Below are 57,671 nucleotides of genomic sequence, written 5' to 3' on the forward strand. Positions count from 1 at the left end.
ACCTGGAAAGGTAAGCCAAAGAGGGTGAAAGCCCCGTACCCGAAAGTTTGTTGGTGGGACTAAGCAGAGGCCTTGCGAGTAGCTCGGGACACGTGAAATCCTGAGTGAATATGGGAGGACCACCTTCCAAGGCTAAATACTCCTGCCAGACCGATAGTGCACAAGTACCGTGAGGGAAAGGTGAAAAGAACCCCAGTGAGGGGAGTGAAATAGAACCTGAAACCGCTTGCCTACAATCATTCGGAGCCCTATGTCCTTTGGACAGGGTGACGGACTGCCTTTTGCATAATGAGCCTGCGAGTTGTGGTCACTGGCGAGGTTAAGGGGAGACCCGGAGCCGAAGCGAAAGCGAGTCTGAACAGGGCGTTAAGTCAGTGGCTGCAGACCCGAAGCTGAGTGATCTATCCATGGGCAGGTTGAAGGCGGGGTAAAACCCGCTGGAGGACCGAACCGGTAGGCGTTGAAAAGCCTTCGGATGACCTGTGGATAGGGGTGAAAGGCCAATCAAACTCAGTGATAGCTGGTTCTCTCCGAAATGCATTTAGGTGCAGCCTCAGGAGGTAGCCATAGGGGGTAGAGCACTGATAGGGCTAGGGCGGCCCACAGCTGTACCAAACCCTGTCAAACTCCGAATACCTATGGTGGAATCCTGGGAGTGAGGCGTAGGGTGATAAAATCCTATGTCGAGAGGGGAACAACCCAGACTACCGGCTAAGGTCCCAAAGTTAAGCCTAAGTGGAAAAGGAGGTCAACCTGCTTAGACAACCAGGAGGTTGGCTTAGAAGCAGCCATCCTTTAAAGAAAGCGTAACAGCTCACTGGTCGAGCGGGTTGGCGCCGAAAATATAACGGGGCTAAAGGCTTACACCGAAGCCGTAGACTCCCTGTGGAGGGGGAGTGGTAGGAGAGCGTTCCTGTCAGCGCTGAAGGTGTACCGGTGAGGAGCACTGGAGCGGCAGGAAGTGAGCATGCAGGCATGAGTAGCGATAAAGTGGGTGAGAATCCCACTCGCCGAAAGCCTAAGGTTTCCTACACGATGCTCGTCAGTGTAGGGTTAGTCGGGACCTAAGACGAGGCCGAAAGGCGTAGTCGATGGGAAAACGGTTAATATTCCGTTACCTACTAACAGCGAGGCGAAGGGGGGACGCCTAGGGTTAGCCGAGGTCACTGATGGAATAGTGGCTCGAAGGGTGTAGGAGGCTAGGTAGGCAAATCCGCCTAGCAAAACTCCGAGACCTGACAGGCTCTCAAACTCCTTCGGGAGGGAGAGAGAATCGGTGATACCGTCGGGCCGAGAAAAGCCTCTAAGCCGTTTGAGCTGTTAGTAGCCCGTACCGTAAACCGACACAGGTAGGCGGGATGAGTATTCTAAGGCGCGTGGAAGAACCCTCCCTAAGGAACTCGGCAAACTGGCACCGTAACTTCGGGATAAGGTGTGCTCCGAGTAGGTGAAGGGACTTAGCTCCTGGAGCCGAAAGGAGTCGCAGCGCAGCGCTCTTGCCGACTGTTTACCAAAAACACAGCACTCTGCTAACTCGTAAGAGGAAGTATAGGGTGTGACGCCTGCCCGGTGCCGGAAGGTTAAGGGGATCCGTTAGCCGAAAGGCGAAGCGGTGAACCGAAGCCCCGGTAAACGGCGGCCGTAACTATAACGGTCCTAAGGTAGCGAAATTCCTTGTCGGTTAAATACCGACCTGCATGAATGGCGTAACGAGTGAGGGGCTGTCTCAGGGAGGGATCCAGTGAAATTGTAGTGGAGGTGAAAATTCCTCCTACCCGCGGCAAGACGGAAAGACCCCGTGGACCTTTACTACAGCTTGGCATTGTAGGTGGGATATCCATGTGCAGGATAGGTGGGAGGCTTAGAAGCCTGAGCGCCAGCTCAGGTGGAGCCGCCCTTGAGATACCACCCTTGGATATCCTGCCTACTAACCCGCATGAGTAATCCTCATGGGGGACAGTGCCTGGTGGGTAGTTTGACTGGGGCGGTCGCCTCCTAAAGAGTAACGGAGGCTCACAAAGGTTGGCTCATGGCGGTTGGAAATCGCCAGAAGAGTGTAAAGGCATAAGCCAGCCTGACTGCGAGAGAGACACCTCGAGCAGAGACGAAAGTCGGTCTTAGTGATCCGGTGGTTCTGAGTGGAAGGGCCATCGCTCAAAGGATAAAAGGTACCCCGGGGATAACAGGCTGATCTCCCCCGAGAGCTCACATCGACGGGGAGGTTTGGCACCTCGATGTCGGCTCATCGCATCCTGGGGCTGGAGCAGGTCCCAAGGGTATGGCTGTTCGCCATTTAAAGCGGTACGCGAGCTGGGTTCAGAACGTCGTGAGACAGTTCGGTCCCTATCTGCCGTGGGCGTAGGAAGGCTGAGGAGAGCTGACCCTAGTACGAGAGGACCGGGTTGGACGTGCCACTGGTGTACCAGTTGTCCTGCCAAGGGCAGTGCTGGGTAGCCAAGCACGGAAGGGATAACCGCTGAAAGCATCTAAGCGGGAAGCCCACTCCAAGATGAGCCTTCCCTGAAGGGTGCAGGAAGACTACCTGCTTGATAGGCTGGGGGTGTAAGCCCTGCGAGGGGTTGAGCTGACCAGTACTAATAACCCGATTGGCTTCTGTAAGTGCGTGGGCAAGGCTTTTAACAGCTAACTTTAGTTATATAGTGACAAGCGTAGTGGGAAAAGCGTAGGGGAAACACCCTGAACCATTTCGAACCAGGAAGTTAAGCCCTACAGCGCTGATGATACTGCATCCTTACGGATGTGGGAAAGTAGGTCCCTGCTACGCTTTTCAGTGTATAACTTTTATAACATAACAAAGAGTCTGGCACTATATATATCGGCTCTATCTTTTACTTCTCTTGGATATTTGTTTTATTTCTCTCATATTAATGTCTATTTTAATTATTATTTTAATTATAAAATTAATTTTATTATATTACCTGTCCTAATCTATTATATATCTCTCTTTTTCTAATTGTTAATTCTACATATTTTACTAATATACCTATCTCCCAATACTCTAATACCAATCCCAAGATGTTTAGACACTTCAGTATAATAAAATTTAGTTAATCAAATACAACCAATTAAAGCATATACTTCTATTTAAAAACTATGACTATATTAGAATTGGTATAATTTTTATATTCTATGAAAGATATTATTTTTAATAATAAAAAGTGATATGTCTGTATTAAAGGAAGAGGGGTATTTTTCTAAAAAAATTTAGAAGCTATGAAGTTTTGTAGATAATCTTTTAATTAATAAATTTAAAAAAATCACAAATATCTTTTGTCTTTTTTTTATTAAAAATTGTTTTTATATTTTTATATTCCTCTATATTTTGAATAATTTCTTTATCATCTTCAGCTGATACAATAATAGTAGGTGTAAAAATATTTTCTTTTTCCATGTATTTTAAAATTTCTGTTCCAATACCATCAGTTAAAAAGAAATCAATAATAATATAATAATATTTATTATTTTTTAATGTTTTTTTTGCTAAATTTATAGAATTTGTTAAAGTTATATTATAGTCTTTTAAACAATCTAGTAATATTTTTTGATAATTTTTATTATCTTCAACTATTAATATATTTTGGGCATTTTTATTACTTGACGGATGTTGTTCTATATAATTTTGTGTTTCAATAACAGGAATTGTAAAATAAAAGCATGTTTTTTTTTCTTTTTCACTTTCTACCCAAATTTTTCCTTTGTGTAGTTCAATAATTTTTTTTGTTATAGTTAATCCAAGACCTGTTCCTTTAGTACTTTTTTGAAAAGGGTTTTCTACTTGTACAAAAGGATCAAAAATTTTTGCTTGATCTTCCTTTGACATACCTATTCCTGTATCACAAACACTAAAAAGATACTCTTTTTTTTCTTTAATATATTTGATGTTTAATCTGACTTCACCATTTTCAGGAGTAAATTTTATTGCATTTGATAATAAGTTATTTAGTGCTTGAATTATTAATTGGCGATCAATGTATAAAGCTAAAGATATATTTTTAGGATAAATAAATTTAATAGATTTTTTATTTGCTAATGGTTCAATTATTGTAACAACTTCATTAATTATATCTGATATATTTGTAGTTTCAGGATTGAATTTAAATTTACCTGCTTCAAGTTTTGCAAAATCTAAAATAGTATTAACTAATTGTAATAAATTTTTACCTGCAATAAAAATTTTTTCAATATATGGTTTTATATGTTCTGGGGTATCAGATTTAGTAGAAAGTATTTGAGAAAAACCGATAATAGCATTTAACGGTGTTCTGAGTTCATGAGACATGTTTGCTAAGAAAATATCTTTTGCTCTATTTGCTCTTTCTGCTTTTTCTGCTAATTCTATTATTTCCTGTTGATTATCAATCATTCTATATTGAGTAATAGACGTATCTAGTATTAATTTTATAATTTCTTTTAAGAAAATTTTATTTGGTATATTTTTTAATTTTATTCCTAAATATTTTTTATTTTTTCCAAATAAAATAGGAAAAGTTATATCATAAAGTGATAAGTTTATATTGTTTTTAGAAATTTTTATGTCTTCAATAGCCCAATTAACTGTTTTAAATAAAGTTTCTTTTAAGTTTTTTATTACAAAATCTATAGTTATTTTTTTATTAGTTTGTCTTATTTTATTAATTATTTCAATATTTTCTTGTAAAAATTTAATGGCTGAATTTATAGCTAAAAAAGATGTTGTTGAAACTTGTTCTAAAGGTTTATTTAATATGTTATAAATTTTTTTTGAAACACTATTAATTTTTCTATAAATCTCGGTAATTTTTTCTTTATCATTTTTTTCTGTTTGGATTAATTTTTTTACTAGTTTTATAAATTCATTATAATATTCAATAGCTTTTTGTGTGTTAATTCCGTAATCTTCAATATTTAGTTTTTTTAATTCTTCTAATATTAAAGGAATCTTATAGTTTTTTATTAAACTTTCTATTTCTTTTTTATTTGAAAAATTGCTTTTTATAAAATTTTCTAATTTAAGTTGAAAATTTTTTTGAATAATAGTAACTTCATAAAGTTTATTTAGTAATTCAAAGCTTTCATTGTTTTGCGAATTGTTTTTGATTTGTTGAAAATAATTTTCATAATGATGTTGTATTATATATATACATATCCTTATAGTTTTAAATATTATGTGAATATGATTTCTAATATGTTCATTTACTAAAGAATATTTTGCAATTATTTCCATAATTATGTTAAAGCCATAATTTAAATATTTAAAATCTAAATTTATATCTATATGAGATTGAGCTATATGTTCATTTAATGTAATAAAAGATTCATCAAGAGGCATAGAAAATATTTTATTAAAATACACTGTGAACTGATGGACGAACCTGTCAATATCTCTGTTTTCAAAAAAACCAGAGAATAAAGGATTTATAATAATGTATTCTTTATAGAAATCTTCAGCAATGGAAGTACTTAATGATTGGATATATGAAGAAACCTCTTTTCTTTCTTTTAAATCTTTTTCTGTAAATAAAAAAATTTTTTTTATTTCTTTAATTGTTAATTTATTCATTGAAGTTTCCTAAAAGAGTTGTTTTATTAAAGATTGTAATTTTATCTTGACCATAATTTGTAATTTCTCCGATTGATGTAAATCCAAATAATTTTAAATTGTTATTTTCAGAACAATTATAAACTGCTTCTATTTCTTTTTCAAAAGCATCTTGTAAAAACAAAACTCTTGATATACAGTCTATTATAAGAGATTCATTAGTAGGGAATGTTGTAAAAAGTTTTTTTGACATATCACAGGTAGAATTTATTAAATTTTCTTTTTCACCTTTCATAATATAAAGAGTATCCATTTCTTTTACAGAACTTACAATTTGTAAGGATTTATCAGATTTTACTTGAATGGGGTCTCTAATAATATATTCTTCATTAAAAAAATTAGAAATTCCAAAAGGATATTTCATAGCAATAGAATAAAAATCATCTGGTTTGATTTCAACATTTTCAATGTCATATATTATTTTTTGATATACGTCAAATGCTTTTTCATTGTTTAATTCATAAATAATATTATTTTTTGCTTTTGTAACTACTAATGGTCCATAAATTGGTTTCCATCCATGAGAAATACCAATAGAAATTTTAAAATTTGTTCCTATAATTAATGCGTGGTCTTTGTATATTCCATTTTTATCAAAAATTGTTGGTTTTGATAAAAGATTTTTATATCCAACTCCTCCTCCAAGTATATATGTGTTTTCATCAATAAATTCATTTAAACTATCTATAAAATGTTCAAAATATTCTGATAATCCATCAACAAAAATAAAAAAACTTTTTCTTTTATTTTTTAATAAGTACTCTTTTTCTTTAAATTCTTTCATTGAAACTATTAAAGAATAGCTTTCTTTTTTATTAAATTTTAAGACAGCAATTCCTTTATTTATTAATTTGTTATTTAAAATAAAGTATGGAATTATTGCTCCTTTAAAATCAGTATTTATAAATTTTTCTTGTATTTTAGGTAAGTCATTTAAAAATTCTTCTGTTAAAAATAATATATATTTTTCTCCTTTTTTAACTTTAATTTTAGATAATGTTTTATATACATTTAAAGAAATCATTGTTCTTCCTTAATATATTTTTCTAGTATTTTTGATAATTGATTCATATCTACAGGTTTAGAAATATAATCATCAAAACCTTGCATTAATAACTTTTCTTTATCTCCCACAATAGCATAAGCAGTTATTGCTATGACAGGAATGTTTATTTTTTGTTTCAGTTTTTTTAATAATTCAATACCATTTATTATAGGCATATTTATATCAGAAATAATTAAATTATATGAGTTTTTTTCTAACTGTTCTAATGCTTCTTTTCCATTTGAAGCGATGTCTATTTTAATTTTTGGAAAAAGAATATTTATCATTTCTTTAATTACTATTCGATTTAGTTCGTCATCTTCTACAATTAAAATTTTTTTCATATTTTGCCTTCTTTTGAAAATTTTATTATTTGAGGCATATCATCAGTATCAGGAAATTTTTCTTTTATTTTTATAAATTCATTAATATTATTTATAAAAGTATTTAATAAATCACTATCAAATTGTGTTCCTTTACCTTCTTCCATAATTGATAATGCTTTATCTAAACTAAATGCAGGTTTATAAATTCTTTTTGAGGTTAATGCATCAAAAACATCTGCAATTGAGACAATTCTTGCATATAAATGAATTTCATTACCTTTTAGCCCATATGGGTAACCTTTGCCATCTATTCTTTCATGATGTTGTAAAGCAATAATTTTTCCAGCATTTAGTGTAGGGTATTTTTCTGTACCTTCTAAAATTTTTCCTCCAATAATTGTGTGTTGTTTCATTATTTCAAATTCTTCTTTTGTAAGTTTTCCAGGTTTTAATAAAATATTATCAGGTATACCTACTTTTCCTATATCATGCAAAGGTGATGCATAAAGAATTAATTCTACTTCTTTTTTATCTAATTCATATAGTTCAGCTAATTTTGCAGAATAATGACTCATTCTTTTAATATGCATACCTGTTTCTATGTCTCTAAATTCAGATGCTCTACCAAGCCTTAAAGTTATTTCGTATTCAGTTTTTTTTGCAAATTTATATGCTTTTTCAAGCTCTTTTGTTCTTTCTTTTACTTTTTCTTCTAATATCTCATTTATTCTTTTTTGATATTGTTGGTATTTTGAAATCTGAGTATAGTTTATTGTTCTTACTTTTAGCTCTTCAATGTCTACAGGCTTTTCTAAAAAATCGGTAGCACCGAGTTTTAAAGCTCTATATTTTTCTTCTTTGTTTGCTGTTACTACAATTATTGGTAGATATTTATATTTTTCATTATTTCTTAATTTTTCTAAAATATCAAATCCATTTATTTCAGGCATTGCTAAATCTAATAATATAATATCAATTTCTTTTTTGTTTAATTGTTCTATTGCTTCTTTTCCATTAGTTGCTTTTATTATTTCAATATTTTCCATTTCGGAAAAAGCAAATTCTATTAAATCTAAATTAAATTGATCGTCGTCTACTGCTAAAATGTATATTTTTTCGTTTTTCATTTTTACTCTTTTACAAATAAAATTTTTAAATAATTATAATAGAATTATATAATTTGGCAAATAATTTCTTTAATATCTTTTTTTTCAATTATCTCTTTAATTTCAATTCCAGGGAATTCTATTTTTAAAACTTCGTCAACAGATTTTGGCATATTTAAAGCAATATAACGGGCTAAAGTCCCACGATAAGCTTTTGCGAAGTGGCTTACAACTTTATTATTTTTTATAAATTTAAATGTAATTGCATTTTTAGGTTTATATATTTTTTCATAAAATTTTGCTCTTAAATCTATAAATTCTTCATCTAAACTATCTAAAATCTCAGTAATGTGAGGTTTATAAAATTTATAAATATCAAACCCAGGTTTACTTCCTTGTTTTAGTGTGTAGTGTGGGATTAGGTCTAGTGGTTTTAAAATTCCAAAAAGGTTAGAAAAGATTATTAAATTTTCATTTAGAAACTCTTTTGCCGCTTCTGGTAAACTTTCATAATCTAAATATTCAAAAGCAACTCCTGTATATCTAAAAATAACTTCTTTTGCAGGTCGCTTAATTATTTTTGTTTTGACGTCTCCAAAGTTTTTAATATCGTTTGTAGTTTGTAAAAAGTTATCATATCTTTTAATAGCTTCTTCTCTGATAGGTTCTAGCTCAGGAAAAGATTTTATTTCAAATTCTTTATTTCCGCTAAGAGTTTTCCTCTCACTCGGCGCTAATAAAATTTTCATCAAAATACTCCTTTGTTATACAGTGAATGCTTCCGTGTTGTTTTATTAAAGTGTTTGCATTTATTGGTATGATTTCGCGGTCTTTAAAAATTTCAGTAAATAAATCATAAACATATTTGTCTTTTTCATCTTCATAAATTGGAAGTAATACAGCATTATTTATAATTAAAAAGTTTGCATAAGTCGCTGGTAAACGATGATTGTCCCAATATTTTGGACTTGGGAGAGGAATTGGAACTAGATTAAAAGATGTTTTTTTTAGTTCTTCTTCCATTTTTTTAAGTTCAGTGTAATGTATATCATTTTTATCTTCGCATTTACAATATACAATCGTATCTTTATTTATAAACCTTGCAAGTGTATCGATATGAGAGTCTGTATCATCACCCTCTAAAAAACCATGGTTTAGCCAAATTACTTTCTTTATAAATAATTCTTTTTTTAAAAACTCTTCTATTTCTTCTTTTGTCATTGGGTAGTTTCGGTTTTCTTCAAGAAGACACTTTGAAGTTGTAAGTAAAACTTCTCCATTAGTATCTATGCTTCCACCCTCAAGCACAAAATTGTAACTTTTATGGATATTAAAAAGTTTTCTTGAAATGGTATTATCGTAGTTGCTTGGAAATTTTAGTCCCCATCCGTTAAATTTAAAATCAAGTAGTTTTACATCGTTATTAATTTTTACGCTTATTGCGCCAAAATCTCTTGCCCAAGTGTCATTATTTTTAACTTTTCTAAAAATAAAATTTTTGTGTTTTAGGTGAGTGATTGTATTTTTATCTTCATAGCCAATAAGCACTTTTTGATGTTGAGCTATTGCATAAGCAATTTCTGTAAATGTATTAATAGCTTCATTCAAACAGCAAGCCCAATCGGTATTTTTATGAGGAAAAATAAGTTGAACGAAGCTTTGCTTTTCCCATTCAGGTATTAAATAATTCATTAATTTCCTTTAAAATTAATTTATATTTATTATAACATATAAGCTTTTATTGCTTTTTATATAAAATTTGCGGTTATTTTCAGAGCATTAGTTTCAATATCAATTTTTTAAATTATTTAATATAAAGCTTGTAAAATCTTCAAAAAGTTCAGTTTTTATTTTATTTTTGTGATAAATTAAATACATATTTCTTTTAAAAGTCAAATTTTTTATTTTAATTTCAAAAAGTTTTTTTTCACTTAATTCTTTTTTTACTACTTCTTTGGATACACAGGTTATGGCATCTGGGTTATTTATAAGAATTGTTTTAGCTTCTTCAAATTCATTATATTCCATAAAGATTTCAAGATCAAAAATTCCTCTTATATGACTTAGAAATATTTCTCTAGTACCTGAACCTTCTTCTCTTAAAATCCATCTTTTGTTTTTTAATTCATCTATAAAAACATCTTTGTGTTTTTGTGATGATACTACAATGAGTTCGTCTTCTTTTATTTTTATTTTTATAATATCTTTATCATCAATTTCATTTTCAATAAAACCTAAGTCTATTTTTCCATTTTTGATATTTTCAATAATTTTTTTTGAATTTTGAATCTCTTTTTTTATGGAAACATTTTTGTTTTTTGATAAATAATCAAAAATAATCTGTGGCAAAATATATGTCCCAAGTGTTTTGCTTGTAGAAATGTTAATAGTTCCTGAAACTTTTTCTTTTAAGAATTGATATTTTGCATTTATAAGTTGATTAAAAGGCATTACTGTCATTTCTTTAAATTTTCTACCTCTTTCATTTAAAATAAGTTTTTTGCCAATTCTATCAAATAAGGGCTCTCCTAGTTTGTTTTCCAAAGATTTTATAGCTTGTGATACGGCTGATTGAGTAATTGATAGTTTTTTTGCAGTTTGTAAAACATTTTGAGTAGTGGATAGTTCTAAAAATATTTCAAGCTCTTTTAGAGTCATTATATTGCCTTTTAAGTTTTACTTAATATTTTATCAAAAAAAGTTAATTTTTTTAATCAATTATTTAAGTGTTATAATAAACATAAATTATAGTTGGAGTGAAATATGAGTTTTAAGCTTTTAAGAGCTAAAAGTTTTTCTGAAGTAATCCGAAATTTTACACCAAACTGGTTTACTCTTAATATGGGTACTGGTATTGCTTTCTTAACTCTACATAATATTAATGCAAATATATTTTATGGTCAAATGCAGTTTGGTATGATATTTTGGATTATTGATATATTTTTCTTTTTATTATTTTCTTTACTTTTTATAGCCAGAGCGATTTTTTATCCAGAAACAATTAAGCTTTTATTAGTACACCCTGTTCAATCTATGTTTTTAGGGGCTATTCCTATGGCATTAGTCCCTATATTAGAAGGGTTTGCTATTTTTGGCCCATCAATAATAGGTGATAAAGCTTTGGATATAGCATTATATTTATGGTGGATTGATGTTATTTTAGCAGTGAGTGTAGGGTGGTTGCTTCCTTATTTGATGTTTACTGTTCAAAAAGGACATATATTAGAAAATATGACAGCTGTATGGCTTTTGCCAATTGTGGCTTCTGAAGTTACAGCATCTGCAGGTGGCATGTTAGCTCCATATTTTCCAAACTCTATTGGTGAGACTATGCTTATATTAAGTTATATTTTATGGACGTTTTCTGTTCCATTAGCGTTTTCAATATTAGTAATTTTATTTTTAAGGCTTGCAACTCATAAACTTCCTGATAAAGCAATGGCTGTTACTAGTTGGCTGACGTTAGGACCACTAGGAACAGGTGCACTTGGATTGCTTTTGCTTGGAAGTAGCGCTAAGAGTATATTAGCTGGTACAGGATTAGAAGGAGTATCTTCATTTTTATATGATTTTGGATTAACTATGGGGTTGTTAATTTGGGGGTATGGATTATGGTGGTATTTTATGGCTTGGTTTATAACATTAAAGTTTTTCAAAGAAGGACTGCCTTTTAATATGGGATGGTGGGGATTCACTTTCCCGGTAGGAGTTTTTACAGCGGCAACTTTTCAACTTTGGAAAGAAACAGGAATAACCATATTTGAATATTTTGGGATACTATTAAGCATACAATTAATTGTATTTTGGATAATAGTATTTATAAAAACTTTAAAAGGGATGTGGAGTGGATATTTATTCCATGCTCCTTGTTTATCTCCTGAAACTGGATTGCCAAAAGAAGAAGAGGAGTGTAAAAAGTTTAAACAAAAATAAATGATATGCATAAAAAAGGATAATATTATGAAACAAGAAAAATGGGTAATGCAATTATTAGAACCAAGTCATTATACGCATTTATTCAATATGTTACATGCAAATATAGAAGATGTTGATATTAAAGTTGTAGTTGTTGGTGGAGCATTGTTACCTGCATTTGCACCCGGACATTTAAAAGAAAAAATTGAAGAATTTGCGGCTAAGGGAGTAAATTTTAATTTTTGTATAAACAGTATGCATTTACTTGGATTAGATAGTAAAGACTTACCAAAAGGGACATCAATTGCAAATGAAGGTGGACTACAAGCTATTAATGCTTATAGAAAAGCTGGTTATACTTATTTTGTGGTGGCATAAAATCAGGGAATTTTTATGTCCGAGATTATTTTAGCATTAATAGGTGGTTTACTTTCAGGAGTTGCTTTAGGCTTGACGGGTGGAGGAGGGTCTATAATTGCTGTTCCTTTACTTGTATATTTAGTAGGGGAAGATATTCATTTAGCTATTATTACTTCGCTTATAGCTGTAGGTGTAATTTCTCTTATTGCTTCTTTTTCTTATATTAAAGAGTCTCTTGTAAAGTTTAAAATAGCATTTTTAATGGCAACACCAGGAATTATTAGTATATATCTTGGTTCATTAGCAAATAAAGTTCTAAAAGGACCTGAGCTTTTAATTAGTTTTGCGATATTAATGATTTTTATAGGTTTTAAAATGACCAAACCAAAAAATCAAAAGATAAATAAAAAAACAACAGGAATTGATTATAAAAAGATATTAATTCTTGGTTTTGTAACTGGTTTTGCCAGTGGTTTTTTTGGTGTGGGAGGGGGATTTTTACTTGTACCAGCATTATATATGGGAGCTAATTTAAAAATAAAAGAAGCTATTGCAACTTCATTGTTTATTATATTTTTGTTTGGAGTTTTTGGATTATTAAGTTATGTAATTCAAGGCAGAGAAATTGATTATAGTATAAGTGCAATTTTTGCAGTAGGAGGTGCTTTAGGGGGATTTATTGGTGCATATTTTGCTAAAAAAATCAATCAAGATAGATTGCGTTTTATTTTTGCTATTTTTACTATTATTATGGGTATAGGGATTTTTATTGAAAATATTATCAAGCTAATAAACTTATAAGTTTTATTTAATATTTTGTGAAAAAAAATTAATTTTGCTTAATTTATTTAAATCACTATAATTCCACCAAAAAAAGGAGAGACAATGTTCTCAAAGGAAAATAGGGTAAATACCTTAAATGGTATTTTGTTTGTTGCATTGTTTGCACTTGCGGCAATGCAGATTGCAAGTTTGCCAGGGATTAAACATTTAGGACTTAGTCCATTAATTATTGGTATTGTAATAGGTGTTTTTTATGCAAATACATTAAGACATAAGCTCCCAAAAGAGTGGGTACCTGGTATTATATTTTCTACAAAAAATATTTTAAGGTTTGCGATTGTTCTTTATGGATTTAGGATTACTTTTCAAAATATTTTTGCAGTAGGTATTTCAGGACTTATTGTATCAATTGCTATTGTTTTTGGGACATTTATTATAGGATATTTAATAGGTACTAAAGTTTTAAAACTTGATAGAGACACAACAATCTTAACAAGTGCAGGAAGTTCAATCTGTGGTGCGGCAGCAGTTTTAGCAACAGAACCTGTAATAAATGCAAAACCATATAAAAGTGCGGTGGCAGTTGCAACGGTTGTAATTTTTGGAACAATTGCAATGTTTTTGTATCCGTTAGCTTATAAAGCAGGATTAATACCTCTTTCACCAGAAGCTATGGGAATTTATATTGGTGGTACTGTTCACGAAGTGGCTCATGTTGTAGGTGCTGGAAGTGCTATAAGCCCTGAAGTTGCACAAACTGCTGTTATTGTAAAAATGATAAGAGTTATGATGATTGCACCGTTTTTGATTATACTTGGTATTTGGTTATCAAGCAAAGGGACTAGTGCTAAAAAAACTGTTACAATACCTTGGTTTGCAGTATTTTTCATATTAGTAGCAGGATTTAACTCTTTAAATTTATTGCCAGCAAATGTAGTAGGTATGATAAATTCTTTTGATACATTTTTACTTACAATGGCAATGACAGCTCTTGGTATGGAGACAACTCTTGAGAAATTTAAAAATGTTGGAATGAAACCGGTTTATCTAGCGTTTATTTTATTCATTTGGTTAATATTTGGAGGATACTTTATAGTAAAATTAGCCCTAAATTTTTAGGGCTTTATATTATTTTTATTAATTTCTATTTTGTATATTAATTATTCTTTATATTTTAACACTTTGTATTACTATCACAATTAAATAATACCAATTCTTAATTAGTTACTTTAAAAATATTTAAAATCCCCACTGTTTCAATACTTTTCATCATTTTCCATTGTCCATTGTCAATTGGTATAATCTTACAAAAGGTAAATATCATACCAATTCCAAGATATTTAGACACTTCAGTATAATAAAATTTAGTTAATCAAATACAACCAATTAAAGCATATACTTCTATTTAAAAACTATGACTATATTAGAATTGGTATAACAAAATGATAACAAAATGTTAAAAGAATTCATAATATCAATTTAGAGTAGGTATAAAGAGTTAAAAAAGCTTTTTATTTCTTTGACAGTGAAATATATATCCCTGCACCAATTAGAAAAATTCCAATAAAATGGTAAATTTTTAAATGTTCTTTTAAAAAAATAACAGCCAGCAAAATACCAAATACAGGCATTAGATGAATAAACTGTCCGGTTTTTGTAGCACCAATTTCTGCGATACCTCTATTCCAAAAGAGATATGATAAAATTGAAGGGAAAAATATTACATAAAGTATTGCTAAAAAATTGTTTTTAATAACTGTAATTTCGTGATTTAGATCAAATGTATATGCATAAAAAGGAAGTAAAACTAAAACACCTATAAATACTGTTATTATAAAAAAATCATTGGGATTTACCTCTTTTGGCTTAAACTTTAATAAAACTGAGTAAAGTGCCCAGTCCAGAGCTGCTAATAAGACGAATAGATCTCCTTTATTAAAATTTAAATAAAAAATATTTTGAATTTTTCCTTTTAGTACTAAATATAAAACACCAAATGTTGAGAGTATAATTCCAAAAAACTGTTTTTTATGAATTTTTTGTTTTAATATTAGAAATGATAAAATCAAAATTAATATAGGTATAAAAGAATTTATAATTAAAGCATTTGTAGCTGTAGTATATTGGAGTCCAATGTATAAAAAAGTATTAAATCCTGCTATGCCTAACGCTCCTAATACAAACATTATAGAAAAGTGGTTTTTTAATGTATTAAAAATATTTTTTAGATGCAATAAAAAAAGTGGGATTAAGACAAAAAATACTCCTCCCCATCTATAAAACGCCAGTTCGATTGGAGATATGTCATTATGAATATACCGAGCCACTATAAAATTACCAGACCAAAATAATACGCATAAGATTAGTAAAATATATATTTTCATTATTTTCCTTTTTAATTAAAAAAAGCAGAAAAATAATTTTTGTGGAATTATATCAACCTTTTGTTATTTAATTATTGCACATTTTCCATCTGTGAAAAAGTCATCTCCAAATAAGTCTTTTCCAATAAAAGGTTTGGTTAGGTTAATCTCTTTAGCTTTAAATTCTTTTTCTAAAAACTTTCTTGAGTTGTCAATATCAGGTGCAAATTTTGGGATAAAGTGGGAGCTTTTTAGATTTACGATTAGACCAACTATGATACGGTTTGAAATTATATAGTTAGTTTTCCATATTTTAAGAATATAATTTACTTTTTTTAGAGTTAAATCGACGTTTTTGTAATTCCAAAAAACAGCAAGAGGGATTTTAGCCTCTTTCCAGCCTTTTTGTAATAGAGTGTTTTTGATTTTTTCAAAATCACCTATAAAAATAACATTTATTGGCCATGTGTTTACTCCAATGATACTTTGAGTGAATTTATTTATTTGTTGCAAATTAGATATTTTGATAATGGTTTGAGTTTTTGGATGTAGTTGTTTATAATGAAAAGTCTGTGAAAAATAAACAAAAAAGCTTAAAAAGCTAAAAACTGCTAAATAAGTTAAGATTTTTTTGTGTTTTATTGGTTTAATATTAATATCAATATTTTTTTCTTCTAAAACTTTTGTAATGGTAATAGCAATTATAAGCCAAAGAGTTCCTAAAAGATATCCACTATAAACATCGCTTAAGTAGTGTTCTTCTAAATAAATTCTACTTATTCCAATCAGTAAAATGAAAATTAGTGCAAAAAATAGAGTGTTTAGTTTTTGCTTTGTGCTTTTTAGAAAATGAATAATTAAATAAGCTACAAAACCATAAAGGGCAATAGTAATAGTAGCGTGTCCGCTTGGAAATGAATAGCTTGGTTCGTAATATATTGCTATATCAGGTCTTGGTCTATGAAAGGCAATTTTGCTAATATATACTGAAATAGAAGCACCAATAGTCGATATTAGCAGAGGGATAATATATCTTGCTTTTTGATTTATTATTAAAATAAAAGTTACAGCAACTAAAAAAGCAATAACTACTTGTGATGTTCCAAAATAAGTAATATAAGTAAAAAATTTTGTTAAAAACTCTGTCCTTATTGTTGGAATAAAGCTTGCAATAATTTTATCAATATTTACAATAGGATCTTTTGTGAGAAAATCTTCTATACTTCCTGCAAAAAGTCCAAAAATATATAAAAATACTAAAATAAGAAGTGTAAGGGGTAAACCAAAAAAGGTTGAGGTATTTAGTCTGTTTTTGATAAATGTTATTAGTTTTGGATGGTTATTTATAAAATTTCTGATATGAGGGTTTTGTAATATAGCTTTTAGAATTGATTCAAGAATTGATATCACAATAGGGATATTTTTCTTTATTAGGATAAGAGAGATGTATAAAAATGCAAATACGAAAGAAATTATTAAAAGAACATATAAGCTTTTTTCTAACCAAAGTTGAGCTATTTGCAAAGAAGAAGAAAATATATAACCAATTCCTACATATTGTAAACTCCAAGTAAATGCTCCTAAAGTGTCCCAAAAAATAAATTTTGAATATTTTATATTTACTAAACCTGATACAAAAGCAATATTTTCTTTAATTACGGGAAGCAGTCTTCCAAAAAAAATAGAAAAACTTCCGTGTTTATTTATAAAAACTTCTACTTTTTTTATGTGATTTTCTGATATATGAAGTTTTGATAGAATTTTCATTTTATATTTTTTACCAAGATAAAAACTTATCTGATCTCCCAAAAGTGCACCTAAAAATGAAAACAGTAATACTTCCACAATTGATACATAACCTTGGCCTGCCATTATTCCCATTAAAAATACAATAGTAGTAGCAGGGAAAAAGTATCCTAGTCCTACAATGCTTTCAATTAAAGCGGCAAAAAAAGCTATAATTCCTGCATATCCACTAAATTGGTGCAAAAAAGAAAAAACTTCATTTATCATTTTTTACCTTTAATAAAAATAATATAAACATAATAAAAAGTCCTGTAATTGAAAAAAGGATAGCATTTTTTTCATCATAATTTTTCCAAATAAGACCTATAACAATTGCTCCAAGTGATGAAAATAGAGCAACTCCACCATATAAAATTCCATAAACCGTTGCTTTGTTTATTGCATTATCTGAAATAAAACTTCTAATAGAATTTAAACTGCCTACTATAAATACTCCAAGAAAAATAAATGCGATAATTACTGCATTAAAATATAGACAAATCATTGAAAATATCCCAAAAATAAGTGAAATGAAAAATATTTTATCATATCCAAATTTATCAATTTTTAAACCTAAATAATAGCTAAGAAGAGTTTGTGTAAGATAAAGCAAAATTGATAATAGCGGAATATATTCTATACTTAGTGAATTTTTAGCCTCTACTATAAAAAATGAATCACTAAACATAAAAAATATTACACCAAAATATATAAATAAAATATGAAGATGTTTATAATCATCTTTTAGGTTAAATTCTTTTGTTTTCTTTTTATAAGGGGCATCTTTTACAAAAAAGATTACTATAATTACTGCGAGTATTCCTGGTATTAAACTAAAAGCAAAAATTTCTCTAAAGACTTGTTCGTTTTTTCCTAAATAATAAAGAGCTAAAAATGCAAGTATTGCCCCAAGCATTTCACCAGCAACATCCATCATTTTATGAAAACCAAAACTTTTACCACTTTTGTTTTGGCTATAAACAGAGATTAGAGAGTCTTTTGTTGCACTTCTAATGGCTTTACTCATTCGCTCAAGCCCTCTTAAAAATGCAATTTCTTGCCAATTGTGTGCAAAATAAAGCATAGGTTTTGTAATAGCAGACAAAGCATATCCTATAACTACAAATGGCTTAACTACTTGATATTTATCACTCAAGTAACCAAATAAGACTCTAAAAGCATAAGATACAAAAGTAGCAATAGCAATTATAAATCCAAGTGTATCTATACCTTCATTTAATACATAAACAATAAAAAGAGGCAGAATTGTAGTTATCATACTGCTTGCCATATCTGTAAAAAAACTAACAAAGCCTAAAGCTATGATGTTTTTATTCACCTCTTAATTCCTTTAATCTTTTTAAATTATAATGAGTAAAAAGAAGTAACTGGGCGATATATACGAAAACTCCTAAAATAGGAACTAAAAACAGTAATGCACTTAAAAAGGCAATTATAAATGTAGTTGTTTTTTTGTCATTTTTTAGTATTTGATATTCTTCTTTTGAAGCATACATAGCAATTGAATCATAAAAAATAGGGTTTTTTATTAAGATCGCCCATAGCATAATATTAACAATGATATTAACTCCCGGTATAAACATTGTAGGTAAAAGAATTATAAAAAGAATTATAAAAATTAAGTTATATTTTAAAGTAATACCAATTGAACCAATAAAGCTTCCAAAGCCTTGTTTTTTTAAATGATAGTATTTTTCATTTATTCTATCTACTATTTTATCTGCAATAACTCCTACAATTAGTGTTGATGTAATAATTAAAAGCTGATAATATATAAAAATACCGCCTATGACTTCTATAATATTCTTTATCCAGTTAGAGTCTGAAATAAATGGAATGTGACTTATTAAGTAAACAAAAAAATCATTAATTTGAGAATGAAACACAAAAAAAACAATACCCCAAAAAATTGCAGCTACGATTATAGGCACTAAAGATGTAAACAAAATTTTCTTATCAAATATGTCTTTAATTGATTTAATTAGTATTTCTAGCATGGTTTTTCCTTATATAAATTAAGATAATTATTGCTAAGAGAATAATTATTAAAACAGTGATTTCTTTTAGATATTTATGAATTAATTCTTGATTTTCTCCTATAAAGTATCCAAGCATTGCTAATATACTAACCCAAATTAGAGCACCTAAAGTGGTATATACACTAAATTTTAATTTATCCATTCTTGCAAGTCCTGCTGGAAAAGAGATATATTGCCTGATTCCTGGAAGAAGTCTTCCTGTAAATGTTGAGATATGCCCGTGATTTTCAAAAAAACTATCTAGTTTTTTTATTTTTTCTTCACTCATTATTTTTAGGAGAAATTTTCTACCAAATTTATGAGCAAGTAAATAATTAAACCAAGCACCTGCTAAACTTCCAATAACACCAGATAAGATAACTAAAGATAAGTCCATATCTCCTTTATAAGCCAAATATCCAGCCGGTATCATTACTACTTCACTTGGAAAAGGGAAAAAACTGCTCTCAAGAAACATTAATAAAAATATTCCTATATAACCTAAACTTCCAACTGTTTCAACTAAAAAATTAACTATTTCTTGCAAATTTGCTCCTTAAAGTGTTTTCTGTTTCTAAAATAATATCATTTAATATGAATAATTTATCTCTAAAAATATAAGTAATTAGTGCTCCTAAAAATCCTGTAATAATTCCTCCTAGAATATCAAAAGGATAATGAACTCCTGTATAAACTCTTGCTACTCCTCCAAGCAGTGCTAAAACAAATAAAATATAAGAAAATTTAATTTTTGAAAAAAACAGGCTAAATGCAATTGCAAATAAAAAAGTAGTATGGTCTGATGGAAAAGAGTTTTCTGGTGCATGATTAATTAACAAAGTCCCAATACCATCCATAAAAGGGCGATTATGAAAATATACAAGAGATATTATTTGATTGATTAAAAGACCAAAAACTGCACTATAAAAAGCAAAAATAGCTTCATTTTTCTTCTTTGCAAAAAAATAAAAATATACTTCTACTAAAATAAACAAATATGGCAAAAACTCTGCTGCCGATATAAAAAACAGATCCACTAAATGATTTTTACCCGCAAATGAGTTTATAAGCAAAAATAGTTTTTCATTCATTACTTTCCTTTTTTTATGGGATAATAAAAATTATAAATGAAAAATAAATGAAAATTATTTATTTGTGTCGTTTATTCTCTAAATAGATATTAACTTATTTTTTGTTTATATTACATTCTAAAATTTTTCCATCTGTATAATATTTTTGTTCTTCACTTGCTTCATTATTTTCTGTTATTTTTTGTATTTTACATTTAGTTTGAATATATTTATACCAATTCTCATATATTCATAGCCTTTACAATATATTTATAAGAAACCAAAGATTTAATTTGCTCACTTGTATATGAAAGTAAAATTTCTTCAACTTTTTTTCTAATTCTTCTATTGTTTTAAATATTATATTTTTTAAAAATTTCTTTATATCTTCAAATCTTCTCTCTTGTGGATTTAACTCTGGCGAATATGGAGGAAGATATTCAATTTTTATATTTTTTGGAATATCAAGTTTTTTAGATTTATGAAAACTCGCATTATCCATTATTAAAACTATATTATCATTTCTAAATTTTTCACTTAAGTTTTTTAAATATTCATTAAAACAAATACTATCTAAATGTAACATATACATTGAAAAATCTTCTCCACTTTTTATATCTGTTGCTTGATATAAATAAAAATATTCATATTTCTGTTGATATGATATTATTGGCTTTATTCCTTTTGCTGTCCATTTCCTTCCTACTTCTTTACTGATTGTATGCTTATATCCAACTTCTCACTTACATCTTTTAATTGAATATTTGGGGTTTTCTTTAATAGATAAATAACTTTTATTCTTTTGTAAATTCTCTCATCTTTCTCTTTTCTTAACAACTCCTCCAACTCTTCTACACTCTCTTTTATTAATTCTTTATATTTTACTACTCTCATAAAGTTATTATATATAAGTTCTTAGGTATTTTGGAATTGGTATTACTGCAAACAAAGCTTTCATTTGAATCCTTCTATAAGTTTTGAAGGATTATGATATTGTTAAATGAAAAAAAAATGAAAATTAAAGAATTACTAAAACTTTTGTACCTTTATTTGGAGTAGAAGATATTAGAAGGTTTCCATTATGAAGCAAAACTGCATTTTCTACAATACTAAGCCCAAGACCGAAACCTTTTATGGATTTGTTTCTTGATTCCTCAACTCTAAAGAATTGTTTTGTAATATATTTTATTTTATCTTTTGGAATACCTATTCCTTCATCTTTTATATAAAAATAAACCTTATTTTTTTTATAAAGTTTTATTGCAATTGTAGAGTTTTGATTTGAATATTTTATAGCATTGTCTATCAGATTTGAAAATAAGTGAGAAAGTAAGTTCTGATTTCCAAAATATTCAATATTTTCAAGCCTTTTTATATTGATTTTGATGTTTTTTTCTTTAAGGTATAGTGTAAACTTCTCAATACTACTAAGTAAAATTTCGTCCAAATCACACTTTGTAAAAGTTTTTGAGATGTTTTCTTTTGAGTATTTTGTTAGCAGTAGTAAATTTTTAATAATTTCTTGCATTTCATTTGTTTCTTCATTTATTGATTTTAGAGTTTTTATATATTCATTAATATCTCTTTGTTGTTTTAAAGTAGTCTCAATTTCTCCTTTTATTCTTGTTAGAGGAGTTTTTAGTTCGTGCGAAACATCTTTATTAAATCTTTCAAGATTTTTAAACTCTTCTTGAAGTCTTTTTATCATTTTATTGTAGGAGTTGATTAGAGCTTTTAATTCATTTTCTTTATAAATGTTTGGAATCATTTCGTTAAAGTTATTCATTGAAATATTATTTGATATTGCTGTTATTTTTTTAATTGGATCTATTATTTTGTCGATTAGTTTAGAACTTGCAAAAATTAAAAGTATCAAAAGAATAGGTTCAAGAACTAGCATTGAATCAACTACATTTTCGCTTTTATCATCAAAAAGTTTTGAAATGATGATTTTTGTATTATCAAAATTTAGAATAAAAGTAGCTTGTAAGTTTTCTCCTAGGTCATTAATAGAGAAGTTTTGATTTGAATTTAATATTTTATAATCAATTAAAAAGTTTTTGCCCTTGTATATTACTTGGTTATTTTTAAGTATTAAGACGTTTTGATTTGTAACTGGTATATTGTTTTGAAGTTTTTCTTTAATTTGAATAGCAGTTTTATATAATTTATTCTGAATTTTATTTTCTATGTCTTTATTAAAGTAATAATAAAAAGCAAATGAAAAAATTAATAAAAAGAATGTAAATATTGATATAAACCAAAAAAGTATTTTTGTTTTTAAGGAATTAAATCTCAATTTTATATCCAAGGCCTCTATAGCTTTTTATTATGTCTTTTCCAATTTTTTTTCGTAGGTGATATATCGTTACAGCAATAACATTACTATTCATATATGGTACATCTGCCCATAGCTGATTTTCTATCATTTCATTTGAGATAATTGAATTTTTGTTTTTAATTAAAAAAAGAAGTAGTTCCCACTCTTTTGCACTTAAACTTATTGATTTTTCATTTTTTAGTAGTATCTTATTATTAATATCAATTTTTATATCTTTTATTTCTATAAAGTTGCTGCCTTTTGTAATACTTCTTCTATAAAGTGCTAGGATTCGTGCTTCTAACTCTTCATATGCAAAAGGTTTAGTTAGATAATCATCTGCTCCAAGTTTTAAGCATGTAACTTTATCTTCAACTTCATCTATTGCTGTGAGCATTAAAATAGGAGTATTAATTTCTTCTCTAATGGAGTTTAAAACTTCAATACCGCTTTTTTTAGGTAACATCCAGTCTAGTATTATTACGTCATAATTATTTGTTTTAGCTAAATATTCTCCATCTTCACCATTTTTTGCAATTTCAACTGAGTGTCCGTCTTCTTTTAATCCTTTTTGCAAAAATGATAGGATTTTTTCGTCATCTTCTATTAAAAGAATTTTCATTTTTTTGACCTCATAAAGAGGGAAAATTTAAATTTCCCTTGGGTCTGCAATTTTTCCTGCAATAGCACTAGCAGCAGCTACTGCTGCATTTGATAGGTAAATTTCAGAGCTTCTGCTTCCCATTCTACCACGGAAGTTTCTATTTGTAGTAGCTACACATCTTTCACCATCACCAAGTATTCCCATATATCCACCAAGGCATGCACCACAAGTTGGGTTTGCTACAACTGCACCTGCATCAATTAACGTATCAATAATTCCTTCATGTTCTGCTTGTTTATAGATTCTTTGAGTTGCAGGAGTTACTATTAATCTTACTCTTTTGTGAACTTTTTTACCTTTTAGTATGTTTGCTGCAGTTCTAAGGTCACTCAAAGTTCCATTTGTACAACTTCCGATATAGACTTGGTGAATTTCTATATCATCTTTTACAGCTTGAGAAATTGGTTTTCCATTGCTTGGCAGATATGGGTATGCTACCATTGGTTCAAGCTTGCTTACATCAATTTCAATAATTTGTGAATATTTTGCATCTGGGTCTGAATAGTGAATTTTTGGCTCAGAGCGTAAAGGATTATATTTTTTAACTTCTTCAAGGAAACTTTCTGTAATTTTATCATATGCGATAATTCCGTTTTTTGCTCCAGCTTCAATAGCCATATTACATAAACTCATTCTATCATCCATTGGAAGATTTTCTATTGTATCTCCTGTAAATTCAAGAGCTTTGTAAAGCGCTCCATCAACGCCAATTCTACGAATTAGTTCTAAAATTAAGTCTTTTCCATAAACGTGTTCGCCTCTATCTCCTGTGAATACTACTTTGATACTTTCAGGCACTTTAAACCAGCTTTTTCCTGTAATCATACAAAAGGCAATATCTGTACTACCCATTCCAGTAGAGAATGCTCCAAGTGCACCGTGTGTACAAGTATGAGAATCAGCCCCAATAATCACATCACCAGGGATAACAAGACCTTTTTCTGGAAGAAGTCTATGTTCAATTCCCATATCTTTTTCATCGAAGAAGTTTTTTAAATTATGTTTATAAGCAAATTCTCTATTAATTTTAGCTTGATTTGCACTTGCTATATCTTTTGGTGGAATAAAGTGGTCTAATACTATTGCAAAGTTATCAGGTTTTGCTAATCTCTTAGCACCACTTTCTTCAAATGCTCTAATTGAAATAGGTGTTGTAATATCATTACCAATAGTCATATCAACATCACACATAATAATTTCACCAGGTTTAACTTCTCTTCCAATATGCTCTGCAAAAATCTTTTCGGTAATAGTCATAGGCATTTTAGTCCTTTTTTATTGAAATTATAACTAATTTGATATAATAATTTAAAAAGGTTTTTTATGGCTACTCTTTATATAGAACATTATACTTATGAAGATTATAAACATTGGAAAGGTGATTGGGAATTAATAAATGGAGTGCCAATTGCTATGGCACCAAGCCCTCTTAGTATTCATCAGTTTTTAAGTGGAAGAATTAATGCAATTTTGGATAAAGAACTTGAAGAGTGTGAAAATTGTATAGCTTTAATAGAAGAAGATTGGATTATTGACGATGAAAATGTGATTAGGCCGGATTGTATGGTAGTTTGTAATGAAAATTTGTTTTCACATGTGAAAAAAACTCCTGAATTAGTTGTTGAGGTTGTCAGCAAATCAACAAAATTAAAAGATGAAACTATAAAAAAAGAAATTTATGAAAAAGAGGGAGTTAAAACTTATATTTTAATTTATCCAGAAATTTTAAAAGCGAGAGTTTATATATTAAAAAACGGAAAATATGAAGATCAAGGGATGTTTGTAGATGAGGCTTTTAAGATAAAAATAGATGAGTGTGAAGTAAATATAGATTTTGAAAAAGTATTTAGTAAAGCAAAGAGGTTAATTAATGGCTAAATTTTTTATATTTATTGGTATTGCTTTTGTAATTATAGGATTACTTTTATATATTTTTAAAGATTTTTCACTATTTAATTTACCAGGTGATATTGTTATTAAAAAAGAAAATTTCTCTTTTTACTTTCCAATTACTTCTTCAATAATACTTAGTATAATCTTAAGTGCTATTTTTTATCTTATTTCAAGGTTTATGCAATGAGACTTTTTATAGCAACTCCGGTTACTTTTCCTATATATGAAAGAGTTAAGCGAGATTTAAGTAGATTTATTGATGGTAAATGGGTAGAGGGGTGGAATTTACATTTAACCCATAAATTTATAGGAGAAGATGAGCCGGATAAATACAAAATTAAATTGAAAATTGAAAATGGAAAATTGAAAATTAATGGAATAGGAATGTTTGGAGATAAAATTTTGTATTTAAAAGCAGATATTGATGATAGCATAAATAGGCAAATTAATGAAAAATTTGGATTTAAAAATGAAAAACCGTTTATTCCTCACATAACGCTTTGCAGGATAAAAAAACTTAAAAATGGATATAAAGAAGCTCTTAAAAAATGGGAGAATATCAATTTTGAATTGCCATTTGATGTTTATCTTTATAAGTCTACTTTAACTAAAAAAGGTCCGATTTATGAAAAAATCCATAAATTCTAAAGCAGTTGCTCTTAAATATAAAGCTTATGAAGATTTAGCACCAAAAGTTATTGCAAAAGGACAAGGTGAAATAGCCAGGAAGATTATAAAAAAAGCACAAGAATTTGACGTACCAATTTTTCAAAATGAAACCTTAGTTAATATGCTTTTAAGTGTTGAAGTTGATGAAAGTATTCCCCCTCAAATGTATAACGCAGTAGTTGAAGTTTTTGTATGGCTTTATAAATTGGAAGAGAAAGCACAAGTGAGCAGATAGAAAGGAGTTGCCAAGTTCATGTTAATGGAAAATGGACAATGGAAAATGGGAAAAAAAGTTAGTAGAGGTTAGTAGGGGTATTAAAGGTTAGTAGAGTTGTATAGGTTGTAGAGGTTAGTATATCGTAAAACCTTTATTACCCCTAATACCTCTACAACCCCTATTACCTCTAAAACTATTCGATGTATGATGGTCGGGTGGAAAATTAAAAAATATTGAGTTTTTGGTTTAATAAATTAAAGGAGTAAAAATGCAGGATTTAAAAATTTTACCAAAACTTGCAAGACTTTCAATTTTAGAAAAGTTTGAAAATAAAAAGCTAATTGATAGAGATGAATGGATAAGAGAATATCCATATCTAAAAGAAAAAAGAGCCGCTTTTGTAACCTTAAAAATAGATGGAAAATTAAGAGGATGTATAGGTTCAATACTCCCAAATAGAGCTTTAATAGATGATGTTGTTTTGAATGCTAAGCTAGCAGCTTTTGAAGATCCAAGATTCCCTGAGTTAACTCCAGAGGAGTTTGATAGAGTAAAGGTTGAAGTTAGTGTATTAACTATACCAGAGAAGGTTGAATATGAAGATGTTAATGAATTGAGAAGTAAAATTAGACCTAAAGTTGATGGAGTGATACTAAGCCTTGGTAATCATCAAGCCACATTTTTACCGTCAGTATGGGAAGAATTGCCAGTATTTGATCTATTTTTTGCTCATTTGTGTATGAAATCAGGACTTAGCGGGGATTGTTTGAGGTTTCATCCTACCATTTATAGATATCAAGCAATTGAGGTTGAAGAGTAAAAATTTTTGCCGATATAAAATAAAAAGGCCAAAGGATGCTTTTAGTTGTTAGATATGGACTAAATAGTACCAGTTTTGAATTTAAATTTACTACAAGTGATGGTGATAAAATTGATTTAAAAATGCAAGATTTAATAGAAGCTAATAGTAGTTTTAAAGAAGGAAATAATGGTGTTTCTCAGGAATTTACTTTAAGACATCAGTTTGAATATGAGTTTCATTATGAAGGAAATGGATTAAGCAAAAAGGATATAGAAGAAATAAAGAAAACTTTCAAAAAAGTAAAACCTCTTTTAGAGAAATTTTTAAAAGAAAAAGAAGAAAATGAAAAAGTAATGAAAAATGTAGCACATCATATAAAATCTTTTCTACCAACACCAAAAAATGAAAATCATTTAAATGCTATAAAAGATGCGGGAGTAAATACTTTTGATGATATTTTAAAAAATATAAAGGCAGGCATTGAAGAGTTGAATAAAGCAAAAGAGTTGTTTGACAGACTGTTTGATAATTCTAAAAAACTAGAAATTTTTGCTTAAGCTTAATATACAATTTCTTCGCATTTACTTTGGTTATAATTACTGCTTCCATCTTTGCATTCAAGTGTACCATTTGTAGAATTGTATTCTATTTCAAGATAAGATGATGGTGTGAAATAATATCTGTAAATATTATTACTAGGTTCTTCCCAGCACCCATTTTTACTGCTTCCACAAGATACAATAGGGATTTTTAGAACATATTTAAAAAGTTTGCTTTCTCCTGTTCCGTTATCAAGCTGTTTTGGATATCCATTTTCATTTAAATCATCAACTCCATCTCCATTAGGGTCCCATTTGAAGTTATCATTAATTATCCATTCTCCATGAATATTGTCAATTGCAGTTTGAACGGAGCTTACAACTGACTTTAGGGCAGATTCTTTGGAGTGGGTAGTTAAATTTTTAAATTTGGGGATGGCAAAAGATGCCAAAACCCCAATTATTACTATTACAAATAATAGTTCTATTAATGTAAAAGATTTTTTCATTAGTATGATAAATTCACGTCAGTAACATTTCCATCTTTTGAATTATTTAATAGATCTATACATTTTTGTTTAGTAGCAGTATCTGTAAATTGATTACAATCAATTTTGTAATTAATTACATTGTCGCTTCTATATAAAGTAATTGATGCAACTTCGTTTCCGTTGATATTGTCATAATGGAATTTTCCATCATTATTAGTAGTAGGATTATCGTACGACCAGTTTTTTCCTTGTAGTTTAATTAAATCTGATAAATTAAAATCATTTTTATTTTCTAAATCTCTTAAGTTAATTGCAGTTTCAACTGCTTGTTGTGCACCATCGATTGTTGTTTTAACAACACTATTTGCTTCTGCATTTTGTTTTAGATTTAAAAATTTAGGTACTGCAACAGCTGCTAATAATCCGATAATTACAATTACAAAAATCAATTCTACAAGTGTAAAACCTTTTTTCATTTTTTCCCCTTTTAAAAATATTATATGCTATTATAACAAAAACAAAAAAATAATTTAAACATTTGATATTTTATGTATAATCCACAAAGCAAATGCTAAAATTATTGTACTAATAATTGCAGTTACTATACTTCCAGTTTCTATATTCATATAGACTCCTATTGAATAGATTCTGTAAGATTCCACATAGGAAGAAATATTCCAAGGGCTAAAGTCATTACAAATCCAGCAATTGCTGCAATAAGTATTGGTTCGATAAGTATAGCTATATTATCTACAATATATCTATATTTATCAAGGTAATATTTACTTACTTTTTGTAACATTAAAACTAGAGCACCAGATTCTTCACCAGCACTTACCATTTGAATAATCATATTTTCAAAAAGCTTACTGTCTTTAAAGCCTTGAGTTATGCTTCCACCAGTTTGAATAGAATTTTTAATTAATAAGAGACGTTTTTTTATATATTCATTATCTACAATATTCAAGGCCATATCAACAGCATCCAAGATAGGAATTCCAGAGCTCAAAAGTCTTTCAAACACATATATAAACCTTCCTATCATTGCAAGTTTGATTACTTGTCCTACAATATATACTTTTAATATTAATTTATCAAGTTTAAGCCTTATATTTTCACTTTTATTATATAGATATAAAATAATTCCAAAAATAATAAAAGCAAATGTTAAAATATATATACCATAATTTTGAATAGCCGCTTCTATCCATAATAAAAATCTTGTCGGAAGAGGTAATTCTGTATTTAATTGAACAAATATTGTTTTAAAAGGAGGTATTACAAATAAAATAACTATAATAAATGCTATAGACATTGCAAATATAATAAAAAGGGGATATCTTGTTGCTTTTTTAAGTCTTTTTCTATTATCCAGAATTTCTTGAAGGATTGTTGAAAGGTCTTTAATTGCATTTGCTAAATCACCTGTTTCTTCTCCAAGCTTTATCATAGACAGTGTTAGTTTTCCTAAGTCTTTTTCATATTTTTTAAATGCTTCATAAAGGCTAAGACCAGCTTTAACATCATTAAATACACTTTTAAAAATCTCTTTTAGTTTTTTGTTTTTTATATTTTCGCCTATATTGTTTAAAACTAAATCAATACTTATTCCTGCATCAAGCATTACATATATTTGTTCAAGTACAGATACAAATTCTTGTAAATCAATTTTATAAATAGAAAAACGTTTATCTAATTCCTCTAAAAAAGAAGTTTTTTTAACTTCTTCTATATTTTTTAATATGCCTATTCTTTTGTTTCTAAAAATTGAAATAGCCTCAACAATACTTGATGCTTTTATTATTGTTGTTTTTAATTTTCCTTCTTGGATATATTCAATTTTAAAGTACATCAATTTTTATTACCCTTAAAATTTCTTCAAGTGTTGTGATACCTTCTTTGATTTTATTTATTCCATCCTCTATCATTGTAACAAAACCATATTCTTTTGCTGCATTTACAATTGCAAGTTTGTCTTTTTCAGTAGCAATCAAATGTGAAATTTTATCATTTGTTACTAAAACTTCACTAACCATTTCTCTCCCAATATATCCTGTAAAATCACACTCTTTACAACCTTTGCCTTTATAAAATTTAATTTCATCTTTTAAAAATGGTTTTATTAATTCAAATTCTTCTTTAAGCGGATGATATTCTATTTTGCAATATGGACAAATTTTTCTGACAAGTCTTTGTGCTACTACACCAATTAATGTATCAGCTATCATATAATGTTCGGCTCCCATTTGTATCATTCTAGTAATTACACTTGGGGCATCGTTTGTATGGAGTGTTGCTAATACCAAATGTCCTGTAAGGGCTGCTTGAATTGAAGCAGAGAGAGTTTCAGAGTCTCTAACTTCTCCTATCATTATAATATCAGGGTCTTGTCTTAGAATACTTCTAAGTGATACTGCAAAAGTAACACCTATTTTGTAATTTACTGGAATTTGTTGAATTAAGGGAATTTCATATTCTACCGGATCTTCAACCGTTATAATTTTTCTATCTACGCTTTTGATTTCGTTAAGTGCGGCATATAAAGTTGTTGTTTTACCACTTCCTGTAGGTCCTGTTACAAAAACTATTCCATAAGGAGAGTGAATTAGTTTTTCAAATCTTTTTAGATTATATTCACTCATTCCAAGTTCTGTAAGTCTTAATAGGATTTTTTGTTGATCAAGAATTCTTAAGACTACACTTTCACCATGAAGAGTTGGTGTTGTAGAAACCCTAAAATCATATATATAATTATTGTAGTTTTTTGTAAATCTTCCATCTTGTGGTTTTCTTTTTTCAGAAATATCCATATTAGCTAGTAATTTTATTTTTGAAACAAGTGGAAAATAAATGTCTTTTTCAAAAGAAAAAATTTCTCTTAAAACTCCATCAACCCTTGATCTTACTGAGAAATTGTATCTGAGTGGTTCAATATGTACATCTGTTGCTCTTTGGTTAATTGATGTTTGAAGAATAAGATCTAAAAGCTCGTCAATTGCACTTATATTTTCACTTCCCCCTTCTTTTAATTCTTTTTTGACTTTTTGAATAAGTTCTGAAGTTGATATAATAATTTTAAGTCTTTCAATAATATTTTTTATATCTTTACTTAATGCAATATAAACTTTTATTGGTTTTGGAGAAAATCTTTCTATCAAGTCAAGAGAATCATAATCAAGTGGGTCTGCAGTTGCAACGTGTACAAATTCGTTATCTTTTTTAAAAGGTAAAACTTTGTGTTTTTCTATTAGATTTAAAGGAAAAGAAGACATTAAATCATAATCTATATTTTCTCCATATAAATCCACAAAAGGAAATCCAAGCTGTTTTGAGAGAGCTTCAAGAATTTGTTTTTCTGTTGCAAAGCCAAGCTCAATCAATATTTCACCAAGTTTTTTATATTCTGATTTTTCTTTATACTCTTTTTGAACTTCTAAGGATTTTTGAAGCTCTTCTTGAGTAATAATTCCTTCTTCTATTAATAAGTCCCCGAGTCTAACTTTTTGTCTAATCATCGAAACCAGTGCCTTTTTATTAATTTTTCATCTTTATATTCATCAATATACATCCTATCACCCTGCTTATAAAAATAAATAGTTTTATTTTTTAAATTTATAATGTATATATCTCCTTTTAAAATAAATTTTTTATTTTTTATAGATTCAAATACGTCTGATAAAATATAATCTGTTTTTGGGAAATTAAAGTTTTTCAATGAATAATTATCAAATAAAAATGCGTAAAGTAATTTTTTTTGTGTAAAAATTATAGAAAAATATATAGAGTTTTTTCTACCTATAGGAGTGTCTTTTAATTTATTAATAATCAGTGATAAAAGATATAATTTATCACTTTTAACACAAGATGTGCCTATAATACTTAAAATTTTTTCATTTTTATTGGAGATTACATTATTTATGTTACATATTTGTGAATAGTTTCCTTTTAAATAATCATCAATAATTGAAGCTTTTAATAACAAAGGAAATAATAAAAGAAATATTTTATTTTTCATTTTTGTATTTCCTTAGTAATTCTTCAATATCTTTTGAAGAATTATAAGTATTATATATTTTTAATATCTTTATTGCTTCTTCTTTTTTGCCAAGTTTATATAAAGCTTTTGCAGTTATTATCCAAGAAAGAGGGTTTTTTTTATTTTGTATATTTGCATTTTTTGCCCATTTTATAGCTTCTTTGTATTCTCCTTTTTGGTAGTATTTTTCAGCCATTTTTATACATGTTTCAAAAGAAGGTAAAATTTCTGTTTTTAGCAAAACTTTTTGAGACTTGTTTTCTTCTTTTGTTTTTTTAACTGTTTTTTTGATTTCTTTTGGCTTCTCTTTTTTTATTATATCCGTCTGAATTATATTTAAATCAATCAAAGGAGTTAATATATTTTCATTTTCTTTAACCGGTTCTTTTTTTTCAACCTTTGGTTTTAACTTTGTCTCTTCAGGTTTAAGTTCAGGTTTTAATTTTTTAATTATTGGTTTAGTTTGTTTTGATTGGTTGTTTAGAATAAAAAATAAACTTCCTCCACTTATTACTAATAATAAAATAAATACAATAACCTTTTTTAATCTTCGTTTTTTACATTTTTTTTCAAGTTCTAAAAATGTCATTTTATCAGTCCTAATTCTATTGCAGTCATTTCAATAATACAATTATCAATTCTATTATATTTAAGAGAATTTTTTAGTGAATAGTTAAGCAAAATCAGAGCAGTAAATATAAATTTTTTAGAAAGTCTAAAATTCCCTTTTGTATATCTATAAATTTTTTTTAATATTTTTTTATTTATTAAATCATATCTATTATGTTTAATAAACTTGGTAGAAACAAATTTTTCAAAATCTTCAAAACTTAAATTTTTCATAAAAATTTTTTCCGTGTATCTTGAAGAAAATTGAGGTAAATTAACTATTTTTTCTCCTTCTTTTTTATGCATACTAAGTATTATTTGATTTCCTTTGTCACTAAGAATCCTTAAAAATTCAATCATTTCTTGGCTTAAAAGTTGAGCTTCGTCTATTAATATTTTTTTTGAGATAATTTCATTTTCTTGCAACTTAGCTTTTTGTAAGAACTCTTCTTTACTAAAAAAAGGTTCCTTTATTAAAATATATTTTTCTGGAAATTTTTCTTTTAGGAAATGAAGCATAAAACTTTTTCCGCTTCCAGGTTCTCCTAATATAAAAATAATATTTGATTTGGAAGATAAAATATGCTCTTTAATAATTTCAAAGTTTAGATATACAAAAAAATCATTTATATCAATTTTATCTCTAAATTCATTTATTAAACTACTTAACATTTATTTCCTCTAAACTAGGGAGTTTTTTAAATCCATAATCTTTTAAAGTTGCATTTTTATTTAAATCTATTATTCTTGGGGTAATTACAAATACAAGTTCTTTTTTAGTACTGACTTTTTCTTTTGAAGAAAAAAGATATTTTATTAAAGGAATTTCTTTTAAAATAGGAACTCCGTTTACCTGAAGCATTTTATCATCTGTAATAAGCCCTCCAAGTACTAGTGTTTCGTTATTTTTTAATTTAACAACACTTATCATAGTATTGTCTTTTGTATCAGGTGGCATGTCTCTATTAGGATTACTAAGCTGTGTTGGGTCTTTAAAAGCGCTGATTCTAGGATTTATACTTAAAATAATTTCTCCATTATCGCTTATCTGAGGAGTAATATCCAAAAGTACTCCAACAAATTTTGAATCAATAGTATATTCTGTTGTAGGATTTCCATTTTGATCAGTAGTTACATTTGATGCATATTTATAATAAATTGTATCTCCTACACTAATAATTGCTTTTTGATTGTTAAGTGTCACAATTTTAGGATTTGAAATTGAATTTACATTGCCGTTTTGTGCCAAAAAATTAAGCAAACCTGCAACGTTAAAAGTTGATGAGCTAAAAATAGAATTGGAGCCTATAATGTTTTTAGCTCTTAGTGGAGTGCTTGAATCATTAAGACTGATTGAAAGTTTTGACCAGTTTATTCCTGTTTGATGAGATTTACTAAGTTCTACACTGTAAATTTTTACATCAATTAGTACTTCTTTGTGAAGCCTATTTTTTAAGTCATTAATGTATTTTGAAATTTCTTCAAGCTGAGGTTTATTTCCAGTGACTGTAATTAATCCTGAATTTTTATCAATTACTGGTTCTTTATAATCGTTATCAATATTTTTTAAAATTTGAACAAGGTTACTTTTTAAATTGTCCCAAAAATCAAACTTGTAATTTGTTTGAACTGTATTATCGGTGGATTCAATATTTGATATTCCAGAAATTGTATTAGGAATAAAGTCTATTTGGAAAGTTTTTGTTTTATAATAAGAAATTATTATTCTCTTGTTTTCAAGAGAATAAAAAAGATTTTTATTTGCAAAAATTGTATTTAACAATTCTGACAATGTTCCATTAGTAATGTTTATAAATTCAATATTGCTATTTAAAATATCTCTTGCTTTTTTATCTTTAATAATTAAATTTAATTTACACTCACTTATTAAATCAGCAATTATATTTTTTAAGGGTATTGCTTGATTGATTGTTAATGTAAATAGTTTCTTATCACACACATTTGCAAATAATGTAATTCCAAAAAATAATATTAAAAATATTTTTTTCATTTTGTAACCTTTATGAGTTGTGATTTAGGCGATAAAATTAAAAGTTTATTATTTTTTTTCAATACTATTTTGTTGTCAATAATTTTAATGATTTTATATCCGTTTACGGTATCGCCTATTTTATACCAACTATTATTTATGTAAACTTTTTTGTTAAAAATTGCTTTTATCTTTATAATTTGAGATGTTTTGTTATTTATAATAATTGATTCTAAAAAATTAGTGTTTGGTTCAAAAGCATTGTATTTTTCTATTTTTTTAAAATCATACTGATACTTTTCAATTTTTTTTAGTATTTCTATTGTTTTAATAATATCTGAATGTCCATATATAAAAAAAAGTAGTATTAAAATTATTTTTTTCATTTAATACTCCAAAATTCACAAATCATATCAAACTTTATTTCTTGGTCTTTATATTCTAATTTTAAGTTTGAGATTTTTTTAATAGCTTTTATTTTTTCAATTGTTTTTACAAATTCTAAAAAATTTAAAAAATTATTCACAGCAAAATTTCCATATATTTTTACTTTATATATGAGTAAGTCTTTTTTGTTTTGTTCTATTTCATAAGAGCTATTTATTCCTTTTTGTGATGACATCTTTAATATTGTCTCTAAAATAGAAAAAAACTTCTTTTCATTTAATGTTAAGACTTCAGAAGTATTAATCAAAACCTTTAAATATCTGTAATCTTCTTGTAAGGAGCTGTTTTTTTGATATTGTAATTTATATGTTTGTTTTAAATTTTTCAATTTATTTTGTAAATCATAAAAAGAAATATTTACTTTTTTATATAATGCATTAACTTGGGAATGTAATTTTTCATATTTTTCATTTAAATATGAATAATTGAAATTATAATAGATAATAAAACCTAAAATAATTATTGAAATATATAATAAGATTTTATTTTTTTTATTTAATTCTTGTAAATATTTTTCTACTCTATTCATCTTTAAATTCCACTTTTGATATATATTTATTTTCTTTGCTTAAAATTTGTTTTGAGTATACGTTTTTAAATCCAAATTTTAATAAATCTTGCATAAATTTTGCTATTTCACTAGAATTATCGTATTCACTAACAATCGTAACTGTTAACATATTTTTATTTTTGGAAAATTCGGTAATTTTTAAAAAGTGTTTTTTAAGCAGAACAATAATATCAGCAAACTCATTAGTTATAGGAGGAGTTTGAACTATTTTGTATAATGTAACTAGTTTTGTATTTATTAAATCAATTTTGGATTGAATTTTGAGATTTTCTTCTTTAATATTTTTTATTAGTTTTTGATATTTTTTAATACCTATTTTTACAGATTCTAATTCTTTTTGTTTTCTTTTATATTCTATTTCAAGTTTTTTTAATTTAACTTCTTCTTGATTTATTTTTTTATACCTATAAAAAGTATCTGCACCAATGATTGAAAACAATACCAAAATTAAAATTATGATTTTACCAGTTTCTTGTTTATAAAAAGGTAAAGGTCTGTTAAATATAGAAAAGTTAATCTTTTCATCTTGGTAGTGTTTAGCATTAAAAAATGCTGCAGTTATATCAAAACTATCATATTCACTTTCTATTTCATATTTTTTAAACTCAATCCCGCTTAAGTTCCAAAAATCTCTATATGATTCAAAAAGATTTTTAATTTCAAAAGGAGAATAAAAATATATTTTGTTTATCTTGTCTAGATGATAAAAATTAATTGAATAATTTAAGATATTATTTACTTTCATAAAAAACTGACTAAAAAACGAATAAATTTTATTATAAACATCTTCATCTTCATATAACTCTTTATTTAAGCCTTTTTGTTTTAATAGTTCAATACACTCTTCAACAGAAATATTTAAATTTGCACTCAAAACATTTAGTTTATTAATAGACTTGGTAAATACAAATTCCCCATTTTTAAAACAGCTTAAAAATGCATCTTCTTGATTGAAATAGATAAAAACATCAACTTGTGGTTTAATATTTGTAATATTATAATACTCTTTAAAAACTAAAGGAGCAGGAGATATAAAATCAATATATTTATATAATTTGAGATGTGAAGCAAAAATTTCTTTTAGTGTTTCTAATTCTACAACAAAAGCGTCAACAAAATAAAAATCACCCAAATCTTGAAAAATATAATTAATTTTGTATTGTTTTGTATAATCAAGAGCACCTTCAGTGAATACATATTTTTCAGCTTCTATAATTAACTCTTCTTCTTTAAGATCTTTTGGCAGTTTAAAATTAATATTGTAAATATCTTTTAGTAGAATAGTTGAGGTAACTATACCTTTGTCTTTAGAAAACTCTTTTCTAACAACTCTATCATTTTCGTAAATATATAAATAGTTTTTTGTTAAATATAAAACCTTCTCCACTATTTCACCTTACATAACCACTTATAGGAAATATAGTTATATTTTGCTCTTTGTTTTTATATTGTATTGTAATTATAACAGCTTCATGTAACAAATTATTGAGAGTGTTATCAACTTCTTTTTTATATGCTCTGCCAAATTCATCAAAACAAATAGTATTATTTGCTTCATATGGTAGATTGTTAGAAATATTATCTATTTTTGAAAAGTCAAACTTAATTTTTTCATTTTTTTCTTCTTGATTTAGTGCTTCTTTAGTTAATGTAATACATACTTTAGTTTTTTCTTCATTATTATTCATATCGGCTTTAAACCCTAAAGCATTAGAGCGTTTTTGGAGAATTTTTTGTTTAAGTGTCTGAGTTGCAACATTTAAAGTATTATCTGGAATATACTGCATTCCTATATATGACAAAACACCAATAATTACCACTACAAATATTAGCTCAATTAATGTAAAAGATTTTTTCACTTATGGCCTTTGCAAGGTAATTTTTTCAATTCTAATTTTTTTATTGTTATTTTTAGGGCTTGAAATACTATTAACTATAACTTTTAAAAGTACATTACCATGTGATTTATCAGTTTCTATTTTTACTGCATTGTCACAAGGACAATCATCTAAATTATAACAATAATATTTGAGGACAGTTACATTTGCTTCAAATCTACCATCTTCATCTACAAAATGCATATTTTCTAAGCACTTATTCGTTGTATTTCTTTTGTACCCTTCAATTGCTAGTAATGCATTTTCTATTGCACTTTGCATAAAAAGCTCTGCTCTTTCTCTCATATATGTATCACTTACATGGCTAATACTAATAAAAGAAATTTTTAAGACCATTACCGTAAGAGTTGCTACTAATAATAATATTATAAGCGTTGAAATTAGACCAATTCCTTTTCTCAAAATGCAACCTTTTGTTTGGATACACTTATAGTTATGTCACCTTTTTTTTGTTTCATTTCAAGTTTTAGTTCTAAATGGGAGTTAACTTCTTTGACTCTAAAAGCATCTATATGTTTTGCTAAGATTGTAACATTTCCTTCTCTATTTCCATTTTTATCTGCACAAAAAGTTTCTCCTCTCCATGGTCTATAATTATAAAAAAGCAAAAGAGTACTATTTACATCTGTCAAATCAAGTTTTTGGATACATTCTGCACTTATATTTATATCTTTTGCTAAAGAAATTGCATATGCACTGTCAGCTAAATAAAATTTCTCATAAATTCTTTTTCCATCTGCATTGCTGATATTAATATCACAGTCATTTCCATCTTGAGAATAAGAAGAAATAGGAAAAACATATTTAGCATTATTTCCATGCCATCCAAAAGAATTATTGTAATCTATAAGCACACTTTCTTCTCCTCTATCAAAACTTCCAGCAAAAATTATTGCACTTAAGTTTTGTAAATCACCTTTGCTTTTAAATTTATTTTGCAAAATTGTCTTAATAAACGCAGAGTTAAAATCTTTAGCTTTAATGGTAGGTTTAATACTTGCATATAAATCCACAAAACCGCTTAAATTGGCTTCTTGTTTTGCTTCATATGCTTCTCCTATCCATTCTAAAATAGGATAATCTTCACTCTCTACGATATTTCCTATATATTTAAAATCTTTTTTATCTGGATTATATCCTATTACACTCAGTGGTATTCTGTAATAAAGAAGTCCTGATAAGATATCTAGTGTTTGCTGAGTAATAAGTTCGAATTCACTTGTTTTTTTAGCTATAAAATTTCTCTCATAAATTTTTCCTATAATCTGAAAACCACCAATTAATAAAAAAGATAGTATTACTAAAACTAAAATAACTTCCATTAATGTAAAAGATTTTCTTACCATTGTACACTTTCTATTTTACTATGACCTATATTTGTTGAATAATATACAATACTTGAAATATTTTTCTCATTATTACTAACAGTAACTGCAATTCTTTTAATGTTTGTTTTTGTGTTGTTACTTTTATTTGTAAACTGAAAATTTAAGGTTTTACTAGAGTAATTTGATGAATTCCATTCGTCTGTATAACCGGCAGTAATTTTTAATGTATATGTCTTTTTTCCATTTGAAGTTGTGTTTTCTTCTTTGCCATTATAGTCATCTATATCATCGTAAGGAGGCTCACCTGAATCCTTACCTATTGAGCTTTCAAAAATTTTGTTTAAACAGTTTCTGCTCCCTTCAAAACCTCCTATTCTATATCCGCTTGATGCATTACAATCAAGCACATTTTTTGGTGGATCATTTACAAGTAAAATATCATCATATTTTGTATTTTCTTCATCATACTCTTTTAAAACTATATCCATCATTTTTGACATCATATTAAAAAGAGCATCTTCTTTACTTGAAAATTCAAGTGTCTTGTTTGAAACATATATAATTTTAGGAATAACAGTAAAAACTAGCGCTATTATCACAATAGTAAAAATAAGTTCTATTAATGTTAATCCCTTTTTCAATGTTTTCCTTTTATCTATATATTTTTATTCCTGTTTTTGTTGTGTTTGAGTCTGTAATATTGGATTCTGTTCCATTGAAATCTCCACTTCCAACTTCACCTTTTTTATTTGTATTTTCCCAAGTTATAGTAATACAATAATGATTTTTACAAGTGCTATTTAATGAGTCATTATATTCATCTCCATATTTTGAATACCAAAGATATGAAGTTTTATTATTACTGCTTAAATGAATAACTAAAAATTTAGTATTATCAGTCCTATTAATATCTAAAATTAGTTTACCATTATTAAATCCTTTTATGTTTACTGAAACTATACTGTCATTTTTAGCTTTATAATCGCTGCTTTTATAAACTTTTGTAATATTTCCTTCATTTGTATTATGCCATTTGTTTAAATACCAATTATATTCTATAGCAAGATTTGAAGGTTTATAGTTAGTATTGTTTGAATCATATATAACAAAAGGCACTGATATATTAAAGTCATTTTTTGAAACAATATAATCATTTGTAACTATTTTCCCATAAAGAAATGTAGCATTTGATTCAAGTGATAAGTTGTTTTCATACTTTGAAACATTTGAAGTGGAAACATTAATATCAGTGAGTTTTATAAAAACAGGGCTTAGAGGAATTGAAATATTTCTATCAATATTAAAATAATAACTCTTACTTGCTACTCCTTCATTAAAATTATTTGCAAAAAATACAAGTGTTTTATTGATATTATTTATGGATTTTATATTATCTGTTATATTTCCTTCATATGTTAAATTTATATCACCATTTTTATTATCTACAAAATAATAAAAACTTATATTTATGTCTTTGGCATAACAAGAAGGATTAAAGTTTTTAAGAGCTTGATGGCTTTTGTTATTAACACTTATTTTTGCATTTGCACTAATATTAAACTCACTTAAATTACTATCAATATAAATCCAGCGATTAGTATTATTACTACTAACACTCAAATTTCCATCTGTTATATTTATTTCATATGGATATGAATGAATAATTAAATTTGTTGGCTGTATTAGTCTATCGATATCTTTTGTATCATCTTTATCGACACTGGCAAATTCACTACCATTTATTTCTTTTATAGTAATATTTACATCACCAATTTCACTATAATTTGTAGTTATTGTTTTATTACCATCACTAAAGCTCCAACTGCTAGTAATGTCCGGGGTAAATGTACCCGTAATACAGCCGTTTTTAATTTCACTTGCATTTACTTCAAAACTAGTGCTTACACTTTCGTTATAATCTTTTGCAATATTATTATTGTTGTCAAGTGTATTAAATGTAATATTAAAATCTTCTCCTGCATAAATATTTTGAGGACTTTTAATTACAAATTTTAAAGGTCTTATTGCAAAGCTGTCAGTCGAGTTTGTTTCATTATATTCACTAAGAGGACAGTTTGTATTTGAGTTTGCAATCCATCTGATATTAATTTTTGCATTTTTAACTGCTTGTGGAACTGTAAAGGTTACATTTTTTTCGTTTTCTCCACTCCAAAGAGTTTTTATCCATTCTCCTGTATAAGTGTTGCTTAAAATTCTGCTACAAACCGTACCGTTGAATTCTTGAAGATTTGTTCCACTTTCATCGAAAGAAGCAAGAGTAATTAAAAACTTTTTATTAACAATCTTTGTAGAAATATGTCTATCATTAATACCTCTGCTTGAATTATAATCATCCCATGCATCAAATTTATATAATTTATTTGTTGTATTACAGATTGGACAAGTTCTAATACTGCCATCGTAGTTTTTACCAACTTTTTCATTATTATAAATGTTGCTAATTTCGAAATCATTTAATTTATAATTAAAAATTTTAAATTCATCTACATCACTTCCAATAGATTGTCCATTTGGCTCATTATCATTATTACTGTAATAATCGCTATTAAAAAGCAATCCTAGTTTCCCTGTATTTGGATGCGTTGAAAAACTGTTTGTAAAATTTCCATCTAAATAAAAATCTGTTCCATTATCTGTTACAATAAATGTTAACATATGCCATCCGCTTAAGTTTTGAGGGTTAAAACTTATCGAATCTCCTCCATTATCATCACTAACATTCAAATTCCAAGTGTTATTTGTTTTATTATATGAAAAATATATATAATCATAATTACTACCAATTCTGTCTGCTATATTAAAATAATTGAAAATGTTATAGTTCAAACAAAAGATAAAAAAGCGATTTGTACAAACTTTAAAATCTTTATGTCCATCAGTATTTAAAGGAAATTTGATCCATACATTCAATGCGTATGTACTTGGCAAGTCATAGCTTGATTTTAATAATATTGCTTTATCCTGTGTTGATGTTGAGTTTATATCTCCTCCGTTGCATATTTTGCCATTTGTTACATTTGCAGAATTTAGAGATGTTGCATTATAATTACTACCTAAGCTTCCATAATTTTTTATTTCATAAGTATTAGGGTCATTATCCCAACTACATTCATCCATTTTATATTCTATAATTGCTTTTCCAGTCAATGGACAAGAGCTTAAAGGATGGTTATCATACAAAGGAATTGGAGGGACTACGTATGCTACGTTTCCACTCCAATCACTCCAATAATTACCACTTACTCCGTTATCAAGAATTGCATTTTTATCATAAATATAAGCATTTGAATTATTATTTAAAAAGCAATTGTTTATTATATTGATACCATTACTATATGTTAAATTATCAAATAGATTAAGAGCTAATGTATAATTTTGAAAAATATTATTTTGAATATTACCACTTACTCCTCCTCCATTAATTATATAAATAGCTTTATCGTAATTGGAAGTATCATCTGATAAGAAGTAGTTATTGTTTATTTCAAGTTTATCATAAACAGTATTAGCATAAATAGCTTCATATTTTGTATTATTAAATTTGTTGTTTTCAATATAAATTTTGTTTAAACTATTAACCTTAATAGCTTTTGCTAAAGAATTCAGATTAAATACTGAGTTTCTTACTGACAAATCACCGCTTGTAGTATCTTTTTCAATAGCTATTACATTATCTGTGTGTATATCAAAATAAGTGTTATTTACATCAAGATTTGAAGAACCTGAATTTAATAAAATACCTTCATCTTTACAGTTCAATATATTATAGCTAAAGTTTTTCACTCCTAAAATTATATTACCATTTGAATTATAAATATTGATACAAGCCTCATTTGAAGTTGTAATATTCATATCATATAAATTAACTTCATTATTAGCTGTATTAATATAAATTCCCTCATATCCAGAATTTATTGTTATATTTTCAAAGTAGTTTCCGGCATTATTAGTGTTTATCCTAATACCCTTATCATCAGATTCAATAACTAAATTTTTAAATAATGAATTTTGAATAGTGCTATCGACCCAAATTCCAACATTATTAGAAGTAATATCAATATTACTGAAAGAATAATTTTCTCCTTTTTCTATATCTATAGCAGGTGAATTAAATTTATTATCAATTGTTATATCTTTTAAAGTTAAGCCTTCAAGCCAATTTCTTATAACGAATCTCCCTTTAATTATTACATCATTTTTATTATTTGTTGAAGATTCAATAATAGCATTGTTCAATGCAGTTGTATCTAACCAAATTTCTCCTTCATTATATTTTCCAGGACATATTTTTATTGTGTGAGGAGTCCCATTCCAATTATTTTTTGCGGCATCAATTGCATCTTTTATTTTTTTATAATAATAGTCACCACTTATACAAGGAGACCGATTTTTATAAACCACATATGTATCAGCTTTTAAAAATAACAAACTCAAAATTAAAACAACTATCTTTTTCATTCTGTTTATCCTGTAGAGCAAAAAATAAAATTTAAAAAGGTTAATTTATTTAAAGTTTAATTTAAATTTTCTATATTTTTATTATATCACTTTTAGCAAAAATAAAAAAATAAATTTTCAGACTTCAACTCTATTTTTACCAGCTTTTTTTGCTTTGTATAGATTAATATCTGCTCTTTTTATAGCATCATTAAGTGTTTCATCATTTTCTTGGATTTTACTTATACCAAGACTAATAGTGAATTTTATATGTTTATCTCCTATATTTATAGTAATTTTTTCAATATTTTTACGAATTTTTTCAGCTATTTTGTAAATATTGTCTATATTTGAGTCCTGTAAAATAATTAAAAACTCTTCGCCACCATATCTTATTAAGATATCATTTTTTCTTATTGTGTTGTTTATTGTTTTTGCTAAGTTTATTAATACTAAGTCTCCTATATCATGTCCATAAGTATCATTTATTTGTTTAAAATTATCAATATCAAGCATTATTACGCCAATATAAGTGTTTGAGAGTTTAGATTTTAAAAAAATTTCATTTGCTTTGTCTTTTAAAAAGTTTCTGTTAAATGCTTCAGTTAATCCATCTTTATATATTTTTGTAGCGTATTTTTCAACTTTTTGGGTTAATATATTGATATAAGTTTTTATATCGTTAGCTACATCTAGTAAGTTGTTTTTAAATTCATCTAATTCGTCTTTTGGTTTGACTTTGTTTGGAATTTTGTCAAATTGATAAGACTTTATATATTTTAAAATTGAGTTCATTTCATTTAGCTTATCAAATATCCATTTAAATAAGAAAATTGTAATTGCAAAAATGAATAAATAACTTAAAAGTTCAATAATTACTTTATTTCTTGCATGTTGTTTTATTATTGATATAGCTTTAAAAGCATCATCTTCAATTATAATATAGCCAATTGGTTTTTTGAAAAAGTCAATAATTTTAATTTTAGTATATACAAAATGGTCTTTTACTTCATAACCTTCATTAAGTGAAACATTAAAAGGCTCTCCTATAACTCTATATCCATTAATAATAGGTAGATTAACAAAAGATTTATATTTAGTAGGTAGTAAAAACTCTTTTAATTTTTTATCTTTTATATAAATGCTGACATTTTTAGCATTCATATTTTCAAAAATTTTCTTAAATACTTTTATGTTTAATCCAAAAGAAATACTTCCTAGGAGTTTATCTTTATAAATAATTGTATAAGTTGCTCTAAGCCCAGGATAAAACTTACAAATATAAAAATGAGTTGAAGGTGAAAAAGATGTTGATACCCATAGAATATCTGCTCTTGCTTTACTTACATCAAAGTTATAAATTTTTAGATTTGCAAAATTTACAAAGCTAATAGCAGGACGTTTAAAAAAATGAATTTCTTCAATTAAGTTAGGGTACAAACTTTTATATAAAGGCATTACAAAGTTAATGATTTTCGAGCGATTATTTTCTAAATAAGCTTCAATTACAGGTTGAGAAGTACTTAAAAACTTAGCAAAAGAATTCAAAAAGTTTTTTTTATTTTTAAGAATTATTTCATACTCTTTTTTTCTTGTTTGATATATTTCTTTTGCTTTTTCATCTATTATTGTTTTTAGAGTATCTCTAATATAGTAAATAGAAATACTTACAGTGGAGATTGCTAGTAATAAAATTAATAAATATATTTTTTTTTTCAACTTTTTCTCTTTAAAGAGGAGCAGAAATTATTCTGCTCTTAAAATAGCTCCATTGCTTGCATTTGTTACAAGTGCGCGATACTGTTTTAGCCATTTACCAGGTACTTCTTTTACTTTTGGTTTAAACTCTTTTTTTCTTTTTTCAATCTCTTCTTCATCTAGAAGTACATTAATTGAAAAATTATCAACATCAATTTCGATAATGTCTCCATCTTTAAGTAGTCCGATCATTCCGCCCTCAGCCGCTTCAGGACTCACATGTCCAATGCTAAGACCTCTAGTTGCTCCACTAAATCTTCCATCAGTAACAAGTGCTACTTTATCACCAAGTCCCATTCCCATAATTAAGCTTGTTGGAGCTAACATCTCTTGCATTCCTGGCCCTCCCTTAGGACCTTCATATCTAATAATTACTACATCACCTTCTTTTACTTTTCCACTTGTAATTCCTTCAATTGCATCTTGTTGTGAATCAAAACAAACTGCTTTACCTCTAAATTTTCTACTTCCAGTAATTCCAGCAGTTTTAATTACACATCCTTCTTCTGCCAAGTTACCGAAAAGTATGGCAAGTCCCCCAACTTTGCTATAAGGGTTATCTACTGAGTGGATTACTGAATAATCTTTAACCTCAGCATCTTTTATTCTATCTGCTATCACACCACCTTCAATTACTGGATTATCAAGGTAAAGAATAGTATCACTTCTTTTACTTATTTCTTTCATAACTGCACTCATACCACCAGCTCTATTTATATCTTCCATATGAATAGTTTGAAGTGAAGGAGAAATTTTTGCAATATGAGAAGTATGGCGAGCAATTTCGTTAATTTTTCCTAAATCAAAATCAACCTCAGCTTCTTTTGCAATTGCCATCATATGAAGTACAGTATTGCTGCTTCCTCCCATTGCCATATCAACTACAAATGCATTATGGATTGCTTTTTCATTGATTATATTTCTTATTTTGTACTCTTGGCTTAATTTTTCATCTTTTGCAATTTCACAAATTCTTCTAGCAGCTTTTCTTAATAATTCTTCTCTCTCAGGAGTAAGTGCTAAGATTGTTCCATTTCCTTTAAGCGCTATACCCATAGCTTCAATTAATGTATTCATAGAGTTTGCTGTAAACATACCACTACAGCTACCACCACCAGGACACGCTAAACATTCTAATTGATAAAGCTTATCTTCGTCAATTTCACCTTTTTCAAACTTTCCAACTCCTTCAAATACTGTAGCAAGGTCAACTGGAGTTCCATCAGGTAAATGTCCAGCTTTCATTGGACCACCAGTTACAAAAATAGTAGGTACATTTACTCTCAGTGCTCCCATAACCATTCCAGGAGTGATTTTGTCACAATTTGGAATACAAATAAGTGCATCAAGTTTATGAGCATTCATAACAGTTTCAATAGAGTTTGCAATTATTTCACGACTAGGTAAGCTATAAAGCATTCCATTATGTCCCATTGCAATACCATCATCCACACCAATTGTATTAAATTCAAAAGGTATACATCCTTGTTTTCTAATTTCATCTTTTATAATTTCAGAATATTTATTTAAAAAAAAGTGTCCCGGAATTATTTCAATAAAGCTATTTGCTACTCCAATAAATGGTTTGTCAAAATCTTCATCTTTTAGTCCGCAAGCTCTAAGTAAACTTCTATGTGGAGCTCTATGCCATCCTTTTTTTATTTCGTCACTTCTCATTTACTTCCTTTTTTAATGCTATTTTATCACATTTATAGAAAAATATATTAAAATTATGGGAGGATGAAAAAGGGTACAATATGGAATTAGAGAATTTTTTAGATAATTACTTTGAATTAATACATAGAGTTAATAATTTTCATTTTAATTATTTAATTTCTAATAAGTTCAGATTTCCTAAGACCAATTATATAGAACTAAAGCGTTTTATTGATACGGCTACAAATTTCTTAAGTGATATAGATGAAAAAATATTAGAGGGTATTGTAGGTAAACTATATCAAGATGTAAACTCTCTTTATGTTTTTTATAAAGATTTTTCGAAAAAATCTCAATATATTCAAATTATTTTTTATCAAGCGTATTTAGAAAATATTGAAAAATATAAAAAACTTAAAAATGAAGTAGAAAAATTAAAAACAAGTATTGAAGAATATACTTGTGTTATTACAACTAGTGAAGAAAAGTTAAAAACTATATCTCAAAAAGACCCAAACTATAAAAAAATCAATATATGAGTTATCTAAAAAAAGAGATAGGTTTTATGAGGCAAAAAAACTTATGGAGGAAATAGAAAGGAAAGAAGAGTTATAGTTTTTTCCAAGATTTAATAAATTAAGAGAAATGCACCTAAAAAAACTTGAAAAGATCATAAATGTTAAGCTTTATTATTTTGACAAACTGCTTTGGTATAATGCTTCAAAGTCTAACTTAATTGTCGAGTTTTTTAATAAATCCAATATAAATGGAGATTTTTCTACAAAAACTTTTATTAAATATTTTCTTAAAAATATAGACATGTCCAAATCTCATAATAGTGACTGGTTAATTTATTTACAAAAAATATTAAAGGTAGTAGAGTGAATTTATTTACCACTTATACTAATGAAGAAACTAAGTTTTTATTAGAAATTGGGGATAGAAGTTTTCCAAGAAAAATAAATTCTCTTTTTAATGGAGTGAATATAAATGAATTGGATCATTTTTACAGAAAGAAAATTATAAAAAAAGAGGTTATTACAAATTTTGAGTTTGTATTTGTGGAAAGTGGTAAAGTTGGGGTTGTGAAAGATGGAAAAATCATAAAAATTCTAAATGAAAATGATTGTTTTGGTTTGTTAAATGTTTTTTTAAAAGAAGATTATGTTCTTTTAGTTCTTGAAGATAGTGAAATTACTTTTTTTGGTATTGGTAAAAATATAGCTATGTATAAAAATATAATGGAGTATTTTGTTAAAAAGATAAAAGATACAATTGTAATACCAATTGACAATGGAAAATGGACAATGGAAAATGATGAAAAATATTGAAATTAAGGAAATTTTAAACATTTATAAAGTAACTAACTAATTAAGAATTGGTATAATTTGATACATCTACATTAAAAAACAAAGGTGTTTTTTTATGTTTTATTTACCAAGCAAAGATGAATGTGATTATATTGTGGAAAATTCAAAACAGTTTTTTTTGAAGAAATTTAAATTCCAAGGAAAAGAGGTAGTTATTTATCACTATAAGCAGGGAAATTTTGAAGAGTTTGAAAGATTTAATGCATATGAAATGAGGGCTCTTACTTTTGTGAAAGATGGTAAGTGGAAAAGATTTTTAGGAATTCATAAGTTTTTTGAGTTAAATCAAGCACCTGGATGGATGAAAGATGAATTAAAAAATAAAAATATTATAAAAGTCCAGGAAAAAATTGATGGTACATTTGTTCATCCTATTTTAGTTGAAGGAAAAGTTTATTTTAAAAGTAAACTTAGATTTGATTCTTATCAAGCTAAAAGAGCACAGGAAATTTTTGAAAATAATGAAAATCTAAAACAGTATGTAATAAAAAAGTTTAATGAAGGAAAAATTCCACTTTTTGAATATTTTTCGCCAAAAACTCAGGTTGTAATGGATTATAAAGAAGAGAGGCTAGTTTTAATTCAAGTAAGAGACCTTGAAACAGGAAAGTATGATTTAGATTTTGAAAATGAAGCTAAGGATTATGGCATAGATACAGCAAAAACTTATAAAGTTAGATCTTTAGATGAGTTTATAGATTTATCAAAAACCCAAAAAGATATTGAAGGTTGGGTTTTAATATTTGAGGATATGCAATTTGTAAAAATAAAAACAGATGAATATTTAAGACGCCATAAACTTCTTGGAAAAATTCAGCCTCATGAAGTTATAAAAGCGATTTTAGAAAAAAGAGAAAATGAATATAAAGAAATTCTAAACAAAAAAAGTGAAAAATATGAATATTTTGCTGAAATTGAAAATAAGTTTTTAAAAAAATATGAATCTTTAAAAACAGAAGCAAAAAAAGCTGCGAAACTTACAAAAAAAGAGTTTAAAAAAAGATATTCTTCTCATCCATACTATGAATTATTAGCACTTTGTAAAAATAAAGGAATAGAGGAGTTTGATGGATGGGTTAAAAAACATACGAGTAGGTTAAAAGGTGCAAATAGGTTTTTAGAAATTTAAGATAATTGTATTAAAGATTTATTTTTAATCATATAAATACTATCTGCTTTTGCAATAGTCTCAGCTCTGTGAGCTATTATGATTGAAGTTCGACTTTTAAGGAACTTTTCAATATTTTTAAAAACCTTCTTTTCTGTATCGATATCAAGTGCTGAAGTTGATTCATCAAGTATTACAATTTTTGGTTTATGTAGAAGCGCTCTTGCAATTGCTACTCTTTGTTTTTGACCACCACTTAATTTTACTCCGTTTTTCCCAACATATGTATCAAGACCTTTGTCCCAGTTTTTCACAACTTCTGAAAGTTCAGCTAATTTTAGAGCTTCCCAGATTTCATCTTCACTAAACTCTTTTCCAAGAGTTAAATTAAATCGAATTGTATCATTAAAAAGACGTGTTTCTTGCAAAATAAGACTTACGTTTTTTCGAATTTCATTTAATCCTATTTCTTTGAAACTAATCCCGTTATATAACACATCACCTTCATCTGGGGTAAAAAATCCTGAAATTATTTTTGCAAGCGTTGTCTTACCGCCTCCACTAGCACCAATAAGGGCTGTTATTTGATTAGGATGAAAGCTAGCATTTGCGTTTTTTAGTATCCAGTCACTTTCTTTATATTTGAATGATAGGTTTTTAATATCTATTTTAACTAATGTATTAAATGGGTCTTTTTTATGAGGAAAATTTGGTTCTTTTTGTAAAGATAAAGTTTCATTAATTCTCTCAAGCGCTGCTTTTGCTCCAAAATACGCGTATTGAATTGAGATAATTTCCTGAATAGGTGTCATCATAAACCACAAATATCCAAATACTGCAAGCATTAGTCCAATTGAAAGGTCATCATACATTACCGCTAAAATTCCGGCAGCTCTAAATATTTCAAATCCAATTAAAAATATTAAAAAACTTAATCTACTAAAAGCTTCAGATTTATAACTAAAATTAAATGATTTTTCTTTTAACTCTTTTGCTAATTCAAACAGTTTTTTGAAAAAGAAGTTTTCTTTATTATAAGCTTTAATTTGTTCGAATAATTCTAATGTTTCAATTAATGCTTCTTGAAAAATAGAAATAGTTTTGTTTTCTTCTTTTTTGTATTTTTTGACTTTTCTTGCTATTTTTCCTGATAATACTACTACAAATGGATTAAGAATTAAAATAAAAAGCCCAAGTTTGAAGTTTATTAATAATAATACAATAGCAACTCCAATTAAAGTTAAAAACGATATTACAAATTTTGAAACCGATTTTATTAAAAATTCTTCAATTGTATTTACATCGCTAATTAATTTACTTGCAATTTCTCCTGTTTTTAGATTTTCATATTCATTAATTGAGAGATGTTTTAGATGGTTTAATACTTTTAGTCTGATTTTATAGGTTATATCTTTTGTTATTTTTTCAAAAAAGAAAGTCTGAAGAATATTTAAAAAGACAAAAGCACTTCTTAAAAATACTACTACTATTAATGTTATTATGACATAACAAAAAGCACTGCACTCTCCAAAAATTTGATTAATACTATTAACCCAAAATCCAGGTTTTTTTAATAAAACTTCATCTATCAAAAGAGGCATAAGCAAAGGAATAGGAATTGAAATAACTGTAGCTATAAGGGCTATAATTTGAGCTAAGATGAATTCTTTTTTATATTTTTTTATTTCTTTTAGAAGATTTTTAAATGTATACAATATTGACCTTTAGGAGTTTTTAAAAAAAATTATACTATATCTAAATTTTTTAGGCCCTGTGACTTACTGTTATTAATTTTTTTAATTTATTTAACTTATTGTTATAAAAATAAAGGAAGTTAAACTCATAATACCTATTTTGCTAGTATGATAACTTTATCAAGTTAGACAAGTTCTTTTATATTTAATAAAAAAATTATATAATAACTTAGATAAATTTAAAAGGTAAAGGATGTATAAGGGGTTATTACAAGTTTAGTTTCAATTTTTAATAAAAATGCAAAACCGAAACTTATAAAACAGCTTGAAAAAGAACATAAAATACTTTTTAAACTGTATAATGAAATAGAGTCAAAGATTGCAAATAAAGAGTATGACAAAGCGTTGAAGTTATTAAATGAGCTTTACTACACATACAAAAAACATATTATTTTTGAAAATAATTATCTGTATACAAAACTTATAAAAAAATATAAAGATTATGATGTTGTGGTTAATTTTATAGAAGAGACAAAAGATGAAATAAATATTATTACAAAGATGTTTGAGAGATTTTTTTTAAAATATAATACCAATTCTCAATTAGTTAGTTACTTTAAAAATGTTTAAAACTGCCATTATTTCAATACTTTTCATCATTTTTCATTGTCCATTTTCCATTGTCAATTGGTATAACAATAAGTTTGTATTAGAAAGTAAAATAAATGAATTTACACATGACTTTATAAAACTTGGTAATGCTTTAAAAGAAAGAATTGAATTTGAAGAAGAGAGATTATATATTTTGTATTAATTCTAAGATTTGTTTTTCTATGTTATAAAGCTTATATCTAGCGTTTTTAAATTTTTCTGAGGTATTGATATCTATTAGTTTATAAGCCTCTTCTAAAACTCTAGCACTCTCCTGGGCTCTTTTGAGATTTGAGATTATTAAATCTTTTATAGAATTTCTTTTTTGTTCGCTTTTTGTGGAAGGTTTTAGGATATCATTTAGGGAATCTCTTTTGCTTATGATTTCTTCATAGTCAGGTAATTTAATATGTCTTAAGTTTTTTAATTCTTTTGCAAGGGTTGAATTAAATTCATATCTTAAAATATCCTCTACTACTCTTATACCTTCTTTAAATCTATTGATATTTGCATCAATAGTGCGAAGAGGAAGATTACTCTTCACTATTTAAAAATCCTAAAATTTGAAGTAAAGAGATAAATAGGTTTAGAAAGTCAAGATATAATGAAACTGCAGCTTCAATTTCATTTGATACATTTCCTCTTATAATATTTTGAGTATCGTATAAAATAAACATACTAAATAAAACTGCACCAACTGAAGCTATTATTAGTTGCAATGTTGGTAAATGTAAGAAAATATTTGCTAAACTTGCTACTACTAATACAATTAATGCAATAAATAACATTTTACCCATTGTAGTAAAGTCTCTTTTGGTATTCATAGCAAAAATTGTAAGACCTCCAAAAGCTATGGCTGTAAGTCCAAATGCTTCACCAATTACATAACCCATGTTTTTAGCAATAAAAAAAGCAAGAGTTGGGGCTAAAGTAAATCCTGTCATAAATGTAAAAGCAAAAAGTAATACTAAATTAAGAGGAGTTTTGTTTTTTGCTGCAAACAGTCCAAAAAGTAAGATAAATTCAAGTATTATCGCACCAAAGTATGTAAAAGTAAGACCACCACTTACAGGGTTTATCATATTCCCTACAAAGCCCATTCCAACATATGCACCAACTGCACCTGCAATCAAACTTCCTGCAAATAATTGATAAGTACGTTTTACAAAAGCGTTAATATCAGTAATAGCATAGTCTGTAGTTTGATTTATATACTCCCCTTGAGTGGTAGTTTTGAAATCATTTGATGAAAATTTCATGTAGCCCCTTTTTTTATTTTTATTATCTTTAAATAAGATTAATTTTGGATTAATTTATAGGTTTTATATTAAAATCAAAAAATTTGCTTACAAATTCATTATCAATTTTTGAATATTGAATAGAAGCTGCATTTAAATTTCCTGCCTCTTGCCATAAAAGACCAAGACCATATCTTGCTTCTAAGTAATTTGGATTTTTGAGTTTTGCAAGTTCCATTAATACTACAGCATTTGCGTGATGTCCTGCTGCAATTGCTGAAATGGCTGCGTGGTAAAGTGTATGAGGGTCATTTATATTTTTATTATTTATAAGGTCATTATAAATAGTATAAGACTCTTCAAAATGTTTAGTATAAAAGTTAGCATAAGCTAATCTCTTGAGTACTGGAATAATATCATAATTTTCTGTTTTTGCTTTTTTAAGCAAATCAAGTCTCACTCTATACATAAGACCGGAAATTTTAGCAAACTCAAAATACCAATCTTTTGCAATTTTTGCACCATAATAAAAATCATATAAATTTACATTTGTTTTGATTTGTAAAAAGAAACTTTGATAATTTTGTGCTAGTTTATTAATTTTTAAGTTTTTGTTATTTGCATAAAAATATAAAAGATTTGCTATTAAATCTTTTTCAAAAACACTTTTTAATTGTAGTGCTTCATAAGAGAAATCTTTATTATAAAGAGCTTTTATTGTAAGTCTTGTTAAAATCCAAAAAGGAGTATTTTTTTGTTCTTTTTGTAAAAATGCTGCCATTTTGATTCTATCGTTTAAGAAAATACTTAGCATTGCATCTTCTAAAATAGTATTATCATTAAAATCTTCTTTTATTAAAGCTACTAGATGTTTATTTTTAATATTTGCTTTTGATGCTGAGAAAAGCGCTAAAATACCGCTTTTTAAATCGTAAGGATTTAAATGATATGCTTTTAGAAAGTGTATATATGCATTATAATAATCTCCAAGTTGGGCATAGGTTAGAGCAGTATTATAGTGTAAAATATAAGAATTATTATTTTTTAAAAGTTTTTTAAATTCTTTATTTGCTAGATAAATATGGCCATTTAGAGCTAGTTTTATGGCTTTTGAGATTTTAAGGTTCATTGAAGAGTAATTTGCACTTTTTTCAAGATAGTTTTTTGCTTCTTCTACTGCTCCAATAGGAATACCTGCTATTCCTTTTTTTAGATAATTTATAGTTTGATTTAGATTATATACTTTATAAGGAGCAAAATAAAAAAACAGATCATAAAAATCACTTCTTTTTTTAAGAAATGAAGTTTTAAACTCTTTTTGAGCTTGTTTAATATCAAAAAGAGACTTTTTTAAAAAAACAATTATTGGAAACATATTTTTGTCTTTATATTCTTTAAAAATTTTTGCAGCTTCTTTAAACGCTGAAATTTTTAAATTAACAAGACCCAGAGCAAATTTTGCCAAATCCTGGTTACTTCGTGAGAGGTACTCTTTTGCTAAATAATACTCACCTGCTTTTGCATAGTTTAAACCTTTGTAAAGAGGGTCCTTTATATATTCTTTAGCAGTTTGGTCATTATAATAATCATATATTACACCTAAAAGTTTTTTTGAATCTTCTTCAAAAGCGGTTTTTTTATGAAGTGCAGGTATGCTTTCATACTCATAACCCAAATAATACATTACAACTCCATAATAATATGGGTAATTTTTATTTTTTGAAATTTCAGGTAAAAATGTATAAGCCAGATTTCTATAATAGTCAAAAAGTTTATAGTTTTTTAACTTTAATGCACAAAAGCTAGCGTTTATTGCACTTACTACTCTATTTTGTCTATTTTGAATAGCTTTTTTAAAATATTCAAGTGCCATTTTATAGTCTTTTTCTTTTAGTTTAATAACGCCAAGATTATAATATGAAAGTGATTTTGAAAACTGAGCTATTTTTTCCAGAATCTCAAGTGCTTTTTCTTTTTGACCACTTTTATATAAAATGGTCGCTTTTTTTACTAAAATATTTAGTTCATCTTTTGGAATATTTTTCTTTTGTAATTTTTTTACAATTTTTTCTATATTGATGTCTTTACTCTTATTTTCTTTTTTCTTTTTTATAACTACTATTGCTAAGAGAACTAACAAGAGTATAATAACTAGTAGTAGCAAAATGATTATAAGAAGAGGGAGTTTGTTTTTTTTCTCTTCTTTATCTGGTTCTATAACTACGACGTTTTCTTCAGCCACTTAAAACCTTTAGTTTTGTAATTAGTGTGTTGGTTGTTAGAGGTAGTAGGGAGGTAATAAAGGTATTAGAGGTTGTAGAAGTATTAGAGGTATTATGAAAACTTTTAGCAACCCCTATAACCTCTACAACCTCTACAACCCCTATTAACCCCTACAACCTCTACAACTTCATTTATTATAAGTATTTTTCTAATACTTTTGGGATTTCTATTTTTCCATCTTTTGTTTGATAATTTTCCATAATTGCAACTAGCGTTCTTCCAACTGCTAGGCTACTTCCATTTAGAGTATGAACAAGTCTATTTTTTTTGCCATCTTTATATCTAATTTTTGCACGTCTTGCTTGAAAATCACGGGTATTACTAACTGAACTAATTTCTCTATATTTATTTTGGCTAGGTATCCAAACTTCTAAATCTATTGTTTTGGCTGCACTAAACCCAAGATCTCCAGTGCATAGCATTACTTGTCTATACGGTAAGCCTAACTTTTCAAGAGCCTTGCTTGCGCATTCTACCATCTCTTCAAATACCTTATCACTGTCCTCTGGTTTTGTTATTGCTACAAGTTCTACTTTATCAAATTGATGTTGGCGAATTATACCCTTTGTGTCTTTTCCATAACTTCCAGCCTCTTTTCTAAAACAAGGTGTATAAGAAGTAAGTTTAATAGGGTTACTCAAATCAGTTATAATTTCATCTCTAAAAAGATTTGTAAGAGGCACTTCTGCAGTTGGGATTAAGTATAGATTTTCATTTTCAATTTTGAATAAATCGTCTTCAAATTTTGGAAGTTGACCAGTTCCTGTCATTGTTTCTTTATTTACAATAAATGGTACATAAACTTCTTCAAAACCATAACTTCTATTGTGCTCTAAAAAGAAATTAATTAAGGCTCTCTCAAGTCTTGCAGCATCTTTTTTCATTACTGTAAATCTACTTTTTGCAAGTTTTACTCCTCTTACAAAGTCTAACCAACCAAGAGACTCTCCAAGTTCATCGTGAGATTTTGGTTCAAAGTCAAATTTAGGAATTTCTCCTACTTTTTTTATTTCTATATTTTCATTTTCATCTGCTCCCACTGGTACGTCATCATCTGGAATGTTTGGGATTAGAAAAGCTTTTTTATTTAACTCTTCATCAATTTTCTTGAGTTCTTCTTCAAGTTCAGAAATTTGTGTTTTTAATAAAGAGACTTCTTGTTTTAGATTTTCAGCTTCATCTAATTTAGCATCTTTCATCAAAAGACCAATATTTTTAGATAAAGTATTTCTTTTTGCTTGAAGGTCTTCTAATAGTTTTTTTGTCTCTTTTTTCTTTTCAAAAAGATTTTTAATCTCTTTTAAAATATTTTCATCTGTACCTTTTGTAGTTAATTTTTTGAGAGTATTCTCGAAATCTTTTTCAAGTAGCTTTAAATCTATCATTTAATCCCTTTAAAGTTAATTTGTTATTAATTTGTTATTATTTGTTATAATATGAATTGGGTAATTTTAACATAAAAGGAGAGTTAATGAAAAAGAAATTTTTAGCAATTGGTTTGAGCGCTCTTTTGGCATCAAGTCTTTTAGCAAAAGAAATAAAAGTTGGTATTTTACAACCATTAACTGGTCCTATTGCAGCATTTGGTCAAAAAACACTTGATGGAATTAAGTTAGCTCATGAGAAATATAATAAATTACCAAATGGAGATACTATTAAGCTTGTAATTGTAGATAATCAATTTGATAAAATTCAAACAGTTAATGGGTATAAAAGATTAGTAAGTGGTGAAAATGTAGTAGCAATTGAAGGGCCTTTGGCTAGTTCAATGAGTCTTGCTATTAAAAGATTTGCAGATGATACGAAAACTCCAACAGTAACTCAAATTGCGACAAATCCAAGAGTTACAAAAAATTCAAACTATATAACTCGTGCTTGTTTTACAGATGATTTTCAAGGTACTGTAGCTGCAAAATATGCTCTAAAACATGGGCTTAATAATGCAATTGTTGTATTTGATATGAAACAGGATTATTCAGTGGGTCTAGCAAAAGCATTTATGAAAGCTTATAAAAAAGGTGGAGGTAAAATATTAAAGACTCTTTATATAAATACTGGTGATAAAGATTTTAATGCTCAAGTAGCTCAAATTAAAAGATTAAATCCTAAATTTATTTATACACCAATTTATGCTCCAGAAGAGGGTCTATTTTTAAGACAACTTAGAGCTGCTGGTGTGAAAGCACCTGTAATGGGTGGAGATGGTATTGCAGACCCAGGACTTCTTAAAAAACTAGCAGGAAATGCAGCAAATGGTGTAATGTATACTGATCATTTTGATGCAGCAAAAGCTCCAACTTCACTTTCAGCTGAGTTTATTAAAGACTTTAAAGCAAAATATGGAAGACTTCCAAGTGCATTTGCAGCAACAGGTGCTGATGGATATTTATTAATTTATAATGCAGTAAAACAATGTAATACAAAAGCTAATTCAAATAACTTAGATCAGTTTAAAAAATGTGTAAATAATGCACTAAGACATACTAAAAATCTTGAAGCAGTTACAGGATATTTAACAATTGATCCAAATACAGGAAATCCAATCAATAAACCTGCAGTTATTGAAAAAATTGTTGATGGAAAAACAGAG

Annotated in this window: 56 protein-coding genes and 2 rRNA genes (2 of these 58 running past the window's edge); 17 read left to right on the top strand and 41 right to left on the bottom strand. The window is 27.5% G+C overall.

Annotated elements, in window-relative coordinates; translation table 11 throughout:
• Both ACYQ1U_RS07180 and rrf read left to right on the top strand, forming a co-directional pair.
• A 23S ribosomal RNA gene (locus ACYQ1U_RS07180) occupies window positions 1-2,619 on the top strand; it begins 290 nt to the left of the window's first position.
• 49 nt (window positions 2,620-2,668) lie between these two features.
• Window positions 2,669-2,785, top strand: a 5S ribosomal RNA gene (rrf, locus tag ACYQ1U_RS07185).
• Window positions 2,786-3,256: 471 nt separating this feature from the next.
• On the opposite strand, the gene ACYQ1U_RS07190 is transcribed toward rrf, so the two are convergent.
• From ACYQ1U_RS07190 to ACYQ1U_RS07220, 7 genes are all read right to left on the bottom strand, one after another.
• On the bottom strand, window positions 3,257-5,560 hold the full coding sequence (locus tag ACYQ1U_RS07190) for an ATP-binding protein (protein WP_459885994.1): 2,304 nt from the start codon (window positions 5,558-5,560) through the stop codon (window positions 3,257-3,259).
• Window positions 5,553-6,623, bottom strand: coding sequence for an FIST signal transduction protein (locus ACYQ1U_RS07195; RefSeq protein WP_459885997.1), 1,071 nt, complete (start codon window positions 6,621-6,623; stop codon window positions 5,553-5,555). Before ACYQ1U_RS07195 ends, ACYQ1U_RS07190 begins: the two co-directional genes overlap by 8 nt.
• Window positions 6,620-6,988, bottom strand: coding sequence for a response regulator (locus tag ACYQ1U_RS07200; RefSeq protein ID WP_459886000.1), 369 nt, complete (start codon window positions 6,986-6,988; stop codon window positions 6,620-6,622). The genes ACYQ1U_RS07195 and ACYQ1U_RS07200 overlap by 4 nt, the downstream gene beginning before the upstream one ends.
• Complete coding sequence (locus tag ACYQ1U_RS07205; RefSeq protein WP_459886003.1) at window positions 6,985-8,097, bottom strand: HD-GYP domain-containing protein; 1,113 nt, start codon at window positions 8,095-8,097, stop codon at window positions 6,985-6,987. The genes ACYQ1U_RS07200 and ACYQ1U_RS07205 overlap by 4 nt, the downstream gene beginning before the upstream one ends.
• A gap of 44 nt (window positions 8,098-8,141) precedes the next feature.
• Complete coding sequence (locus ACYQ1U_RS07210) at window positions 8,142-8,825, bottom strand: YaaA family protein (RefSeq protein WP_459886005.1); 684 nt, start codon at window positions 8,823-8,825, stop codon at window positions 8,142-8,144.
• On the bottom strand, window positions 8,800-9,768 hold the full coding sequence (locus ACYQ1U_RS07215; protein ID WP_459886008.1) for an agmatine deiminase family protein: 969 nt from the start codon (window positions 9,766-9,768) through the stop codon (window positions 8,800-8,802). The genes ACYQ1U_RS07210 and ACYQ1U_RS07215 overlap by 26 nt, the downstream gene beginning before the upstream one ends.
• A gap of 99 nt (window positions 9,769-9,867) precedes the next feature.
• Window positions 9,868-10,734, bottom strand: a complete 867-nt coding sequence (locus ACYQ1U_RS07220) for a LysR substrate-binding domain-containing protein (RefSeq protein ID WP_459886011.1) — start codon at window positions 10,732-10,734, stop codon at window positions 9,868-9,870.
• A 105-nt stretch (window positions 10,735-10,839) separates the two neighbouring features.
• On the opposite strand from ACYQ1U_RS07220, the gene ACYQ1U_RS07225 reads away from it, so the two are divergent.
• The 4 genes from ACYQ1U_RS07225 to ACYQ1U_RS07240 all read left to right on the top strand — a co-directional run bounded on the left by ACYQ1U_RS07225 (window position 10,840) and on the right by ACYQ1U_RS07240 (window position 14,253).
• Window positions 10,840-12,009 (top strand): TDT family transporter, encoded by a 1,170-nt coding sequence (locus ACYQ1U_RS07225; protein WP_459886014.1) that lies wholly within the window; start codon window positions 10,840-10,842, stop codon window positions 12,007-12,009.
• Between the two features lie 27 nt (window positions 12,010-12,036).
• Complete coding sequence (locus tag ACYQ1U_RS07230) at window positions 12,037-12,369, top strand: hypothetical protein (protein WP_459886016.1); 333 nt, start codon at window positions 12,037-12,039, stop codon at window positions 12,367-12,369.
• A 15-nt stretch (window positions 12,370-12,384) separates the two neighbouring features.
• Complete coding sequence (locus tag ACYQ1U_RS07235; protein WP_459886018.1) at window positions 12,385-13,152, top strand: sulfite exporter TauE/SafE family protein; 768 nt, start codon at window positions 12,385-12,387, stop codon at window positions 13,150-13,152.
• An 84-nt stretch (window positions 13,153-13,236) separates the two neighbouring features.
• Complete coding sequence (locus ACYQ1U_RS07240) at window positions 13,237-14,253, top strand: YeiH family protein (protein ID WP_459886021.1); 1,017 nt, start codon at window positions 13,237-13,239, stop codon at window positions 14,251-14,253.
• 392 nt (window positions 14,254-14,645) lie between these two features.
• Here the strand turns inward: ACYQ1U_RS07240 and ACYQ1U_RS07245 are convergent, their stop codons facing one another.
• The 11 genes from ACYQ1U_RS07245 to leuC form a co-directional block, all read right to left on the bottom strand.
• A complete protein-coding gene (locus tag ACYQ1U_RS07245) occupies window positions 14,646-15,518 on the bottom strand; it encodes a DMT family transporter (protein WP_459886023.1) in 873 nt (290 codons plus the stop codon).
• A 63-nt stretch (window positions 15,519-15,581) separates the two neighbouring features.
• The gene (locus tag ACYQ1U_RS07250; protein ID WP_459886026.1) at window positions 15,582-17,510 is read right to left on the bottom strand and encodes a bifunctional DedA family/phosphatase PAP2 family protein; all 1,929 of its coding nucleotides are present in this window, start codon (window positions 17,508-17,510) and stop codon (window positions 15,582-15,584) included.
• Window positions 17,500-18,621, bottom strand: a complete 1,122-nt coding sequence (locus tag ACYQ1U_RS07255) for an MFS transporter (protein WP_459886029.1) — start codon at window positions 18,619-18,621, stop codon at window positions 17,500-17,502. The genes ACYQ1U_RS07250 and ACYQ1U_RS07255 overlap by 11 nt, the downstream gene beginning before the upstream one ends.
• Window positions 18,614-19,300 carry an EI24 domain-containing protein gene (locus tag ACYQ1U_RS07260; RefSeq protein ID WP_459886032.1) on the bottom strand — a complete coding sequence of 229 codons (687 nt, stop codon included), beginning with the start codon at window positions 19,298-19,300 and terminating at the stop codon, window positions 18,614-18,616. Before ACYQ1U_RS07260 ends, ACYQ1U_RS07255 begins: the two co-directional genes overlap by 8 nt.
• Complete coding sequence (locus tag ACYQ1U_RS07265) at window positions 19,281-19,868, bottom strand: DedA family protein (protein WP_459886035.1); 588 nt, start codon at window positions 19,866-19,868, stop codon at window positions 19,281-19,283. Before ACYQ1U_RS07265 ends, ACYQ1U_RS07260 begins: the two co-directional genes overlap by 20 nt.
• Window positions 19,852-20,412 (bottom strand): undecaprenyl-diphosphatase, encoded by a 561-nt coding sequence (locus tag ACYQ1U_RS07270; RefSeq protein WP_459886037.1) that lies wholly within the window; start codon window positions 20,410-20,412, stop codon window positions 19,852-19,854. The genes ACYQ1U_RS07265 and ACYQ1U_RS07270 overlap by 17 nt, the downstream gene beginning before the upstream one ends.
• A gap of 238 nt (window positions 20,413-20,650) precedes the next feature.
• Window positions 20,651-21,109: an IS630 family transposase gene (locus tag ACYQ1U_RS07275; RefSeq protein WP_459886430.1), complete on the bottom strand. Its 459-nt coding sequence runs from the start codon at window positions 21,107-21,109 to the stop codon at window positions 20,651-20,653.
• Entirely contained in the window at window positions 21,094-21,285 is a 192-nt protein-coding gene (locus ACYQ1U_RS07280) for a hypothetical protein (protein ID WP_459886040.1), read from the bottom strand. The genes ACYQ1U_RS07275 and ACYQ1U_RS07280 overlap by 16 nt, the downstream gene beginning before the upstream one ends.
• Before the next feature lie 124 nt (window positions 21,286-21,409).
• Entirely contained in the window at window positions 21,410-22,690 is a 1,281-nt protein-coding gene (locus tag ACYQ1U_RS07285; RefSeq protein WP_459886043.1) for a sensor histidine kinase, read from the bottom strand.
• A complete protein-coding gene (locus ACYQ1U_RS07290; RefSeq protein ID WP_459886045.1) occupies window positions 22,680-23,333 on the bottom strand; it encodes a response regulator transcription factor in 654 nt (217 codons plus the stop codon). The genes ACYQ1U_RS07285 and ACYQ1U_RS07290 overlap by 11 nt, the downstream gene beginning before the upstream one ends.
• Window positions 23,334-23,360: 27 nt before the next feature.
• Window positions 23,361-24,638 (bottom strand): 3-isopropylmalate dehydratase large subunit, encoded by a 1,278-nt coding sequence (gene leuC, locus ACYQ1U_RS07295; protein ID WP_459886048.1) that lies wholly within the window; start codon window positions 24,636-24,638, stop codon window positions 23,361-23,363.
• Between the two features lie 60 nt (window positions 24,639-24,698).
• Here leuC and ACYQ1U_RS07300 point away from each other — a divergent pair, with 60 nt between their 5' ends.
• The 6 genes from ACYQ1U_RS07300 (at window position 24,699) to ACYQ1U_RS07325 (ending at window position 27,513) form a co-directional block, all read left to right on the top strand.
• Window positions 24,699-25,253, top strand: a complete 555-nt coding sequence (locus ACYQ1U_RS07300) for a Uma2 family endonuclease (protein ID WP_459886051.1) — start codon at window positions 24,699-24,701, stop codon at window positions 25,251-25,253.
• Window positions 25,246-25,455 carry a DUF2905 domain-containing protein gene (locus tag ACYQ1U_RS07305; protein WP_459886053.1) on the top strand — a complete coding sequence of 70 codons (210 nt, stop codon included), beginning with the start codon at window positions 25,246-25,248 and terminating at the stop codon, window positions 25,453-25,455. The genes ACYQ1U_RS07300 and ACYQ1U_RS07305 overlap by 8 nt, the downstream gene beginning before the upstream one ends.
• Window positions 25,452-25,916 (top strand): RNA 2',3'-cyclic phosphodiesterase, encoded by a 465-nt coding sequence (gene thpR / locus ACYQ1U_RS07310; protein ID WP_459886056.1) that lies wholly within the window; start codon window positions 25,452-25,454, stop codon window positions 25,914-25,916. The genes ACYQ1U_RS07305 and thpR overlap by 4 nt, the downstream gene beginning before the upstream one ends.
• Window positions 25,894-26,172 carry an EscU/YscU/HrcU family type III secretion system export apparatus switch protein gene (locus ACYQ1U_RS07315; protein ID WP_459886059.1) on the top strand — a complete coding sequence of 93 codons (279 nt, stop codon included), beginning with the start codon at window positions 25,894-25,896 and terminating at the stop codon, window positions 26,170-26,172. The genes thpR and ACYQ1U_RS07315 overlap by 23 nt, the downstream gene beginning before the upstream one ends.
• A 250-nt stretch (window positions 26,173-26,422) precedes the next feature.
• Window positions 26,423-26,974, top strand: a complete 552-nt coding sequence (gene amrA, locus ACYQ1U_RS07320; protein ID WP_459886062.1) for an AmmeMemoRadiSam system protein A — start codon at window positions 26,423-26,425, stop codon at window positions 26,972-26,974.
• 35 nt (window positions 26,975-27,009) lie between these two features.
• Window positions 27,010-27,513 carry an ATP/GTP-binding protein gene (locus ACYQ1U_RS07325; RefSeq protein WP_459886065.1) on the top strand — a complete coding sequence of 168 codons (504 nt, stop codon included), beginning with the start codon at window positions 27,010-27,012 and terminating at the stop codon, window positions 27,511-27,513.
• A gap of 2 nt (window positions 27,514-27,515) precedes the next feature.
• Here ACYQ1U_RS07325 and ACYQ1U_RS07330 read toward each other — a convergent pair whose 3' ends face one another.
• The 18 genes from ACYQ1U_RS07330 to ilvD all read right to left on the bottom strand — a co-directional run bounded on the left by ACYQ1U_RS07330 (window position 27,516) and on the right by ilvD (window position 46,758).
• The gene (locus ACYQ1U_RS07330) at window positions 27,516-28,004 is read right to left on the bottom strand and encodes a type II secretion system protein (RefSeq protein ID WP_459886067.1); all 489 of its coding nucleotides are present in this window, start codon (window positions 28,002-28,004) and stop codon (window positions 27,516-27,518) included.
• A complete protein-coding gene (locus ACYQ1U_RS07335; RefSeq protein ID WP_459886070.1) occupies window positions 28,004-28,462 on the bottom strand; it encodes a prepilin-type N-terminal cleavage/methylation domain-containing protein in 459 nt (152 codons plus the stop codon). Before ACYQ1U_RS07335 ends, ACYQ1U_RS07330 begins: the two co-directional genes overlap by 1 nt.
• A gap of 158 nt (window positions 28,463-28,620) precedes the next feature.
• Window positions 28,621-29,838, bottom strand: coding sequence for a type II secretion system F family protein (locus ACYQ1U_RS07340; RefSeq protein ID WP_459886073.1), 1,218 nt, complete (start codon window positions 29,836-29,838; stop codon window positions 28,621-28,623).
• Window positions 29,828-31,501, bottom strand: coding sequence for a GspE/PulE family protein (locus ACYQ1U_RS07345; RefSeq protein ID WP_459886075.1), 1,674 nt, complete (start codon window positions 31,499-31,501; stop codon window positions 29,828-29,830). Before ACYQ1U_RS07345 ends, ACYQ1U_RS07340 begins: the two co-directional genes overlap by 11 nt.
• Complete coding sequence (locus ACYQ1U_RS07350) at window positions 31,498-32,001, bottom strand: hypothetical protein (protein ID WP_459886078.1); 504 nt, start codon at window positions 31,999-32,001, stop codon at window positions 31,498-31,500. Before ACYQ1U_RS07350 ends, ACYQ1U_RS07345 begins: the two co-directional genes overlap by 4 nt.
• Entirely contained in the window at window positions 31,991-32,611 is a 621-nt protein-coding gene (locus tag ACYQ1U_RS07355; protein WP_459886081.1) for a CDC27 family protein, read from the bottom strand. The genes ACYQ1U_RS07350 and ACYQ1U_RS07355 overlap by 11 nt, the downstream gene beginning before the upstream one ends.
• On the bottom strand, window positions 32,608-33,303 hold the full coding sequence (locus ACYQ1U_RS07360; RefSeq protein ID WP_459886084.1) for a hypothetical protein: 696 nt from the start codon (window positions 33,301-33,303) through the stop codon (window positions 32,608-32,610). The genes ACYQ1U_RS07355 and ACYQ1U_RS07360 overlap by 4 nt, the downstream gene beginning before the upstream one ends.
• Entirely contained in the window at window positions 33,293-34,642 is a 1,350-nt protein-coding gene (locus ACYQ1U_RS07365) for a type II secretion system protein GspD (protein ID WP_459886087.1), read from the bottom strand. The genes ACYQ1U_RS07360 and ACYQ1U_RS07365 overlap by 11 nt, the downstream gene beginning before the upstream one ends.
• A complete protein-coding gene (locus ACYQ1U_RS07370; protein ID WP_459886089.1) occupies window positions 34,639-35,007 on the bottom strand; it encodes a hypothetical protein in 369 nt (122 codons plus the stop codon). The genes ACYQ1U_RS07365 and ACYQ1U_RS07370 overlap by 4 nt, the downstream gene beginning before the upstream one ends.
• Entirely contained in the window at window positions 35,004-35,597 is a 594-nt protein-coding gene (locus tag ACYQ1U_RS07375; RefSeq protein WP_459886092.1) for a hypothetical protein, read from the bottom strand. Before ACYQ1U_RS07375 ends, ACYQ1U_RS07370 begins: the two co-directional genes overlap by 4 nt.
• A complete protein-coding gene (locus tag ACYQ1U_RS07380) occupies window positions 35,590-37,026 on the bottom strand; it encodes a hypothetical protein (RefSeq protein ID WP_459886095.1) in 1,437 nt (478 codons plus the stop codon). Before ACYQ1U_RS07380 ends, ACYQ1U_RS07375 begins: the two co-directional genes overlap by 8 nt.
• 4 nt (window positions 37,027-37,030) lie before the next feature.
• Entirely contained in the window at window positions 37,031-37,498 is a 468-nt protein-coding gene (locus ACYQ1U_RS07385) for a pilus assembly FimT family protein (protein WP_459886097.1), read from the bottom strand.
• Entirely contained in the window at window positions 37,499-37,939 is a 441-nt protein-coding gene (locus ACYQ1U_RS07390) for a hypothetical protein (RefSeq protein WP_459886099.1), read from the bottom strand.
• Complete coding sequence (locus tag ACYQ1U_RS07395) at window positions 37,936-38,883, bottom strand: type II secretion system protein (protein ID WP_459886102.1); 948 nt, start codon at window positions 38,881-38,883, stop codon at window positions 37,936-37,938. The genes ACYQ1U_RS07390 and ACYQ1U_RS07395 overlap by 4 nt, the downstream gene beginning before the upstream one ends.
• A complete protein-coding gene (locus ACYQ1U_RS07400) occupies window positions 38,877-39,506 on the bottom strand; it encodes a type II secretion system protein (protein WP_459886105.1) in 630 nt (209 codons plus the stop codon). Before ACYQ1U_RS07400 ends, ACYQ1U_RS07395 begins: the two co-directional genes overlap by 7 nt.
• Before the next feature lie 10 nt (window positions 39,507-39,516).
• Window positions 39,517-43,344: a hypothetical protein gene (locus ACYQ1U_RS07405; RefSeq protein WP_459886108.1), complete on the bottom strand. Its 3,828-nt coding sequence runs from the start codon at window positions 43,342-43,344 to the stop codon at window positions 39,517-39,519.
• 117 nt (window positions 43,345-43,461) lie between these two features.
• Window positions 43,462-45,042: a GGDEF domain-containing protein gene (locus tag ACYQ1U_RS07410; RefSeq protein ID WP_459886111.1), complete on the bottom strand. Its 1,581-nt coding sequence runs from the start codon at window positions 45,040-45,042 to the stop codon at window positions 43,462-43,464.
• A 27-nt stretch (window positions 45,043-45,069) separates the two neighbouring features.
• Complete coding sequence (gene ilvD, locus ACYQ1U_RS07415) at window positions 45,070-46,758, bottom strand: dihydroxy-acid dehydratase (RefSeq protein WP_459886113.1); 1,689 nt, start codon at window positions 46,756-46,758, stop codon at window positions 45,070-45,072.
• A gap of 80 nt (window positions 46,759-46,838) precedes the next feature.
• On the opposite strand from ilvD, the gene ACYQ1U_RS07420 reads away from it, so the two are divergent.
• The 3 genes from ACYQ1U_RS07420 to ACYQ1U_RS07430 all read left to right on the top strand — a co-directional run bounded on the left by ACYQ1U_RS07420 (window position 46,839) and on the right by ACYQ1U_RS07430 (window position 49,236).
• Window positions 46,839-47,276, top strand: a complete 438-nt coding sequence (locus ACYQ1U_RS07420; protein ID WP_459886116.1) for a hypothetical protein — start codon at window positions 46,839-46,841, stop codon at window positions 47,274-47,276.
• A gap of 342 nt (window positions 47,277-47,618) precedes the next feature.
• A complete protein-coding gene (locus tag ACYQ1U_RS07425; RefSeq protein WP_459886118.1) occupies window positions 47,619-48,068 on the top strand; it encodes a cyclic nucleotide-binding domain-containing protein in 450 nt (149 codons plus the stop codon).
• Between the two features lie 94 nt (window positions 48,069-48,162).
• Window positions 48,163-49,236 carry a hypothetical protein gene (locus tag ACYQ1U_RS07430; RefSeq protein ID WP_459886121.1) on the top strand — a complete coding sequence of 358 codons (1,074 nt, stop codon included), beginning with the start codon at window positions 48,163-48,165 and terminating at the stop codon, window positions 49,234-49,236.
• Here ACYQ1U_RS07430 and ACYQ1U_RS07435 read toward each other — a convergent pair.
• A complete protein-coding gene (locus ACYQ1U_RS07435; RefSeq protein ID WP_459886124.1) occupies window positions 49,233-50,930 on the bottom strand; it encodes an ABC transporter ATP-binding protein in 1,698 nt (565 codons plus the stop codon). The genes ACYQ1U_RS07430 and ACYQ1U_RS07435 overlap by 4 nt on opposite strands.
• 294 nt (window positions 50,931-51,224) lie before the next feature.
• On the opposite strand from ACYQ1U_RS07435, the gene ACYQ1U_RS07440 reads away from it, so the two are divergent.
• Window positions 51,225-51,539, top strand: coding sequence for a hemerythrin domain-containing protein (locus tag ACYQ1U_RS07440; RefSeq protein ID WP_459886433.1), 315 nt, complete (start codon window positions 51,225-51,227; stop codon window positions 51,537-51,539).
• A 166-nt stretch (window positions 51,540-51,705) separates the two neighbouring features.
• Here ACYQ1U_RS07440 and ACYQ1U_RS07445 read toward each other — a convergent pair whose 3' ends face one another.
• The 4 genes from ACYQ1U_RS07445 to serS form a co-directional block, all read right to left on the bottom strand.
• Window positions 51,706-52,104, bottom strand: coding sequence for a thiamine-phosphate pyrophosphorylase (locus ACYQ1U_RS07445; RefSeq protein WP_459886127.1), 399 nt, complete (start codon window positions 52,102-52,104; stop codon window positions 51,706-51,708).
• The gene (locus ACYQ1U_RS07450) at window positions 52,094-52,819 is read right to left on the bottom strand and encodes a Bax inhibitor-1/YccA family protein (protein ID WP_459886130.1); all 726 of its coding nucleotides are present in this window, start codon (window positions 52,817-52,819) and stop codon (window positions 52,094-52,096) included. The genes ACYQ1U_RS07445 and ACYQ1U_RS07450 overlap by 11 nt, the downstream gene beginning before the upstream one ends.
• A 49-nt stretch (window positions 52,820-52,868) precedes the next feature.
• Window positions 52,869-55,040 (bottom strand): tetratricopeptide repeat protein, encoded by a 2,172-nt coding sequence (locus tag ACYQ1U_RS07455; RefSeq protein ID WP_459886133.1) that lies wholly within the window; start codon window positions 55,038-55,040, stop codon window positions 52,869-52,871.
• A gap of 175 nt (window positions 55,041-55,215) precedes the next feature.
• Window positions 55,216-56,466, bottom strand: coding sequence for a serine--tRNA ligase (gene serS, locus ACYQ1U_RS07460; protein WP_459886136.1), 1,251 nt, complete (start codon window positions 56,464-56,466; stop codon window positions 55,216-55,218).
• A gap of 86 nt (window positions 56,467-56,552) precedes the next feature.
• Here serS and ACYQ1U_RS07465 point away from each other — a divergent pair, with 86 nt between their 5' ends.
• Window positions 56,553-57,671, top strand: the 5' portion of a protein-coding gene (locus ACYQ1U_RS07465; protein ID WP_459886139.1) for an ABC transporter substrate-binding protein. Its footprint extends 24 nt past the window's final position; 1,119 of the gene's 1,143 nt are visible here — the first part of the coding sequence; its start codon is at window positions 56,553-56,555; its stop codon lies beyond the right edge, outside the window.

It is taken from the genome of Caminibacter profundus (assembly GCF_054657155.1).

Excerpts from the sequence above, each read along its gene's own strand:
- ACYQ1U_RS07355 (WP_459886081.1), bottom strand. The coding sequence starts at position 32,611 with ATGACATTTTTAGAACTTGAAAAAAAATGTAAAAAACGAAGATTAAAA.
- ACYQ1U_RS07395 (WP_459886102.1), bottom strand. The coding sequence starts at position 38,883 with ATGGTAAGAAAATCTTTTACATTAATGGAAGTTATTTTAGTTTTAGTA.
- ACYQ1U_RS07325 (WP_459886065.1), top strand. The coding sequence starts at position 27,010 with ATGCTTTTAGTTGTTAGATATGGACTAAATAGTACCAGTTTTGAATTT.
- ACYQ1U_RS07375 (WP_459886092.1), bottom strand. The coding sequence starts at position 35,597 with ATGAATAGAGTAGAAAAATATTTACAAGAATTAAATAAAAAAAATAAA.
- ACYQ1U_RS07300 (WP_459886051.1), top strand. The coding sequence starts at position 24,699 with ATGGCTACTCTTTATATAGAACATTATACTTATGAAGATTATAAACAT.
- ACYQ1U_RS07205 (WP_459886003.1), bottom strand. The coding sequence starts at position 8,097 with ATGAAAAACGAAAAAATATACATTTTAGCAGTAGACGACGATCAATTT.
- ACYQ1U_RS07220 (WP_459886011.1), bottom strand. The coding sequence starts at position 10,734 with ATGACTCTAAAAGAGCTTGAAATATTTTTAGAACTATCCACTACTCAA.
- ACYQ1U_RS07345 (WP_459886075.1), bottom strand. The coding sequence starts at position 31,501 with ATGATTAGACAAAAAGTTAGACTCGGGGACTTATTAATAGAAGAAGGA.
- ACYQ1U_RS07430 (WP_459886121.1), top strand. The coding sequence starts at position 48,163 with ATGTTTTATTTACCAAGCAAAGATGAATGTGATTATATTGTGGAAAAT.
- ACYQ1U_RS07190 (WP_459885994.1), bottom strand. The coding sequence starts at position 5,560 with ATGAATAAATTAACAATTAAAGAAATAAAAAAAATTTTTTTATTTACA.
- ACYQ1U_RS07420 (WP_459886116.1), top strand. The coding sequence starts at position 46,839 with ATGGAATTAGAGAATTTTTTAGATAATTACTTTGAATTAATACATAGA.
- ACYQ1U_RS07280 (WP_459886040.1), bottom strand. The coding sequence starts at position 21,285 with ATGAGAGTAGTAAAATATAAAGAATTAATAAAAGAGAGTGTAGAAGAG.
- ilvD (WP_459886113.1), bottom strand. The coding sequence starts at position 46,758 with ATGAGAAGTGACGAAATAAAAAAAGGATGGCATAGAGCTCCACATAGA.
- ACYQ1U_RS07405 (WP_459886108.1), bottom strand. The coding sequence starts at position 43,344 with ATGAAAAAGATAGTTGTTTTAATTTTGAGTTTGTTATTTTTAAAAGCT.
- ACYQ1U_RS07195 (WP_459885997.1), bottom strand. The coding sequence starts at position 6,623 with ATGATTTCTTTAAATGTATATAAAACATTATCTAAAATTAAAGTTAAA.
- ACYQ1U_RS07225 (WP_459886014.1), top strand. The coding sequence starts at position 10,840 with ATGAGTTTTAAGCTTTTAAGAGCTAAAAGTTTTTCTGAAGTAATCCGA.
- ACYQ1U_RS07235 (WP_459886018.1), top strand. The coding sequence starts at position 12,385 with ATGTCCGAGATTATTTTAGCATTAATAGGTGGTTTACTTTCAGGAGTT.
- ACYQ1U_RS07370 (WP_459886089.1), bottom strand. The coding sequence starts at position 35,007 with ATGAAAAAAATAATTTTAATACTACTTTTTTTTATATATGGACATTCA.
- ACYQ1U_RS07365 (WP_459886087.1), bottom strand. The coding sequence starts at position 34,642 with ATGAAAAAAATATTTTTAATATTATTTTTTGGAATTACATTATTTGCA.
- ACYQ1U_RS07450 (WP_459886130.1), bottom strand. The coding sequence starts at position 52,819 with ATGAAATTTTCATCAAATGATTTCAAAACTACCACTCAAGGGGAGTAT.
- ACYQ1U_RS07250 (WP_459886026.1), bottom strand. The coding sequence starts at position 17,510 with ATGATAAATGAAGTTTTTTCTTTTTTGCACCAATTTAGTGGATATGCA.
- ACYQ1U_RS07315 (WP_459886059.1), top strand. The coding sequence starts at position 25,894 with ATGAAAAAATCCATAAATTCTAAAGCAGTTGCTCTTAAATATAAAGCT.
- ACYQ1U_RS07290 (WP_459886045.1), bottom strand. The coding sequence starts at position 23,333 with ATGAAAATTCTTTTAATAGAAGATGACGAAAAAATCCTATCATTTTTG.
- ACYQ1U_RS07215 (WP_459886008.1), bottom strand. The coding sequence starts at position 9,768 with ATGAATTATTTAATACCTGAATGGGAAAAGCAAAGCTTCGTTCAACTT.
- ACYQ1U_RS07200 (WP_459886000.1), bottom strand. The coding sequence starts at position 6,988 with ATGAAAAAAATTTTAATTGTAGAAGATGACGAACTAAATCGAATAGTA.
- ACYQ1U_RS07270 (WP_459886037.1), bottom strand. The coding sequence starts at position 20,412 with ATGAATGAAAAACTATTTTTGCTTATAAACTCATTTGCGGGTAAAAAT.
- ACYQ1U_RS07330 (WP_459886067.1), bottom strand. The coding sequence starts at position 28,004 with ATGAAAAAATCTTTTACATTAATAGAACTATTATTTGTAATAGTAATA.
- serS (WP_459886136.1), bottom strand. The coding sequence starts at position 56,466 with ATGATAGATTTAAAGCTACTTGAAAAAGATTTCGAGAATACTCTCAAA.
- ACYQ1U_RS07240 (WP_459886021.1), top strand. The coding sequence starts at position 13,237 with ATGTTCTCAAAGGAAAATAGGGTAAATACCTTAAATGGTATTTTGTTT.
- ACYQ1U_RS07245 (WP_459886023.1), bottom strand. The coding sequence starts at position 15,518 with ATGAAAATATATATTTTACTAATCTTATGCGTATTATTTTGGTCTGGT.
- ACYQ1U_RS07350 (WP_459886078.1), bottom strand. The coding sequence starts at position 32,001 with ATGAAAAATAAAATATTTCTTTTATTATTTCCTTTGTTATTAAAAGCT.
- leuC (WP_459886048.1), bottom strand. The coding sequence starts at position 24,638 with ATGCCTATGACTATTACCGAAAAGATTTTTGCAGAGCATATTGGAAGA.
- ACYQ1U_RS07340 (WP_459886073.1), bottom strand. The coding sequence starts at position 29,838 with ATGTACTTTAAAATTGAATATATCCAAGAAGGAAAATTAAAAACAACA.
- thpR (WP_459886056.1), top strand. The coding sequence starts at position 25,452 with ATGAGACTTTTTATAGCAACTCCGGTTACTTTTCCTATATATGAAAGA.
- ACYQ1U_RS07305 (WP_459886053.1), top strand. The coding sequence starts at position 25,246 with ATGGCTAAATTTTTTATATTTATTGGTATTGCTTTTGTAATTATAGGA.
- ACYQ1U_RS07260 (WP_459886032.1), bottom strand. The coding sequence starts at position 19,300 with ATGCTAGAAATACTAATTAAATCAATTAAAGACATATTTGATAAGAAA.
- ACYQ1U_RS07360 (WP_459886084.1), bottom strand. The coding sequence starts at position 33,303 with ATGTTAAGTAGTTTAATAAATGAATTTAGAGATAAAATTGATATAAAT.
- ACYQ1U_RS07210 (WP_459886005.1), bottom strand. The coding sequence starts at position 8,825 with ATGAAAATTTTATTAGCGCCGAGTGAGAGGAAAACTCTTAGCGGAAAT.
- amrA (WP_459886062.1), top strand. The coding sequence starts at position 26,423 with ATGCAGGATTTAAAAATTTTACCAAAACTTGCAAGACTTTCAATTTTA.
- ACYQ1U_RS07335 (WP_459886070.1), bottom strand. The coding sequence starts at position 28,462 with ATGAAAAAAGGTTTTACACTTGTAGAATTGATTTTTGTAATTGTAATT.
- ACYQ1U_RS07230 (WP_459886016.1), top strand. The coding sequence starts at position 12,037 with ATGAAACAAGAAAAATGGGTAATGCAATTATTAGAACCAAGTCATTAT.